The sequence below is a fragment of the Limnobacter alexandrii genome, assembly GCF_005871185.1.
Taxonomy (GTDB): domain Bacteria; phylum Pseudomonadota; class Gammaproteobacteria; order Burkholderiales; family Burkholderiaceae_B; genus Limnobacter; species Limnobacter alexandrii.
Genome location: NZ_SWKN01000006.1, coordinates 694039 through 750842 on the forward strand (window position 1 = coordinate 694039; position 56804 = coordinate 750842).

Annotated in this window: 57 protein-coding genes (2 of these 57 only partly in view); 34 read left to right on the forward strand and 23 right to left on the reverse strand. The window is 53.1% G+C overall.

Annotation, left to right across the window (positions count from 1 at the left end; genetic code table 11):
- The 5 genes from sctC to FCS97_RS03545 all read right to left on the reverse strand — a co-directional run.
- Positions 1-504: the 5' end (the start) of a type III secretion system outer membrane ring subunit SctC gene (gene sctC / locus FCS97_RS03525; protein ID WP_138516636.1), read on the reverse strand. The gene continues 1239 nt to the left of window position 1, outside the view; 504 of the gene's 1743 nt are visible here — the first part of the coding sequence; the start codon lies at positions 502-504; the stop codon falls past the left edge of the window.
- A gap of 14 nt (positions 505-518) precedes the next feature.
- The gene (locus FCS97_RS03530; RefSeq protein WP_138516638.1) at positions 519-749 is read right to left on the reverse strand and encodes an EscF/YscF/HrpA family type III secretion system needle major subunit; all 231 of its coding nucleotides are present in this window, start codon (positions 747-749) and stop codon (positions 519-521) included.
- Between the two features lie 12 nt (positions 750-761).
- On the reverse strand, positions 762-1427 hold the full coding sequence (locus FCS97_RS03535; RefSeq protein ID WP_138516640.1) for a hypothetical protein: 666 nt from the start codon (positions 1425-1427) through the stop codon (positions 762-764).
- Between the two features lie 546 nt (positions 1428-1973).
- A complete protein-coding gene (gene sctJ / locus FCS97_RS03540) occupies positions 1974-2828 on the reverse strand; it encodes a type III secretion system inner membrane ring lipoprotein SctJ (protein WP_171035152.1) in 855 nt (284 codons plus the stop codon).
- 26 nt (positions 2829-2854) lie between these two features.
- The gene (locus FCS97_RS03545) at positions 2855-3244 is read right to left on the reverse strand and encodes an EscI/YscI/HrpB family type III secretion system inner rod protein (RefSeq protein ID WP_138516644.1); all 390 of its coding nucleotides are present in this window, start codon (positions 3242-3244) and stop codon (positions 2855-2857) included.
- 199 nt (positions 3245-3443) lie between these two features.
- Between FCS97_RS03545 and FCS97_RS03550 the strand changes: the two genes are divergently transcribed.
- The 4 genes from FCS97_RS03550 (at position 3444) to FCS97_RS03565 (ending at position 6717) form a co-directional block, all read left to right on the forward strand.
- Entirely contained in the window at positions 3444-4121 is a 678-nt protein-coding gene (locus FCS97_RS03550; protein ID WP_138516646.1) for a hypothetical protein, read from the forward strand.
- A 74-nt stretch (positions 4122-4195) separates the two neighbouring features.
- A complete protein-coding gene (locus FCS97_RS03555; protein ID WP_138516648.1) occupies positions 4196-4792 on the forward strand; it encodes a hypothetical protein in 597 nt (198 codons plus the stop codon).
- 52 nt (positions 4793-4844) lie between these two features.
- Positions 4845-6041, forward strand: a complete 1197-nt coding sequence (gene sctE, locus FCS97_RS03560; protein ID WP_138516650.1) for a type III secretion system translocon subunit SseC family protein — start codon at positions 4845-4847, stop codon at positions 6039-6041.
- Positions 5992-6717, forward strand: coding sequence for a hypothetical protein (locus FCS97_RS03565; protein ID WP_138516652.1), 726 nt, complete (start codon positions 5992-5994; stop codon positions 6715-6717). Before sctE ends, FCS97_RS03565 begins: the two co-directional genes overlap by 50 nt.
- Before the next feature lie 88 nt (positions 6718-6805).
- Here FCS97_RS03565 and FCS97_RS03570 read toward each other — a convergent pair whose 3' ends face one another.
- The 7 genes from FCS97_RS03570 to FCS97_RS03600 all read right to left on the reverse strand — a co-directional run bounded on the left by FCS97_RS03570 (position 6806) and on the right by FCS97_RS03600 (position 16393).
- Positions 6806-8485, reverse strand: coding sequence for a hypothetical protein (locus FCS97_RS03570; protein WP_138516654.1), 1680 nt, complete (start codon positions 8483-8485; stop codon positions 6806-6808).
- 252 nt (positions 8486-8737) lie between these two features.
- Positions 8738-9868 carry an acyl-CoA dehydrogenase family protein gene (locus tag FCS97_RS03575; protein WP_138516656.1) on the reverse strand — a complete coding sequence of 377 codons (1131 nt, stop codon included), beginning with the start codon at positions 9866-9868 and terminating at the stop codon, positions 8738-8740.
- An 11-nt stretch (positions 9869-9879) separates the two neighbouring features.
- A complete protein-coding gene (locus FCS97_RS03580) occupies positions 9880-11814 on the reverse strand; it encodes an acetyl/propionyl/methylcrotonyl-CoA carboxylase subunit alpha (RefSeq protein WP_138516657.1) in 1935 nt (644 codons plus the stop codon).
- Positions 11807-12970 carry an acyl-CoA dehydrogenase family protein gene (locus tag FCS97_RS03585; RefSeq protein WP_138516659.1) on the reverse strand — a complete coding sequence of 388 codons (1164 nt, stop codon included), beginning with the start codon at positions 12968-12970 and terminating at the stop codon, positions 11807-11809. Before FCS97_RS03585 ends, FCS97_RS03580 begins: the two co-directional genes overlap by 8 nt.
- 38 nt (positions 12971-13008) lie before the next feature.
- The gene (locus FCS97_RS03590; RefSeq protein WP_138516661.1) at positions 13009-14637 is read right to left on the reverse strand and encodes an acyl-CoA carboxylase subunit beta; all 1629 of its coding nucleotides are present in this window, start codon (positions 14635-14637) and stop codon (positions 13009-13011) included.
- 96 nt (positions 14638-14733) lie between these two features.
- On the reverse strand, positions 14734-15642 hold the full coding sequence (locus tag FCS97_RS03595; RefSeq protein ID WP_246065798.1) for an SDR family oxidoreductase: 909 nt from the start codon (positions 15640-15642) through the stop codon (positions 14734-14736).
- A gap of 121 nt (positions 15643-15763) precedes the next feature.
- Positions 15764-16393, reverse strand: a complete 630-nt coding sequence (locus tag FCS97_RS03600; protein WP_138516665.1) for a hypothetical protein — start codon at positions 16391-16393, stop codon at positions 15764-15766.
- A gap of 173 nt (positions 16394-16566) precedes the next feature.
- Between FCS97_RS03600 and FCS97_RS03605 the strand changes: the two genes are divergently transcribed.
- Positions 16567-17256, forward strand: coding sequence for an SDR family NAD(P)-dependent oxidoreductase (locus FCS97_RS03605; RefSeq protein ID WP_138516667.1), 690 nt, complete (start codon positions 16567-16569; stop codon positions 17254-17256).
- Here FCS97_RS03605 and FCS97_RS03610 read toward each other — a convergent pair whose 3' ends face one another.
- Complete coding sequence (locus FCS97_RS03610) at positions 17257-17874, reverse strand: TetR family transcriptional regulator (protein WP_138516669.1); 618 nt, start codon at positions 17872-17874, stop codon at positions 17257-17259. It lies immediately after the preceding gene.
- 125 nt (positions 17875-17999) lie between these two features.
- Here FCS97_RS03610 and FCS97_RS03615 point away from each other — a divergent pair, with 125 nt between their 5' ends.
- The 4 genes from FCS97_RS03615 (at position 18000) to FCS97_RS03630 (ending at position 24333) form a co-directional block, all read left to right on the forward strand.
- The gene (locus FCS97_RS03615; RefSeq protein ID WP_138516671.1) at positions 18000-19238 is read left to right on the forward strand and encodes an efflux RND transporter periplasmic adaptor subunit; all 1239 of its coding nucleotides are present in this window, start codon (positions 18000-18002) and stop codon (positions 19236-19238) included.
- A 12-nt stretch (positions 19239-19250) separates the two neighbouring features.
- Positions 19251-22415, forward strand: a complete 3165-nt coding sequence (locus tag FCS97_RS03620) for an efflux RND transporter permease subunit (protein WP_138516673.1) — start codon at positions 19251-19253, stop codon at positions 22413-22415.
- The gene (locus tag FCS97_RS03625) at positions 22408-23853 is read left to right on the forward strand and encodes an efflux transporter outer membrane subunit (protein ID WP_171035154.1); all 1446 of its coding nucleotides are present in this window, start codon (positions 22408-22410) and stop codon (positions 23851-23853) included. The genes FCS97_RS03620 and FCS97_RS03625 overlap by 8 nt, the downstream gene beginning before the upstream one ends.
- Before the next feature lie 144 nt (positions 23854-23997).
- Positions 23998-24333 (forward strand): YegP family protein, encoded by a 336-nt coding sequence (locus FCS97_RS03630; RefSeq protein ID WP_138516677.1) that lies wholly within the window; start codon positions 23998-24000, stop codon positions 24331-24333.
- 50 nt (positions 24334-24383) lie between these two features.
- Here the strand turns inward: FCS97_RS03630 and FCS97_RS03635 are convergent, their stop codons facing one another.
- The gene (locus tag FCS97_RS03635; protein WP_138516679.1) at positions 24384-24998 is read right to left on the reverse strand and encodes a DUF1508 domain-containing protein; all 615 of its coding nucleotides are present in this window, start codon (positions 24996-24998) and stop codon (positions 24384-24386) included.
- Positions 24999-25439 carry a putative toxin-antitoxin system toxin component, PIN family gene (locus FCS97_RS03640; RefSeq protein ID WP_246066012.1) on the reverse strand — a complete coding sequence of 147 codons (441 nt, stop codon included), beginning with the start codon at positions 25437-25439 and terminating at the stop codon, positions 24999-25001.
- A 118-nt stretch (positions 25440-25557) separates the two neighbouring features.
- Between FCS97_RS03640 and FCS97_RS03645 the strand changes: the two genes are divergently transcribed.
- The 8 genes from FCS97_RS03645 to FCS97_RS03680 all read left to right on the forward strand — a co-directional run bounded on the left by FCS97_RS03645 (position 25558) and on the right by FCS97_RS03680 (position 33298).
- Positions 25558-26520, forward strand: a complete 963-nt coding sequence (locus tag FCS97_RS03645) for a metal-dependent hydrolase (RefSeq protein WP_212746433.1) — start codon at positions 25558-25560, stop codon at positions 26518-26520.
- A gap of 15 nt (positions 26521-26535) precedes the next feature.
- A complete protein-coding gene (locus FCS97_RS03650) occupies positions 26536-28716 on the forward strand; it encodes an acetyl-CoA hydrolase/transferase C-terminal domain-containing protein (protein WP_138516683.1) in 2181 nt (726 codons plus the stop codon).
- Between the two features lie 92 nt (positions 28717-28808).
- Positions 28809-29195: a hypothetical protein gene (locus tag FCS97_RS03655; protein WP_138516685.1), complete on the forward strand. Its 387-nt coding sequence runs from the start codon at positions 28809-28811 to the stop codon at positions 29193-29195.
- A gap of 62 nt (positions 29196-29257) precedes the next feature.
- A complete protein-coding gene (locus FCS97_RS03660; RefSeq protein ID WP_138516687.1) occupies positions 29258-29542 on the forward strand; it encodes a hypothetical protein in 285 nt (94 codons plus the stop codon).
- Complete coding sequence (locus FCS97_RS03665; protein WP_138516689.1) at positions 29539-30963, forward strand: TolC family protein; 1425 nt, start codon at positions 29539-29541, stop codon at positions 30961-30963. Before FCS97_RS03660 ends, FCS97_RS03665 begins: the two co-directional genes overlap by 4 nt.
- A gap of 17 nt (positions 30964-30980) precedes the next feature.
- Positions 30981-32393 (forward strand): multicopper oxidase family protein, encoded by a 1413-nt coding sequence (locus FCS97_RS03670; RefSeq protein WP_138516691.1) that lies wholly within the window; start codon positions 30981-30983, stop codon positions 32391-32393.
- A 25-nt stretch (positions 32394-32418) separates the two neighbouring features.
- A complete protein-coding gene (locus FCS97_RS03675; protein ID WP_138516693.1) occupies positions 32419-32913 on the forward strand; it encodes a cupredoxin domain-containing protein in 495 nt (164 codons plus the stop codon).
- Positions 32914-32932: 19 nt separating this feature from the next.
- Entirely contained in the window at positions 32933-33298 is a 366-nt protein-coding gene (locus FCS97_RS03680) for a copper-binding protein (RefSeq protein WP_138516695.1), read from the forward strand.
- Positions 33299-33300: 2 nt separating this feature from the next.
- Here the strand turns inward: FCS97_RS03680 and FCS97_RS03685 are convergent, their stop codons facing one another.
- The 3 genes from FCS97_RS03685 to FCS97_RS03695 are packed head-to-tail and all read right to left on the reverse strand — an operon-like array spanning position 33301 to position 36377.
- The gene (locus FCS97_RS03685) at positions 33301-34065 is read right to left on the reverse strand and encodes a histidine phosphatase family protein (RefSeq protein ID WP_138516697.1); all 765 of its coding nucleotides are present in this window, start codon (positions 34063-34065) and stop codon (positions 33301-33303) included.
- A gap of 6 nt (positions 34066-34071) precedes the next feature.
- Positions 34072-35148: a phosphotransferase family protein gene (locus FCS97_RS03690; RefSeq protein ID WP_138516699.1), complete on the reverse strand. Its 1077-nt coding sequence runs from the start codon at positions 35146-35148 to the stop codon at positions 34072-34074.
- Entirely contained in the window at positions 35148-36377 is a 1230-nt protein-coding gene (locus tag FCS97_RS03695; protein ID WP_138516701.1) for an acyl-CoA dehydrogenase family protein, read from the reverse strand. The genes FCS97_RS03690 and FCS97_RS03695 overlap by 1 nt, the downstream gene beginning before the upstream one ends.
- A gap of 84 nt (positions 36378-36461) precedes the next feature.
- Here FCS97_RS03695 and FCS97_RS03700 point away from each other — a divergent pair, with 84 nt between their 5' ends.
- From FCS97_RS03700 to FCS97_RS03715, 4 genes are all read left to right on the forward strand, one after another.
- Complete coding sequence (locus tag FCS97_RS03700) at positions 36462-37583, forward strand: SMP-30/gluconolactonase/LRE family protein (RefSeq protein ID WP_138516703.1); 1122 nt, start codon at positions 36462-36464, stop codon at positions 37581-37583.
- 31 nt (positions 37584-37614) lie between these two features.
- Positions 37615-38121 (forward strand): Dps family protein, encoded by a 507-nt coding sequence (locus FCS97_RS03705; protein ID WP_138516705.1) that lies wholly within the window; start codon positions 37615-37617, stop codon positions 38119-38121.
- Positions 38122-38211: 90 nt separating this feature from the next.
- Positions 38212-38760: a sigma-70 family RNA polymerase sigma factor gene (locus FCS97_RS03710; protein WP_138516707.1), complete on the forward strand. Its 549-nt coding sequence runs from the start codon at positions 38212-38214 to the stop codon at positions 38758-38760.
- Positions 38757-39476: an anti-sigma factor gene (locus FCS97_RS03715; protein ID WP_138516709.1), complete on the forward strand. Its 720-nt coding sequence runs from the start codon at positions 38757-38759 to the stop codon at positions 39474-39476. The genes FCS97_RS03710 and FCS97_RS03715 overlap by 4 nt, the downstream gene beginning before the upstream one ends.
- Positions 39477-39544: 68 nt before the next feature.
- On the opposite strand, the gene FCS97_RS03720 is transcribed toward FCS97_RS03715, so the two are convergent.
- Both FCS97_RS03720 and FCS97_RS03725 read right to left on the reverse strand, forming a co-directional pair.
- The gene (locus FCS97_RS03720) at positions 39545-41329 is read right to left on the reverse strand and encodes a DUF4394 domain-containing protein (RefSeq protein ID WP_138516711.1); all 1785 of its coding nucleotides are present in this window, start codon (positions 41327-41329) and stop codon (positions 39545-39547) included.
- 88 nt (positions 41330-41417) lie between these two features.
- Complete coding sequence (locus FCS97_RS03725; RefSeq protein ID WP_138516713.1) at positions 41418-42128, reverse strand: Crp/Fnr family transcriptional regulator; 711 nt, start codon at positions 42126-42128, stop codon at positions 41418-41420.
- A gap of 142 nt (positions 42129-42270) precedes the next feature.
- On the opposite strand from FCS97_RS03725, the gene FCS97_RS03730 reads away from it, so the two are divergent.
- Positions 42271-42792 (forward strand): Mpo1 family 2-hydroxy fatty acid dioxygenase, encoded by a 522-nt coding sequence (locus tag FCS97_RS03730; protein WP_138516715.1) that lies wholly within the window; start codon positions 42271-42273, stop codon positions 42790-42792.
- Between the two features lie 19 nt (positions 42793-42811).
- Here the strand turns inward: FCS97_RS03730 and FCS97_RS03735 are convergent, their stop codons facing one another.
- On the reverse strand, positions 42812-43183 hold the full coding sequence (locus FCS97_RS03735; RefSeq protein ID WP_138516717.1) for a DUF1840 domain-containing protein: 372 nt from the start codon (positions 43181-43183) through the stop codon (positions 42812-42814).
- Between the two features lie 51 nt (positions 43184-43234).
- On the opposite strand from FCS97_RS03735, the gene FCS97_RS03740 reads away from it, so the two are divergent.
- Genes FCS97_RS03740 through FCS97_RS03750 form a run of 3 tightly spaced genes read left to right on the forward strand, consistent with a single transcriptional unit; the run spans position 43235 to position 46466 of the window.
- Positions 43235-43777: a hypothetical protein gene (locus FCS97_RS03740; RefSeq protein WP_138516719.1), complete on the forward strand. Its 543-nt coding sequence runs from the start codon at positions 43235-43237 to the stop codon at positions 43775-43777.
- Positions 43777-45087: an MFS transporter gene (locus FCS97_RS03745; protein WP_138516721.1), complete on the forward strand. Its 1311-nt coding sequence runs from the start codon at positions 43777-43779 to the stop codon at positions 45085-45087. The genes FCS97_RS03740 and FCS97_RS03745 overlap by 1 nt, the downstream gene beginning before the upstream one ends.
- A gap of 2 nt (positions 45088-45089) precedes the next feature.
- Positions 45090-46466 (forward strand): heterodisulfide reductase-related iron-sulfur binding cluster, encoded by a 1377-nt coding sequence (locus FCS97_RS03750; RefSeq protein WP_138516723.1) that lies wholly within the window; start codon positions 45090-45092, stop codon positions 46464-46466.
- Here FCS97_RS03750 and FCS97_RS03755 read toward each other — a convergent pair.
- Positions 46454-48019 carry a YifB family Mg chelatase-like AAA ATPase gene (locus FCS97_RS03755; protein WP_138516725.1) on the reverse strand — a complete coding sequence of 522 codons (1566 nt, stop codon included), beginning with the start codon at positions 48017-48019 and terminating at the stop codon, positions 46454-46456. The two genes, FCS97_RS03750 and FCS97_RS03755, sit on opposite strands and share 13 nt — an antisense overlap.
- An 86-nt stretch (positions 48020-48105) precedes the next feature.
- Positions 48106-48336, reverse strand: coding sequence for an accessory factor UbiK family protein (locus FCS97_RS03760; protein WP_171035155.1), 231 nt, complete (start codon positions 48334-48336; stop codon positions 48106-48108).
- Positions 48337-48547: 211 nt separating this feature from the next.
- Between FCS97_RS03760 and FCS97_RS03765 the strand changes: the two genes are divergently transcribed.
- The 9 genes from FCS97_RS03765 to metX form a co-directional block, all read left to right on the forward strand.
- Positions 48548-49267 carry a TorF family putative porin gene (locus FCS97_RS03765; protein ID WP_138516729.1) on the forward strand — a complete coding sequence of 240 codons (720 nt, stop codon included), beginning with the start codon at positions 48548-48550 and terminating at the stop codon, positions 49265-49267.
- 71 nt (positions 49268-49338) lie between these two features.
- Complete coding sequence (locus FCS97_RS03770; protein WP_008248258.1) at positions 49339-49677, forward strand: P-II family nitrogen regulator; 339 nt, start codon at positions 49339-49341, stop codon at positions 49675-49677.
- 21 nt (positions 49678-49698) lie between these two features.
- A complete protein-coding gene (locus tag FCS97_RS03775; RefSeq protein ID WP_138516731.1) occupies positions 49699-51144 on the forward strand; it encodes an ammonium transporter in 1446 nt (481 codons plus the stop codon).
- Positions 51145-51306: 162 nt separating this feature from the next.
- On the forward strand, positions 51307-52596 hold the full coding sequence (gene gshA / locus FCS97_RS03780) for a glutamate--cysteine ligase (protein WP_138516733.1): 1290 nt from the start codon (positions 51307-51309) through the stop codon (positions 52594-52596).
- Positions 52593-53555, forward strand: a complete 963-nt coding sequence (gshB, locus tag FCS97_RS03785; RefSeq protein WP_138516735.1) for a glutathione synthase — start codon at positions 52593-52595, stop codon at positions 53553-53555. Before gshA ends, gshB begins: the two co-directional genes overlap by 4 nt.
- Positions 53552-54019, forward strand: coding sequence for a PTS sugar transporter subunit IIA (locus FCS97_RS03790; RefSeq protein WP_138516737.1), 468 nt, complete (start codon positions 53552-53554; stop codon positions 54017-54019). The genes gshB and FCS97_RS03790 overlap by 4 nt, the downstream gene beginning before the upstream one ends.
- Positions 53988-54257 (forward strand): HPr family phosphocarrier protein, encoded by a 270-nt coding sequence (locus tag FCS97_RS03795; RefSeq protein WP_138516739.1) that lies wholly within the window; start codon positions 53988-53990, stop codon positions 54255-54257. Before FCS97_RS03790 ends, FCS97_RS03795 begins: the two co-directional genes overlap by 32 nt.
- 3 nt (positions 54258-54260) lie before the next feature.
- A complete protein-coding gene (gene ptsP / locus FCS97_RS03800; RefSeq protein ID WP_138516741.1) occupies positions 54261-56012 on the forward strand; it encodes a phosphoenolpyruvate--protein phosphotransferase in 1752 nt (583 codons plus the stop codon).
- Between the two features lie 95 nt (positions 56013-56107).
- Positions 56108-56804: the 5' portion of a homoserine O-succinyltransferase MetX gene (gene metX / locus FCS97_RS03805; RefSeq protein WP_138516743.1), read on the forward strand. 440 nt of this gene lie beyond the right edge of the window; 697 of the gene's 1137 nt are visible here — the first part of the coding sequence; the start codon lies at positions 56108-56110; its stop codon lies off the right edge, out of view.

Genomic DNA, 56804 nt, shown 5'->3' on the forward strand with positions numbered 1-56804 from the left:
CAATTGCTGGAGCTGTTTGCCGATCGATTCTACATAGGCACTTGGGCCAGAGACGATGACTGTATTGTTGTTGTCGATGCTGCCCCAACCAAATTTTGGATCCAGCAGTTTTACTTCCGTGAGTGCTTTTTTCAGCGATTCAGCTGCGCCGTCGGGTACTGAGAATGCGCGCACCACAAAATCGGCTGAGTCCGCAATATGCAGAGCACTGCCTTGTACAAACCATGAAAACCCGTGACTGGATGCCAGTTCATCTAGAAAACGTACCGCGGTGTCGCCTTCAATACGTCCATGAACAGGCTTTCGAAGTGGTGTATGCATATTCACTTGAAGTCCAAACCGCTTCGCGAAAGTCTGGATGATCTGCTGGACGCTTTCCCCTTCGCCCATATATTTATAAGGTCTTTGCAACGGCGCATTACTTTTTTCAATACCTTCTGCGAATGACGTTATCGCAATCAAGGAGAGAATTAGTGTTGCCAGGGCTTTACGGTTGGTTTTCACGCGACTGCCCTAATTCAGGCTGACTTCTGAAGAATGCCCTTCAAGGCATCGCTAAGCTCTTTCACGATACTGCTTTGCACCTGAACACTGAGTGACCATTTGTTCAAATTCATCTGCATCTCCAGTAGGTTCTCTGTGTTTGTTGATCCCTTGCTCAAAGTGTTTTGAAGCCGGCTTTCATTGGTTCGAATAACCTGGCCTACCTTGGCTTCAATACCATCCAGACCGAATGCGGAATTAATCATGTCTCACTCCTATTAAAATTGCGGTTGATCAAATAAAGTTTCTGGGTTGTCTGATTTTTGCTGAAGTATGTGGGCAATACTTTCCACTGCAAAGGAATAGTCAATCATCGTGCCCCCACCCCTCTTGGCCTTTAGGCGAACACGCCCCGATTCCAAGGAGTTACTGGTTTCAATTGCAATATGATCTAAGTGCAGATGAGAAGTCTTCAGGTTCCGAATATAGTCCTCGACATATTGAAGATCTGCTGTGTTGCATTCTATTGCGTAATAAACACCTTCAATAAGGCTGCTTTTAACTTGATTTAAAAGGCTCTCGATTTGAGATTTCAGGGGCAATGAAACAGTTAATTTTTTCCATGCAATCTCTATAATTGCCGCACAGTGTTCAATAATTCTTTGCTCATACATCTGTTGTTGGACTGTCAATTTTTCAAGGTTGAAACTAAGTTCTTCAAGGCAATCAGCCTGTGTTTTTACCACCGTCTGCCTGCAGATCATTTCAATTTCCTGCTGGGCGTCCTCTAGCATTTGGACACAAGTTCCACGAGTGGACTCAAGCTGATTTACCGCTGTTTGAAGTAACTCGAGTTCGACTGCGGAGTAAGCTGACTTCTTTATCAGTTGTGGTGGCAGTTCAATGATCCGTAATCCGATAGGATTCAATTTAGAAGTGCTCATTTTCTATTTCTCTGATGGTCCCGAGTAGCCGAATTGGGTCCACTTCTTTGATGTCTGGCGGTAAATCGAGAATGAGGTTGGCAAGTCTGGAAGAATAGGTTTTAAGCGCCCTGGCTAACAGTTCTCTTCCTAGCAGAGTTGGATTGTTACCAAAACATGCAGGCGAACAAAGCCAGTCGGCCTGTAGGGGTTTTGTCCGGATTAAAGCAAGGGCACTGTATAAATAATCCTGCTCTTTTAGATACCGTGACTGCCACATTGTGTGGACGCTGATAGCAGGGAGTGCATTCCCCAATCGCATAAGTCCTAAGATGAAAATAGTACGAGTGTTGTTGGGTTGCGCCTCGTTGTAAGAGTCTAGTGCGTAGTTCTCCCAAATTTGTCTGCACGCTCTGATTGAGAGGTCGCTGCAATTTGGAGACCATTCATTCTGTTGCGCACTACGCACGTGAAAATGGAAATAAGGCCATTTCCGGTTACCTGGGTGGACAGGAAGCTCCAGTTTCCGCGGTACAAGTGCGTGCAAAACTGATGATGCAGTTCCGTTCAACGCGTCCATCCTTTGACCTTCCTCGTCAAAAATGCGAGACGGTTAATCCATGATCTTGGAAATGGCACTGAGGCGCCTTTGATTGATTCGGGTGTTTCCACATCGGGGTTGCCTTTTAGCAGTGCCCAGTATTGAAATATCAGATAGGAAAACGAAACTATCAGGATGATTACTAATGAAATCAGCGTAAAAAGTAGCCAACCTAGTTTTGTTGCTGAGTTTTTTTCGACTATAAAACCACCGAGACGCTCAAATTCAACAGACCTTGCGTCGCTTTCCTGAGACGGGATCATGACCACACTGATGTTCTCCAAAGAGCTTGAGTCAAGTCCAGGAATGCTATTTTTGACCATCTGTTTAATGCGGGTAATGATCGATGTGAGATCGACCCTAGGCGAATGCTTGATGAATACAGCCGCACTGGAAGGCTTGATGGGTTCTCCCGGCGCGGTACGTTCTGGTAGAACCACATGTACTCTCGCATTGATTACGCCATCAATAAAAGAGAGCGTGTTTTCAAGTTCCTGAGAAAGCGCGAATATATAGCGTGCCCTTTCTTCCATGGGTGAGGAGATAAGTCCGTCTTTCTTGAAGACATCACCTAGCCGGTCATGCTGCCGTCGCGGCAACCCCTCATTGTTCAGATGATTCAGAGATATGGATATTTGATCTTGAGGAACAAGAATCTGCAGACCTGTTTTTGTCGTGATTTTGGTGGCGTCAATGCCCTTGTCCAGAAGTGTTGACAGTACCTTATTGGCTTCGCGTTCTTCCAGGCCGTTTAAGAGTTCTACCCTGCTGGTGCAGCCAAGCAACATTGCTGTCAAAAGTCCCACCCAAATAAGCTGCATAAAGGATCTCAACATTACTCTGCCTGTTATTGAAGATGGGTTAACTGATCCAGGTTCTTGGTAGATTTACTGACCATCTCCCCCATCATCTGTGTTTCTATGCTGAGTTGAGTCAATTGCAGTTGCATCTGCAAAAGGTCGGCCGTGTTGTTTGTGTTCGCGTGATTCTTAGCCAATTCCCCCATCGCATCTACCCTGTTTTTCAAGTGATCAGATGCATTGTCGAGCGATGCGGACAGATTGGTAAATACGCCAAACTGGTTGCCTGTAATCGCATCAGTACTCAATTTTTCCGGTTCAGCAAATAGTGTGGCCTGAAAGTCATGAATATCTACCTGAGAAGGTGGGACCACGGTGGCCTGAAGACCCCAGTCGGCAGGGCCCAATACAGGGGGTGGAGTCGCTATAAGAGTCACTTTTGCCTCGCTTTTCTAGTATTTGTTTACTCTTTATCTAAGTGTCCCCACCTGCTTGACAGTTCCTCGCTCATATTGCGAATTTTTTTTTCGAACAAGTGAACTTCCGGGTGCTTGTTGTTTACCTAAAAAATACGAGGAGCAATAAAGGTTGAACTGAAGTTCGCTTCTTGTCTTTCACCTAATCAAAGGGGGATTTATGGCAGTTCAAGAGTTAAGTACCAGTTCACACCTGGTTGAATCGCAGGCATATGCCTTTGAGTTCAATCAGGCAAGTCAATCGCTGCGTATCACGGAAAAGGGGAATTCGAATCTTTCTTTTTTGGTATGGGGCGACCCTCATCAGACTGTGCAGGTTAAAAATCAGCAGGGTGCATGGGAAAACCATGGAAGCCTACGTCATGACGATTTTTATACAAATCGCTCTTATGTTCTTGAGGACGGCACAAAGGTTGAAATGAAAACTGTGCCTGGACAGGGGGCATTTGCAGACGGTAAGGCGACTTTCACCAACGAGGTAATCATCACAAGTCCAGATGGAAAATTTGCCGTTCATGTGACTGGACTTTATCGAGATCATGAATTGGCGCAGGGACGCTCTGGCGAAATGAGAGTGAGGATTCTTCTGGACGAAACCCAGCAGGCGAGAAAACTTGATGCTGATCACTCAGACGGATGGACTTTTTTACTGAATGACGGCGCTCTCGATTTGTTCATTCCTGAAAAATACGCGAGTGTTTCGGAACACCTCAAAGCAATTGGGGGGGGCTCCCTTATGCCTGGAATAGACCTGGTTGATTTGCAAGTTGGTATGCAGGATCAATACGCAAATACAGAGCAAAACAACCAAAAGAACAAGGAGGCAAACAACCGTTGAAGCAGGGCAGTTGCAAGTGAGTTTAATAACGTTTCACTTAATTGATGAACCAATTTTAAAGGATGGAATTGAACATGGCCAATATTGATACAAACTTCAAAACTGGAAGTTACCAGCATGAACTGGCAAGCCTGACCCTATCAACTACCTCGGGATTTCGATCTGGAGACATTTTTGATCAATTCGCAATTTTCTTTGCGCAGCGATATGGCGAGGTGAAGAATGAAGCGGGCGCTTTGATGGAAAAAGCAGAAGCTCACCGTCGATTGAATCAGGCCAAGAAGGATGCGTTGAATTCACTGACAGCCACCGGTGAGAAAGGAAGGTTTGAGACAAGTAAGGAGGCAGCTGCACCGGCATTGACTGTACTGGATACTATTATCAGCGACAAAAGCGGTCGTTTCTCTAAAGAACAAATCGACATGGCGACGAGTCTAAAAAGTTCCATCACTGATGACAGCATTTTGGGGGCCTCGGAAAAAGCGAATTTCGATACCCTGGTGAATAGATACTACAGCGTTGATGGTAACGGCGAAGCCGTGATGGATGATGCAATTCTCAACATGATGATCCAATCCATCATGGGCGATATCTCCAACCTTTCCAATGCGATGAGTGGCACCGTGAAGAAGAAGGACGACACTGAAGGCGCTGTGATCAGAAATTTCTAAAAACGCATGATGATGAGCCCGGCTTCGTGCCGGGTTTCTTTTTGGAGTTGCTATGGTTGATTCAATACCAAGTCAAATTGTTCCTGCTGGAACGTCAGTTGTACAGCCTCCCACTTTGGTTTCTGCTGGTGAAAGTCCACTGGATTTCTTGGCGGAATATCTGTTTGGCGCACCCCGCGGTGAAGCTGCTCCTTCGCATTTGGCGGCTCTACCTGCAGATGAAAAGTCGCAGCAAGCGATGGCGGCTGCACGTGAATTTCTTGACACGATTTTGGAAGATGATGAGTTCGCACATCTCGTGTTATCCGCGATTCTGGGTCGCTCTGCCGCTGACAAGGCACTTGAGGCAGCCAATACAACAAGCGGCGTAAAAAAATCAGTTGAATTGAATCAACTTCGGGAAATCGTAAAACGAGCAAAAGCCGAGGCAAAGGCACAGGCTGGTGGAATTCTAGCGAAAATTTTCAAGTGGATTGCGATTATTATTGCTGCAATTGGCGCTGCATTTGCCGTGATTGCAAGTGGGGGCGCTGCCACACCGGTAGTAGCCTGCCTTGTTGCAGGACTCGTATTGGCTCTTTGGGATATGGGGGCTGAAATTGCAAGTGAAATTACTGGAGACCCAGCCAAGGGCTTCGCTTGGGCAATGGGCGAAATGATGGCCGGTGTGGTTAAGGCATTTGGCGGCTCTGAAGAGGAAGTTGAAAAGGCTCGGGATTTGGGTGGAATGATCCTGGCGATTGTCATCCAAACCACTATTGGCCTGGTAGGTGTGACTGCCTTAATGAAAGGCTTAAGTAAGGGTGCAGAAAATGCCGCCCGTGCAGGGGTTGCTGCAAATGCGGTAGATGATGCAACAAAAGCTGGCGCCAATGCGGGTGCTAATGGTGCAAGTGCAGGGGCCAATACAACTGATGAGTCTATCCAGAAAATAACCGAACTCGTTAGGCGGATTATGGTTACTACGGAGGTGGCAGAATCGGTATCCATGATGGGCAACGGAGCAAGCACTATTCATTTGGCTGTGTTGCAAGAGAAAGTTGCGCAAGCGCAGGCAGATGAGTTGGAGGCCAATGCACTCTTGAAAATGATCCTAGATTTCTTTGAAACAAAGAAGGAGGAGTTGGAGGAGGAGATCAAGAAACTTCAAGAAGGTATTACAGGTGCTGGGAAGGTGAAGGAATCCAAGGATTCTGCTGTTGCAGAAATCATTGAAAACTGGTCACGGCCTGCATTCATCGCTGCATGATAAGGGGGACGAAATGAGTAACAGTGTTGTAACTGGAAACAGTGAGTTCTTTGCATGGCAGAAGGCCGATGTTGAGCGTCAATTGAATGGCTTGTTGCATGGTGACTTCTGGAGTGAATTGCGTTTGTTGTTTGCTAAATCTGCAGCCACTGAAAGTATACACGGGACGCAGTCCAGGCTAAAGGGCGGAGAAATGGCAGCCGACAGGTTCAATCTCGGAATGAAGCAGGCCGACGAGATTCGAAGCGCTGCCGCAAAGAGGTTAGCAGGCGCGATTGTAAGCGCGGTGATTGAAGCTGGAGCTGGTGTCGGGGGTATCATGCATGCGCGATCAATCGTGAAAGATGCCAAGGATTTTTCAGCTTCACTGGTAGGCAAGAAACCAGACGAAATTGCAAGGCTTACACAAGAGCGTGGTGTGAAAGACCAGGCCAAATTGATGATGCTTAACTTCGCATGGCAGAACCTTGCTCCCGCTCTTGGTAAGCTGGCTCAGGCCCCCGCTGAATATTCTGCATCGATCGATGATGCACAAGGAAAAGAGTTACAGGCGGCAGAGCAGTTCCTCGATTCTGTGTTGGACGAATTGAGCAAAATGGAAAGCCATGCACAAGACACAGCTCGTTCAAGTAGTTCGGCACTGGGAGAGGTTCGCTTGCCTCAAATTCAAATTTAAAAGAAAAAACCGGTGAGTGAAAAAGGCACCCCGAAGGGTGCCTTTTCACTTTGCCGGGGGGTCGGAGCCCCAGGCAATACTACAAAGCTTAGATGGGCAGACTGTCCGTGGGCAGCGCGCTGGTCAGTGCATCCAGTGGGCTTGCACCAGAGGAGATCGGCAGGCTGGAAGGATCCAGCAGGCTGGTCAGGGAGTCCAGAGGCGTTCCTGTGGAGGGGAAGCTTGGCAAGCCACCACCAGCGCCGCCACCTGCTGCCAGATCGGTCAGGATGCTGGGGTCGAGCAGCTCGGTCACCATGTCCAGGGGGGTACCTGTGGAAGGAATACCGGGCAGTCCACCTGCACCGCCACCAGCCAAGGCATCAGTCAGGATGCTGGGGTCGAGCAGTTCGGTAACCATGTCCAGGGGGGTGCCTGTGGAAGGAATGCCGGGCAGTCCGCCTGCACCGCCACCCGCCAAGGCATCAGTCAGGATGCTGGGGTCGAGCAGGGCTGTAACCTGATCCAAGGGTGTGCCGGTTTCAGGGAAGCTTGGCAAACCGCCGCCGCCACCGCCGGCCAACGCGTCAGTGACTGGGCCGAGTACTGCGTCCAAAGGTGTACCTGTGGGGCCACCTGCGCCACCACCGTCACCGCCTGGCAGGGGCAGGCCACCTGACAAAGCTGCGATCAGAGGATCGGTTACCGGGGTCAGTGCGTCGAAAGCCTGATTCAGGCCATCAGCCACAGGCTGTGACACCATGGGCAATGCGTCGGTGGCTGTGGCCAAGCCGTCAAATAAGGGAGCTGCTGCATCAAATCCTTGAGTCAAGCCGTCGTTCAAGGGGGCAAGCGCGGGGTCAAGCTGACCAACCACTTGTGCCAGGCCGTCGGCCAGTTGTGGTGTCACCATGCTCAGCCCACCACCCAGTTGCTCTGCAACTACGCGCAGGTTTACTGGCAAGGTGTCGGCAGCGGCTGTTACCAAGCCATCTTCGTTGCCAGCCAATACGTCAACCACCGGGGAAAGCGCTTCTTCAACCGCTTCGGTAATTGGTGTTACGTTTTCATCCAGAGAGTCTGTCACTGGTGCAAGGCCGGTCAGTGCATCGCTCAAGGTGTCGTTCACGGGCGTAAGTGCGGGCTCGAGTGCATCGGTAATTGGTGCTGTTTCTTCCAGCACTGGGTCGAGAGCCTCAGTCACAGGTGCCAAGGCACCGACGGGGGCATCCACAACTGTTGTTACAGGTGAAAGTGCGTCCAGGGTTTCTTCAAGTGCTGGTGAAGCTGGGCCTGCTGCATCGGTCACTGGCTCGAGTGCGCCTGCGGCTGCTTCGCCAGATCCGCCACCTGAAGCACCACCACCTGCGCCGCCGTCGTTGTCATCGCTGCCTAGCACGAATGCTGCACCAGCAGCAGCGGCCAGTGGGCCAGCCAAACCGCCTGCAGCCAAACCTGCGCCGAACAGGCCGAACATGCCGCCTGCGCCGGTTACTGCAACAGTTTCGCCTTCGGTCAATAATTCGAATTCGCCTTCGGCTACTTCAAATTCCGCACCGTTTTCGCCTTCTTTCAATGTGGCCACGGCGTTGGATTGCAAAATTCCTTCGGTGGCTGTTTGACCGTCTGCTCCGGGGAACTCGATGTAGGCAGAGCCTTCGGCACTGGTGGTGACAGTGTCACCAGCAGAAATGATGTCGCCTTCTTTAAGAAGGACCTGTTCTCCGTCGGGACGGGTTACAGAAACCTCGCCCAACACGCTTTTGATGATTCCAGTGATATTAGCCACAGTGCATTCTCCGACAATGGTGTGTTCATTTAAAAGTTCGGCAAAAGTTTCGCCTTGTGAGAGTTTTACTGGCCGTAATCAGGAAATGGATGTGAATATTTCCTAATAATTAACAATGTTTAACAAAATTTGTAGGTTTTATACTGACAAATCCTGATTGGCCGCATGTAAAGCACTCTTGGGGAAAGCCGATTGAACTTTATTCGTTGTAGTTCAGCCAGTTAGTGTAACTCTTTCGGGGGGTAATTTGCATCACCATGCCAACTGCCGTATGGCCAGTTCTTTCATGATTTCCTCAGCACCACCGCCAATGCACATCACTTTCACCTCCCGGTAAATCCGTTCAGTTGAGCTTCCCCGCATAAAACCCATGCCACCCAGTATTTGTACAGCGTCATTTGCGCAATGTTGCAGGGTTTGAGTGGACTGGTTTTTCAGCAGGCAAATGTCGGCGACCAGTGCTTCGTTGATGTCACCTTGATCAATGCGTGCAATGGTTTCATCGAACCAGGCCTCAGTGGCGCGAATTTTCATGCGCATGTCGGCCAGTTTGTGGGCGATCACTTGGTGTTCGATCAGGCGCTTGCCAAAGGTTTGACGGTTTTGTGCCCAGTCCAGTGCTTCGTTCAGGCACACCTTGGAGAAACCGATACAAGCACCAGCCAACATGAGGCGTTCGGTGTTGAAGTTTTCCATGATGATGCGGAAACCTTTGCCTTCTTTGCCCACCAAATAGCTTGCAGGAACTTCCACATTGTCGAAGTAGATGCTGGCGGTGTCGCTCATCCACCAGCCGGTTTTCTTCAGGGGGCTGCGCGTAAGGCCGTTGGCCTGGCCGGGCACCATGAGAACAGAAATACCGCGTGCACCGGGCTCGCCAGTGCGAACTGCCACGGTAAGCCAATCTGCACGTACGCCGCTGGTGATAAATACCTTTTCACCGTTGATTCGATAGTGGGGTACGCCGTCTTTTTGAAACAGCTCGGCTTTGGTTTTCAGGTTGGCCACATCCGATCCACCCGAGGGTTCGGTAATGGCCAAGGCACTGATGGCCTCACCTTTTAATACATCGGGCGCGATCATTTGCACCAGTTCTTCACGGCCGTGGTTCAACAGTGGAGGCAAACCGATATTGTGACTGAACAGGCCAGCCAGCAAGCCGCCACTGCCGGCAGAGCACACCAGATTGGACAGCTTCAAGCGATCCGCCAGGGTGCATTCAAATCCGCCGACTTCTTCTGGATAGCCCAAACCGAGCAGGCCCAGTTCGCCAGCTTGTTGGTAAAGTTCTCGAGGGAACTCTCCGGCTTCATCCCACTCGTTGATGTGGGGTTTGATTTGTTCATTTACGAATCGCTCAACGGAGCGGAAGAAATCGTCCATGGCGTGTGTCCTTATTGGGCAGGCTTCAACTGAACCATGAGTTGTTTCAATTTCATTTGATCGCCTACATTCACATGTACTGCCTCGACCACGGCAGCTGATTTCACTGTAATGCGATGCTCCATTTTCATGGCCTCCAGGCACACCAACACCGCGCCGGCTTCAAGCTGTTGACCAGGCTGAACCAGTACTTGTGTGATTTTGCCGTTCATGGGGCTGGTGATGTTGGGCTGGAATACACCTTCACCCAGTGCGGAGGCGCTGAGCAGGGTTTCATCCTCGACCAATACGGCTTGCGGGTTCAGCCAGCTTTTGACCCAAACGCCTTGATTGCTGGCAAGTAAGGTGCAGCGTTGAATTTGCGATTGCGCAATGTGGATTGTTTCGTCGCCGAGTCCATTGATGGTGTAGGCGTTGCTGCCCTGGGTCACTTGAAGCAACAGCGTTTTACCCTTGACCTTGAGCTTCAAGGGACGCACCAGCGCGCGTGTGCTGGAGAAGTTGTTCAACGGCCCGGGCCAGGTACGCGAGTTGCTGTTTTGCTCGAACGCAATATATGCAGCAGCCACTGCAATTTCATGCTGAAACACTTGGGGTGCAAGCAAGGCATCGGCGTGCGTGGCCAGAAAACCTGTGCCAAACTCGCCACCCTGAAACACTGGGTGGCTGGCAATGCGTTGCAGGTAAAGTGCATTGTGTTCAAAGCCGACAAGTACGGTTCTGTTGAGTGAGTCGGCCAGCTTTTCGCAGGCAGCCAAGCGATTGTCGGCATGCACAATGACTTTGGCCAACAGGCTGTCGTACCAGGGGCTGACTTCACCGCCCACTTGCAGAGCGTGGTCGCAGCGGCTGTTGGGGTCGGGCTGCCAGGCCAGGACTGGTCCGGTTTGCGGCATGAAGTCGCGTGCTGGGTCTTCTGCGCACAAGCGACCTTGAATGGCATGGCCTGTGAACGTGATTTGCTCTTGTTGCAGGCTAAGTTGTTCGCCCGATGCAATGCGCAATTGCCACTGCACCAAATCAATTCCCGTGATTGCTTCGGTGACGCCGTGCTCAACCTGCAAACGGGTGTTCATTTCAATGAAGTAAAAGTTGCCTTGGGTGTCGAGCAAAAATTCAACCGTGCCTGCGCCCACATAGCCGGTGGCATGCACCAGTTTCAGTGCCGCTTCACCCATGCGTGCGCGAAGTTCAGGGCTCACTGCGGGGCTGGGTGCTTCTTCGACAATTTTTTGGTGGCGGCGCTGCACTGAGCAATCGCGCTCGCCCAAATGCACGGCGTGACCATGAGTATCAGCCAACACCTGAATTTCAATGTGGCGCGGGTTGATGATGGCTTTTTCAAGCATGACCCGGTCGTCGTTGAACGCGTTCTTTGCTTCGAGTTGGGCAGAGTGCAGTTGCGATGCAAACTCGGATTCATTCAGTACCAGGCGCATGCCACGCCCACCACCACCTGCCAGGGCTTTGATCATGACCGGGTAGCCGATGCGCAGCGCCGCGGCCATCAGGTCGCTTACGTTTGCGTTGGGTTCGCTAAAACCCGGTATGCAGGGCAAGCCTGCCTGCTGTGCAATTTCTTTGGCTCGGGCTTTGTCGGCCATGTAGGCAATGGCCTGGGGGGTGGGGCCAACCAGGGTAATTCCCGCGTCCGCGCAGGCTTGTGCAAAGGCGGGGCTTTCCGATACAAAACCGTAACCAGGGTGTATGGCATCTGCACCGGCTTGCAGGGCCGCTTCAATCAGCTTGTCGATTCGCAAATAAGATTCAAGCGAGGGTGCGGGGCCAATGCAGTAAGCTTCGTCGGCTTCTTGCACATGCATGGCTTTTTCATCGGCCTCGGAATACACGGCGACCGTTGCAATACCCATGGGCTTGGCCGCGCGCAATATTCTGCGCGCAATTTCATTGCGGTTGGCAACCAGCAGTTTCTTGATTCTAGGCATTCTTTTTCTTGCCCGGCAAAATACCCATGAACTTGCAGATGATGCCCAGCATCACCTCGTCTGCACCACCACCAATGGAAATGAGGCGACCATCGCGGTACAACTGCGAGGCCGGGTTTTCCCAAGTGAAGCCCATACCACCCCAGAATTGCAGGCATTTGTCGGCCACTTCACGCACCAGTCGGCCGCTTTTGAGTTTGCACATGCTGGCCAGTTCAGTGACTTCGCCACCGGCCACATATTCTTCAGTGGCCTGCCACACCAAGGCACGCAAAGCTTCAATTTCGGTTTTCAATTCAGCCAGGGTGAAGTGCACTACTTGTTGGTCCAGCACGGTGCTGCCGAATAACTGGCGCTGGCGTGTGTAATTGATGGTTTCATTCACCACATGCATCATGCCTTCGATGCTGTTGGCCGCGCCCCAAAGGCGCTCTTCCTGAAACTGGATCATTTGGTACATGAAGCCCGCACCTTCCATGCCGATCAGGTTGCGTTGGGGTACGCGCACATTGTCGAAGTGGATCAGGCCGGTGTCGGAAGCCCACATGCCGATTTTGTGAATCTTCTTCTCGATCGTAATGCCCGGGGTTTTCATCGGCACAATAATCAGCGATTTGTTCTGGTGCGGTTTGCCTTCGCTGGTGTTGGCCAGCAGGCAGATCCAGTCGGCTTGCAAGCTGTTGGTGATCCACATTTTGCTGCCATTGATGATGTAGTCGCTGCCGTCTTTTTTGGCGGTGGTTTTTACACCGGCTACATCAGAACCCGCACCGGGTTCGGACACGCCAATACACGCCACCATGTCACCCGCAACTGCAGGAGCCAGAAATTCACGGCGCAGTTCGTCGCTGCCGAACCGCGCCAAAGCGGGCGTGGCCATGTCGGTTTGAACGCCGATGGCCATGGGTATGCCGCCACAATGAATTTTTCCCAAAGCTTGCGCCGCCACCACGGAATAGCTGTAGTCCAAACCCATGCCGCCAAACTCTTCCGGTTTGGTTAGGCCAAGCAAGCCAAGATTACCCATCTTTTTGAACAGTTCGTGGGCGGGAAACATTTGTTCTTGTTCCCAGGTGGCCACGTGTGGATTGATCTCGTTTTCCACAAATCGTTCGATGGTGCGTTGTAGTTCTTTGTGTTCCTGGCTTAGTCTCACTGCACTTCCTCCTCGTTATTGGGTACTACTGATACGCATTAGGGGCGGGCCACGCCAAATTGCATGGGCTGCACACTGCGCTCTTGTTGCAGGCAGGTGATTAGCGCAAGCGCCAATACCTGCCGGGTGTCTCTGGGATCGATCACGCCGTCATCCAGCAGCAGACCGCTGGTGTGAAATGCGCTGGTTTGCGACTCAAACGTGTCGATGATTTGTTTTTTCATGTTTTCAAGCATGAATTCGGGTACTTCAATGCCTTTGCGGGCTGCGCTGGCCTGCATGACGGTGGCCATGGTGCCCGCTGCCTGCTCGGCACCCATCACCGCTGTTTTGCTGTTGGGCCAGGCAAACACAAAGCGTGGTCCAAATGCGCGACCACACATGCCATAGTTGCCAGCACCAAAACTGGCACCACACAACACCGTGATTTGCGGCACGGTGGCGTTGCTCACGGCTTGAATCATTTTTGAGCCGTGCTTGATGATGCCGCCCTGCTCGGCTTCCTTGCCCACCATGTAACCCGTGGTGTTTTGCAGATAGATGATTGGCGTTTTGGTTTGGCAGCAACTTTGAATGAAGTGTGTGGCTTTGGTGGCACCTGCGGTGTCGATTGGGCCCAGGTTGCTGATGATGCCGATTGAAACACCCATCAGTTTGGCGTATCCGCACAGGGTGGCTGAACCGTAGTTGGCTTTGAATTCCAGAAAATCGGAGTCGTCCACGATGCGTGCAATGACCTCACGCATGTCGACCGGGGTTTTGATGTCGGCAGGCATGACACCCAATAATTCTTCGGCCGGATAGCGGGGTGCGGGCGCGTTGGCATCCAAAGCAGGAAGAACATTGCGGTTGCTGTTGTTCCAGTCGATTTTTGCCATCACTTCGCGGGCCAGCGCAATGGCATGGCGGTCGTCGTCGGCGATGTAGTCGCCAAGGCCTGAGATGGAACAGTGCATATCTGCACCGCCCAATTCTTCATCAGTGGCGATTTCACCGGTGGCGGCCTTCAACAAAGGGGGGCCAGCGAGAAAGGCGCGCGCACGTTCACGCACCATGATGACCACGTCGCTTAAACCGGGAATGTACGCGCCACCCGCCGTGGATGAACCGTGCAGCACATTGACCACAGGCAAGCCCGCAGCGCTCAATTTGGCCAAACGGTAGAAGTTGCCGCCGCCCAGAATGAAATGCTCGACCTTGTACTTCAGCAGGTTGGCCCCGGCGGATTCGCCCAAATTAATAAAAGGCAGTTTGTTTTCCAGCGCAATGTCTTGGGCCCTTTGCATTTTCTCAATGCCCATGGCTTGCAAAGCGCCTGCCTCAATGCCGGAATCGCTGGCCACGACCATGCACAAGGTATTGGCCACATAGCCCAAGCCAGCAATGATGCCGCCGCCTGGAATGCTTTTCTCGGCTTTTTGGCCGTCTTGCATGTACCCGGCCAATGTGCTGAGTTCCAGAAAAGGGGAGCCTGAATCGAGCAGCAATGCCACTCGGTCACGCGGCAGCAGTTGCCCCCGTTTTGCAAACGAGGGAGCCGCTTTGGCCGATGCGTCGCGGGTGCGTTGTTCCAATGCCCGAAGTTCATTCAGGGCCGTTTCCATGTTGGCTTTGTTGAGTTCAAACTCGGCCGAGTTTGTGGCAACGGCGGTTTCTAAAATTGGCATTGAATTCTGTGCTCTTGGTGTAATAAAAAAATCAAACGTTTGTTTGATTTTGAGGGTGAGGCTTGGGTGTGTCAAGCCTTATGCATGAACTGCGGCTTATTTCTTTTGTTGGGCTGCGCGTGCCGCATCGCGACGTTGGATCACCTCGGGCACGCCACCCAGATGAAAGCTGTTGAATGCCGGGTTGGGTTTGCCAGTGCCCACTTGCCAGATACGGCGGGCGTTGGGCGCTGCGCCGTCAATTCGAATGCAAGAACCGGAAATGAAAGAGGCTGCCGGGCTGCACAAGAAAACCAGTGCGCCAGACACCTCGGCTTCCAGACCCAAGCGCTGCAGCGGAATTGTTTTGTCCAGTTGCATGATGGTTTGCTTCATGGGTTCGGGGTAAGTGTCCATGCCGCTGGAGGCAATGAAGCCCGGCGCAACCGCATTCACTCGCACGGGTGCCCACTCATTGGATGCTGTTTCCGAGAAGTTCAACATGCCCGCACGTGCCGCACCAGAGTGCCCCATGCCGGGCATGCCGTTCCACATGTCGGCAATGATGTTGGTGATGGACATGTCTGCTTCGCCGAGGTGCAACATCATGTACTGGTTGAACACTTCGCGGGCCATGAGAAAACCGCCTGTGAGGTTGTTGCGCACCACGGTTTCGAACCCTTTGCCGCTGATCATGTTCAAGGGCGATGGAAATTGCCCGCCAGCGTTGTTGATCAGGTGGTTGATTTTGCCGTGGGTTGCCAACACATCCGCCACGGTTTCCTTCACGCGTTCTTCTTCACGAATGTCGCAACTGTGCAGGGAAATTTTCACGGAACAGGTTTGCTCGATTTCCGCTTTCACGGTTTCCAGCTTTTCCATTTTTCGGCCAACCAAGGCGAGGTTGGCACCCAGGCTGGCAAGTTCATGCGCGGTACAGCGCCCAATGCCTGAACCACCGCCGGTGACCAGCACGGTTTGTCCAGCGAAAAGGTTGGGGCGAAACACGGATTGGAAGCTGTTCAAGAGGGTCACCTGTGAATTGTGCGTGTTAATTATTCAAACGATCGTTTGAATTTAACCACGCTTTTCGAGATTGTGCTTTCACACAATCCAATTCACAGGTCTTTTTTTTGAACCCATTTACTTATTGGTTGCCGGCATCTGCCAAACGGATGGTGTCTGTTTTGCTGAACATTTGATCTGCGAATGCAATGGTGTGGGTGTTCAGTGCGCGCGAGCTGTCATGTTCGGGGTCGCGGCTTGAGAAATCGGTTCGAATTGACTTTACGCGCCTGTACACCACGTCGAAGTGCTCAGGCATTACTTTCTGTACATAGGCCAAGCCGACCAGGTCGGCCAAGGTTTCTTCGAAGTGCACATTGTTTTTGAATTGAACGCCCAAGTGTTCTTGCAGTGCTTGCTTTGCGGCCACACGTTTTCCCTTTTCCGACATCAGGCAATGCGTCAATTCATGGGCTGAGGTGAACGCCAGGAATGCAGGTTCGGCACCTTCATGACCAGAATCAAGAAAGTGTGACCACACCCGCTTGGCATCGGCGTGTTGGTTCACATGCAGCACACACGCTTTGATACCGCTGTTGGTGAGAAACGGCGATGGGTTGTTCATGGTGCTCTCGCGGACATGAATGCGATTGGTGTCAATGGCGTAAACCTGCGCAAACTGCTCGATTTCCACCTTCATGGCGGCTGTGTCGGGCAGGGTTGCCTGTGGCGTGAACAAGCTCACCAAGCCAAAGAATAATCCGTTCCACATGACATGCTCCAAGAATTTGCGGCGATGTCTTGTGAACGGCAGGTTTTCAGGGATTCAGCATTGCACCAATGCGTTGCCCTTAAAGGGGGTATTCAAAGGGGGTGGGGGCGTGAAAGTGCTTTGCTCGTGTCAAAATGAAGGCAGTTAATTATTCAAATTTGGAGTCGATTTTCATGAGCAACAGCAATCCAGTGGCGATTATTACGGGTGCAGCAGGCAATTTGGGACAGGCTGTTGCCACGCATTTGGGCAGCTTGGGCTACCGTCTTTTGCTGATTGATTTGAACCAGCCCGAGTGGGAAGGTGAAAGCGACGCGGTGTCGATTGGCAATGTGGACCTGACCTTGCCCGAGCATGCTCAAGAGGTGGTGAATCAGGCCTGGGAGTATTTTGGCCAGATTGACGCGGTGGTGAATATTGCAGGTGGATTTGTGTGGGAAAAGCAGGCGGACAGCAGCCTGGACACCTGGAATACGCAGTACGCCATGAATGTGCAAACTGCGGTCAATATGTGCCAAGCTATTTTGCCGCAGTTTCAAGACCAGCAAAGCGGTGTGATTGTGAACATTGGCGCGGCGGCTGCTGGCAAAGCTGCCGAAGGCATGGGCGCTTATGCAGCAGCCAAATCGGCCGTGCTGCGTTTGACCGAGGCCCTTGCCGTAGAGAACAAACATTTGGGTATTCGCGCCAATGCGGTGTTACCCAGTGTTCTGGACACGCCGGCCAATCGCCAGGCCATGCCCGATTCAGACCCGGCAGACTGGGTAGCGCCCGATTCTCTGGCCGGGGTCATTGCATTTTTGTTGTCAGATGCCGCCCGAGACATCAATGGGGCAGGTATTCCGGTGACAGGTCGCGTTTAATTACTGTCTGTTGGCCAGGCCGTTCAGGTAATTGTCGATGGTAAATTCGGCCTGTTCCATCAAATCAAACAAATTCGGGCTGAGTACAAAATTGGCAAATAGGCCATCAATCAGGGCGTGTAAACCAATCGCTGCCTGGCGGGCATTGGTGGTTGCGGGCAATTCGCCTTTGTCGATGGCCGCCTGAAAGTCTGTTTCAATGGTTTGAATACAACCTTGGATGGCTTCCAGATGCCTGTCTCGAATGGGCAACATGTCGTCAACCATTTCTGCTTTGTGCATCACGATGTCAAAGACCCGTTGGGTGCGGGTGTCTTCGGCCAAAGTGCGCACCACATGCATGGAACGCGTACGCAGGTAGGCCAACGGCTGCTGTTCAGGGTGCAGGTCGGGCGTGGCGATGAATTCATCCATTGGTAATATGACGCGTTGTAACATGGCGTCAAACAGATCGGCCTTGTTTTTGAAGTGCCAATAAATGGCTCCCCGCGTCAGCTCGGCGGCTTTGGCAATGTCGTTCAGCGTGGTCCTCGACACCCCTTTTTCTGAGAACACCGCTTCTGCTGTGTCCAGAATCAGGTTCCGGGTTTCCTGCGCTTCTTCCTTTGTTTTTCTCACCACAATTGTCTACACCCAATTGAAAAAATCATTTACATACACTCATGTATGTATGTATTATCTGACTTCTCGGTCATTAAATCAACCCCGAAAAATTCCCACAAGGATAGTACAGGGCACACATCATGCACAGCAACTCATTGAATTCAAAGCAAACTCAAGCTTCCCCCTACAGCCGCGCTTTTGCAGGAGCCACCCTTCTGCCTGCGTTGCTGGTGACCGTTTTGTCCAGCGCTTTGTTGCTGGGCTGTGGCCAGGGCGCTGACGCCCAGGCCCCCGGTGGCCCCGGTGCGGGCCAGGCGGCACCTGTACCGGTGGTTGAGGTAAAAACCGAACCGCTGGAATTAACGTATGAATACCCGGCTCAAATTGCTGGCCTGCGCGAGGTTGAAATTCGGGCCCGTGTGGCGGGTATTATCGAACGTCGCCTGTTCGAAGAGGGCGGCCGAGTGAAGAAAGGCCAATCTTTGTACAGTCTGGACAACGCACCCTATCAAACCGCATTGGCCCGCGCTTTGGCTGATGAAAATGCCGCCAAGGTTCGTGCAGCTCAGGCCGAGCGCGATTACAAACGTGTTTTGCCTTTGGCAGACAGCAAGGCTGTTTCCCAATCGGAACTGGACAATGCGCAATCCGCATTTGAAGTGGCCAAGGCCGATTTGCTGGTGGCCAGTGCTGCCGTGCGCACTGCGCGTTTGAATCTGGAATATGCGCGTGTTGAATCACCGGTGAACGGTTTTGCAAGCCGCTCGCTGTATTCCGAAGGCAGTTTTGTATCAGGCCCTTCCGAGCTGTTGACCACGGTTACCCAGATCGACCAGGTGTATGTGAACTTCGGCATCCCCGAAAAAGACCATGAGCAGTTGCGCAAGGGCATTGCTAGTGGCGCGGTGGCCTTGAGCAATGGCGACCTGGTGGTGGAGGTGTTGGGTGCCGATGGCAAACCCATGGGCATGAAGGCCAAACTTGGGTTTCAGGACGTGCGTGTAAACCCCGCCACAGGCACCGTGGATGCGCGTGCCGTGCTGATCAACGAGAAAGAAGTGTTGAACCCTGGGCAGTTTGTCCGTGTGCGTGTCAGCGGCGCAGTGCAGAAAGATGCGGTGTTGTTGCCTCAGCGCGCGGTACTTGAGAATCCGGAGGGTGGGAAAGTCGTGATGACTGTCAACCCTGAAAACACCGTGGAGCCACGCCCTGTGCAGGTTGCACAGTGGAAGGGTGATCAATGGGTGGTCACCGATGGCCTGGTTGCAGGCGACAAAGTAATGACCGACGGCTTTATGAAAGCGCCCCCTGGAACACCCGTACAACCCGTGATTGCAGGTGCTGATGCGCAGCCAGCAGCCACTGAGCAGAAGCAATAAGGGGTAAAAAACATGTTTTCGAAATTCTTTATCGACCGGCCTGTGTTTGCGGCCGTGTTGTCGATTTTCATCATGCTGGCAGGTTTGGCTGCCATGCGTGGTTTGCCGATTGCGCAGTACCCTGAAATTGCTCCGCCCGTGGTGCAGGTTCGTGCGGTGTACCCAGGTGCGTCTGCTGAAGTGATCGCCAGCACAGTGGCTGCACCCATTGAAAACGCCATCAATGGCGTTGAAGATATGATGTACATGAGCTCGACCTCGGCCAGCAGTGGCGTGGTTGAAATCATGGTGACGTTTGAAATTGGCACCGATCCTGATCAAGCCGCATTGAACGTGAACAACCGCGTGAAGCAGGTGGAAAACATTTTGCCGCAGGAAGTGCGCAGGCAGGGTGTGACCGTGAACAAGGGTTCATCCTCGTTCTTGCAGGTGTTGGCGTTTTATTCTGAAGATGGCCGGTTCGACGACTTCTACACCTCGAATTATGTGACTTTGAACGTGCTGGACCGCATCAAGCGAATTCCAGGTACCACCAACGTGCAAATTTTTGGTGCGAAAGACTATGCAATGCGCATTTGGATCAAACCCGATCGCATGGCGCAATTGAAGTTGACCTCTGGCGATATTGCCGCAGCATTGAACGAGCAAAACGCACAGTTTGCAGCCGGTAAAGTGGGCCAGGCGCCCAACAACAATGGTCAGGAACTGGTTTACACCATTACTGCACAGGGCCGTTTGCAAGATGTTGAAGAATTCGAGAACGTATTGATTCGCGTGAATCCCGATGGTTCTTCATTGCGCTTGAAAGATGTGGCGCGAGTTGAATTGGGCTCGAAAGACTACGACTTTACTGGTCGCATCAATGGCAAGCCAGCAACACTGGTGGGTGTGTTTTTGCAGCCCGGCGCCAATGCGCTTGAAGTGGCACAAACCGTGAAAGGCACGGTGGATGAAATTGCGGCCGATTTCCCGGAAGGGTTGGATTACGCCGTGCCCTATGACACCACACGTTTCGTGGAAGTGTCGATTCGCGAAGTGGTAAAAACACTGATTGAAGCGATGATTCTGGTGTTCATCGTGGTGTATGTGTTTTTGCAAAACTGGCGCGCAACGCTCATTCCAATTCTGGCAGTACCCGTGTCATTGCTGGGTGCGTTTGCTGGTTTGTACCTGCTGGGTTACTCAATCAATACCTTGACCCTGTTCGGCATGGTGTTGGCCATTGGTATTGTGGTGGATGATGCCATTGTGGTGCTGGAAAACGTCGAGCGAATTATGCACGAGGAAGGTTTGGGTGCCCGCAAAGCGGCCATCAAAGCCATGCAGGAAGTGACTGGCCCTGTGATTGCGATTGTGCTGGTGTTGTCGGCCGTGTTCATTCCGATTGGCTTCCTGGGCGGTTTGACTGGCGAGTTGTATCGCCAGTTTGCGATCACCATTGCAATTGCGGTGATTGTGTCCGGTATTGTGGCGCTGACTTTGACACCTGCATTGTGCGTGTTGTTGCTCAAGCATGAGCACAAAAAACCCGGCAAGTTTTTCACTTGGTTCAACGACTGGTTTGGCCGTGTTACCACCAAATACGTGGGTGGCGTGAAGTTCATCAGCATGCGCCCAGCCATTGGCATTGGCCTGTTCCTGGTGATGCTGGTGGTGACCGCAGGTTTGTTCAAGGCAACCCCTGGTTCACTGGTGCCGGATGAAGACCAAGGCTATTTCATTGCTGCGGTGTTCCTGCCCGATGGCGCTACCTTGCAGCGTACCGACAAGGTTGTGGCCGAAGTGGTGGATGCGGTGGCCGCCAACCCGGCCAATGAGTATTCCGTGGCATTCACTGGTTTCGACTTCTTGGGTGGCAGCTTTAAAAACAACGCGGCCACCATGTTCGTTACCCAGCGCCATTGGGATGAACGTGAGGCGGTGACCGGCGACCTAGTGGGCGAATTGTTTGGCCGAACCGCTGGTATTCAGGAAGGTTTGGTGCTGGCCTTTGCACCACCACCCATTTTCGGTTTGGGCAATGCAGGTGGCTTTGAGTTTTACATTCAGAACCGTGGTGAGGGCGGCCCGGCCGAATTGGCCAAGGTGATGAATGCCTTTATTGCCAAGGCCAACGCTGACCCACGCCTTGCAGGTGTGCAAACTTTGTGGCGTCCTGGTACTCCGCAGTTGTATGTGGACGTGGACCGCGAGCGTGCGCGCGCCATGGGCGTGAACATTAATGAGGTGTTCGACACCTTGTCTGCAAGCTTGGGTACGTACTATGTGAATGACTTCAACAAGTTTGGTCGCACCTGGCAGGTGCTGATGTCCGCTGATGCGCAATACCGCAAAAGCCCGACCGACATCGGCAATATGTATGTGCGTTCCAACAAGGGCGAGATGATTCCAATTTCGGCCTTTGCAAAAGTGGAGTTTTCACAAGGCCCTGAAACTTTGGAGCGTTTCAACAATCTACCTGCTGTAAAACTACTTGGTAGTGGCGCACCGGGGGTAAGTTCTGGCGAGGCCATCAAGGCCATTGAAGACATTGCAGCCGAAGTGTTGCCCGATGACTTCAGCTACGATTTTTCGGGTGCCTCGTTCCAGGAAAAACGTTCTGCAGGCTCCTCCAGCTTTGCCCTTATTTTGGGTGCATTGATGGTGTTCCTGATTCTGGCTGCGCAGTATGAAAAATGGACCTTGCCGTTCTCGGTGCTGCTGGCCATGCCGTTTGGTTTGTTTGGCGCATTGTTGGCAGTGTGGATGCGCGACATGACCAACGATGTGTATTTCCAGATCGGCTTGGTGACCTTGCTGGGCCTGGCTGCGAAGAATGCGATTTTGATCGTTGAATTTGCGGTACTGAAACGTGAAGAGGGCATGAGCGCCCTTGAGGCTTCGTTGGAAGCGGCCCGTTTGCGGTTCCGCCCCATCTTGATGACCTCGTTTGCGTTTATTCTAGGGGTCGTTCCGCTGGCGTTTTCCAGTGGTGCTGGTGCTGGCGCGAGAACGGCGGTGGGCACCGGTGTAATGGGTGGCATGACTGCCGCCACATTACTGGCCATTTTCTTTGTGCCCCTGTTTTACCGTCTGATTGACAGAAGTGAGAAAGGTGGGCGACACCATGGTGATGAAGAGGAAGCAAATGATTCATCCAATCAACAATCAACAAACAAAGGGGGCGAGCATGTTTAAGTCCCTTCCCAAAACCGCAATCGGATTGGGTTTGACCCTGGCGTTAACAGGTTGTGCATCCAGCATTCCGCTGTTGGACAAATTCACTGCCAAACCCGAGCAGCCCGTTGAGGTCGCCTTGCCTGAGAACGTCAAAGGCGTTGGCATGAAGGACGTTCAAAACGAGGCCTGGTGGTCGCTGCTGGGTGATGCCAGCTTGGTGGCTGTGGTTGAGCAGGCCCTGAAAAACAACACGGATGTGCGCCTGGCCAATGAGCGCTTGAATGAAGCAGGCGCTGTACTGGGCATTGCGAAATCGCAGCAATGGCCTTCCATTTTTGGTCAGTTCACCAGTGGCCGCAACCGCCCCTCACAAGCGGGCAATGTGCCAGTGTTTGGTGGTCAGAATGTCTATGAAAGCAATCAGATTGGCGTCGGTGCCAGTTGGGAGCTGGACCTGTGGGGTCGAATTGGCGCACTTGAAGATGCCGCACGTGCAAGTTTTATGCAGCAAGGCTATAACGTGCGTGGTGCCCGTTTGAGTGTGGCTGCAACAGCTGCTTCTCTGCACACGCAGGTGCGTGTACTGCGCCTTCAGGTGCAAGTGCTGGAACAAACATTGGAAAGCCGTGATGCAGCTTACAAATTGGCCAAACAGCGTTACGACGTGGGTTTGAGCAATGAGTTGCAGTTGCGCCAAACAGAGGCTGAACTATTGGCTGTGCGTGCGCAACTGCCTGACACGCGTGAGCAATTGTCCAGGGCTGAAAACGCGCTGGCAGTGATTGTGGGTGGCAACACCCCGGCATTGCCGCCTTTGGGCGTGGACAACCTGAACCTGACCAGCATATTCATTTTGCCGGAAAACACGCCTTCCGAATTGCTGCTGCGTCGCCCCGATTTGGCGGCTGCTGAGCAGCAATTGCTGGCTGGTGAAGCTGATCTTGAAGCGGCGCGCAAGGCCTTTTTTCCAACCATTGGCCTGAGCGCTTTTGGGGGGCGGGAAAGTGCTGATTTAAGTGATTTGTTCACTGGTCCAGCCAAAATCTGGAGCTTTCAGTCTCAAATTACTCAGCCTATTTTTCAGGCAGGCCGTTTGACAAATGAGCGGGATGCCGCCATTGCCCGCCGCAATCAAGCGGTGTTGCAATACGAGGCAAGCGTTCGAACTGCATTCCAGGAAATTTACGATGCCATTGTGGCTCAGCGTGAAGCCCGCGAGCGTTTGCAGGCCCGACAGGAGCAGGTTCAAACCCTGACCCAAGTGGTGCGTTTGGCGCAATTGCGTGTGGACAACGGCGTGGCCAACCAGCTTGAATTGCTGGATGCCCAGCGCAATTTGCTGAACGCCCAGCTAAGCTGGGCCTCAGCCTGGCAAAGCCAGCAGGGAGCAACCCTGGCCATGATTCGTGCTTTGGGCGGCGGTTTCAATGCCGAACAGGTGGCTTTCAAGGAATAAATGGGCAATTGAAGTGCCAAGGAACGGCGACTGGGCAACCAGCCGCCGTTTTTGTTTCTGGTGGTGAAGTTTCACAACCCTGTGATATAACCGAAATGGGTTAGCCCAAAGCATTCACCAATAATTCATGCAAAGGAGTTGGAGATGGCAGGTTATTTCGAGTTAAGCAAGAGCAGCGATGGTCAGTTTAAATTTGCCTTGAAAGCAGGCAACCATGAAATTATTCTGACCAGCGAGCTTTACAAAACCAAAGCAGCAGCTGAAAACGGCATTGAGTCGGTTCAGAAAAACTGCGGTGATGCTGCCCGGTATGAGAAAAAAGTGGCTGCCAATGGCAAGCACCATTTCAACCTGAAAGCTGCCAATCATCAAATTATTGGTTCCAGCCAGATGTATGCCACTGAATCCGGTTGCGACAACGGTATTGAGTCTGTGAAAACCAATGGCAAGTCGACCACCGTGAAAGACTCCACTGTTTGAATCATTTTAAGCCCACACAATTGGTTTGGCGTGTTGTGTGGGCGCCCGTTTTAATGGATACGACTGGTTTTTGAGAGTTCAACCAGACGGCTGACAAATGCTTTGGCCGCGCCTTTGGCGATTACGAGATCGTCACGCAACTCAAAGGCAAGCGCTCCAAGTTTCAGATCGGCGATTGATCCAGAATCAAAATTAATCTGAAATGCGTCCGTTGAGGCTTTCTGCAATGTCTTAATCGCATTTTCCGCCTCTTTTCTCGAGTCGAAAACTTGACTGATTAAAATTATTTCATGTGCACCGCTGTGTAATCTGAATTGATATTGCTTGTCGGCTGTTTTGGTCAGCGTAAAGTACCCGGCATATTCAGATTTACCTGCAGAAGGTGGAACGTATAGTTTGGATCTCTCGTGCAAAACCTCTTGGGAAGACCCTCCCGTGGAAGTAAGTTCGCCACGTGCCTTGTTCAGCAAAACCAGTCCCTCTTCAATCGGTAATTGTCTACCGCGCATGGCTCTGACTTGAAATCGGGTTTCTGCGTCAAATTCAGCCAGCATTTGAGTGGTCATTTCATCAATTAGCGCATTGAGCGGAATGCCACGTGCCTTGGCCAGTGCTTTCAGGCGTGCATGTTTTTCGTCCGATAGGCGCACAGTTAAAGCTGCCATTCAAACCTCCTTCAAAATCTGGTTTGGGGTCAGAATCCTCAAACCATCGAAGAACAATTCTGTTCCTCTGAAGTCCTTTACATTCTGGGTCACGATCGCCTGTGCATTGCCCGCAATCGCCAGTTCGATTAAATGATTGTCTGCTTCATCTCGAAGATTAGGTCGCCAGTTGAAGTACACCTTTTGGAGGTTGCATTTCGAAAAAAACAAATCCAGAAGCTTGTTTCTTTCATCGTCGTTCAAGCGGCTTGTTTTGAACAAGCTTGGTCTTGACAAAACGGCTTCATATTCATTGACCAAAGCTGTTCCAATCAAGGGGTGAATCTTTTCGAGAAGCACCGCCTCGATGACTCGAGTGCTGTCGCCGTTGCCGAGGCAGGCTGAGACAAATACGTTGGTGTCAATTACAACAACCATGATAAATGGTAGCATTTTTGCCACCAAGATATGTCTTTTATTCTCCTAGAGCAAATCCACTATCGGTTCTGCCACTTCCCGGTTATGATCAAACCATGACATCAAAGAATGTCATCCTAAACATAGCTGTTGGAGACCCACCATGACCGCCACCACTGCTGCGCGAAAAAAAGCCGTGCGCCCTGCGTCGAACACCGACGTGCCCTTGAAGCAACGCAATGTGAAGTTTGATTGGTCGGAAACGCCCATCGACTGGATCCCCAACGAGCCCTACGCAAGTTACTTCATCAACGAGATCAATCTGATTTTGCCTGCTGGCGAATTCTGGTTTTGCCGCCTGTACAACAAGGCCCTGCCCTTGGTCACTGATGAGAAGTTGAAAGAGGACGTGCGCGGTTTCATCAAGCAAGAGGCCATGCATGCGCGCGGGCACAGTTCCGCCACTGAAGAATATCTGGCTGCGCGTGGCATCAAGACCGAGCGCAACCAGCGATTGATGAAATGGTTGTTCGATGTGGTGCTGGACGACACCCCCTTTGGGAAAAAAGTACCCGCATGGCTGGAGCGCCGCTGGCTGTTGGCCCGCTTGGGCTTGGTGGCGACTATTGAGCACATGACCTGCGTGCTGGGCATGTATGTGCTGGAGAATAAAAAATGGGATGAACTGAATTCGGACCAGGTGCTGCTGGACCTGATTCGCTGGCACGGCGCCGAAGAAGTTGAACACCGCAGCGTGGCTTTTGATTTGTACAAACACCTCGGTGGCGATTACTTGTCCCGCTATTACCTGGCCGCAATTGTGGTGCCCATGATCATCGGTTTGTGGGTAGACGGCGCAGCCAATATTGCAGGGCAAGATCCCCGTTTCGCCAAGAAAAAGCCGGCGGTGTACAAACCCTGGATGTGGATTGAATGGTTCAAGGCCTCGCGCAAGCAGTTGTTGCCTAACCCGCTTTGGCTGGTGATGCAGCAATTGCCTTATTTCAGCCCGTGGTACGATCCTTCCAAAGAAGGTTCAACAGAATTGGCGCAAGCCTATTTGAATCAGTCTCCGGCCGCCATGGCCGCTGGCGCAATTGCCGCGAACATGAAGGTGCCTGCTTAACTTTTGCGAGAATTCATGCCGACACACTGCACAACACAACCCCTGATTCTGGACAATGTTGAGCAGTGTGTGGATGAAATTCTTCAACGCCTGGGCAAGGACATTCGGGTTGGCTTGCCTTTGGGTTTGGGCAAACCTCCCGAGCTGATCAACGCCTTGTACCAGCGCGCCAAGGCGGATTCATCCATTCATTTGACAATACTCACTGCTCTGTCTCTGGAAAAGCCAGTGGCAAGCTCGGAAATCGAGGCCGCGTTTTTGCAGCCTTTTGTAGACCGAGTGTGGGGTGATTGCCCTGATTTGCTTTATGCAGTCGACGCCACCCAAGGCAAGTTGCCTGCCAATGTAAAGCTGCATGAGTTCTTCTTCAAGCCAGGCAGCCGCATGGGCAATGCCAATGCACAGCAAAATTATGTCAGCACCAACTACACCACGGCGGCCCGCGATATTTACGAGCAAGGTTGTAACCTGGCGATGCAGGCAGTGTGCAAACCTGGCGACGGTGAGGCTTCCGAGTATTCCCTGAGTTGTAACCCCGACACCTCGATTGAACTGGTGCGTTTGTTGCGAGACAGCGAGAGGTCGCACCTGTTGGTGGGTGTGGTGAACCAGAACTTGCCCTATATGGCGCACAGCGCCGTGGTACCAAGCGATGAATTTGATTTGGTGGTGGACCACCCGCGCTACACCACAACGCTGTTTTCAACGCCCAAGCTGCCGGTGGGTCTTGCCGATTACGCTTTGGGCTTTTATGCCAGCGCATTGATTAAAGATGGCGGCACTTTGCAGGTGGGCATCGGCGCATTGGGTGATGCAGTGGTGCATGCGCTTGGCCTGCGGCACACCAACAACGCGAATTATCGTCGGGTAATCGAGGCGATGAATTGGTCAGCGGCAAACACTTCGCTTGCTGAACAAATTGGTGGCCAACAACCCTTTCAAACCGGTTTGTATGGCGCCACTGAAATGTTTGTGGATGGCTTTTTGCATTTGATGCAGGCCGGGGTGCTCAAGCGCAAGGTTTACGATCACTGGGCTTTGCAGCGACTGATTCACCAAGGCAAGTGCAACCCCGAGCAATTGACTGCCTCAGTTCTGGACGATTTGGCCAGTTTGGGTGTGCGGGAAATAAGGCCAGAAGATTTTGCAGTGTTGAAACGGCACGGCCTGTTGGCTGCAGGTGTTGTGCTGGATGGGGTGCACTTGGTGTTGCCAAATGGCCAGCGTGTGTTGGCCAATTTGGCCGAGACATACACGCGAAGTGCATTGGCTGAGCATGGTTTGGGCACTGAATTGGTGAATGGCACCGTGCTGCATGCAGGCTTTTTTCTAGGGCCGAACACCATGTACGCGGCCTTGAAAAACATGCCTGTTGCCAAGCGTAATTTGATTCACATGCTGGGTGTGGAGCATGTCAATCAGCTTGATTTGAACCACGCCCTGTACAGTGCCCAACGTGAACATGCCCGGTTTGTAAACACCGGGATCATGGCCACGCTGAGTGGCGCCGTGGTGTCGGATGGTTTGGCCGATGGGCGAGTCATTTCCGGTGTGGGTGGGCAATACAATTTTGTGTCCATGGCGCACAAATTGCCGACTGGACGCAGCATTTTAATGGTGCGGGCCGTGCGGGAGAATGAAGCTGGTGGCCAAGCCAGCAGCAATATTGTATTTAGCTATGGCCATTGCACGATACCCCGGCACCTTCGAGACATTGTGGTGACCGAGTACGGCATTGCCGATTTGCGGGCGAAGTCCGATTCTGAGGTGGCCAAGGCCTTGATTCATGTAGCCGACTCACGGTTTCAGGGTGAATTGCTCACGCAGGCCAAGGCAGCTGGAAAAATCGAACCAGGCTATGAAATTCCAGAGCAATTCCGTCACAACACGCCAGAGAACCTGATTCGCAGATTGAATACATTCTTGGAGAAACAGGTTTTGCCTCCTTTCCCCCTGGGTTGCGACTTTACCGAACAGGAATGGGTATTGGCCCAGGCTTTAAAAGGTGTGAAGGCGCAAGCAGCCACGACACCCAAATGGAAGCTGCTGTTGAAGACCGTGTTTACTGGCAAATTGCCTGAACCTGCATTGCCTTATCTTGAAAGAATGAAGCTGACCAAGCCCCGAACTCTGCAAGACAAGGTTGTGCGCATGTTGTTGCTTGAACAATTGAAATTGCTCAAAGCCCTGGGATAAATGCACCCCTGTTTGCAACTTTCCCCAGCTTGCCCTGTCTGAATTGCAATGGTATGTTGCCGGTTATGACAAAAATGGTTCGGACCTTCCTCATGTGGCTGATGTTGCTTGCGTTGCCTGTTCAGGGCATGGCGCAGGCCAGCATGTACGCATGCCATTTGAATGGAAATCCGACCAAATCCAGTCAGATGACCGACCACGGTGACATGAATCACAGTGCCATGACCCAGGATGGCATGGACCACAGCATGCACGCCATGGACGTGCAGGCCGACCCGGACTCTTCCAAAAAATTGATGAAGTCACTTCACGGATGCTGCAACTGTGCACCCACCTGCGCCGTAGTGTTGCTGCCGGTGACCCAGGCCAGCTTCAATGCCATTCAACCGGATGCCATGCACCCAGTTGAGTCGCCGCAACTGCCTCACTCTGCCGACACACGGCGGATAGACCGACCGCCCAAAATACTCGCCATTTGATTCGTGGGCTTGCCCGGGGAAAAACCCTGCAAGCCTTGTGTATTGAATGATTGCGAGGATCTATGAAGTTCCATTCCCCATTCGCACTGCTGTTGCTTGCATCGGCTTTGCCTGCCCATGCTGAACAAGCTGTGCAAGAACTTGAATACCGATCGGTGTTTGAAGGCTACCAAGCCTATTCCGATCCGGAAATACAAAACTGGCCCAAGGCAAACCAACTGGTTGATGAAATAGGCGGTTGGCGCGTGTATGCCCGCGAGCCTTATGAAGACAAGGCCAAGGAGCAGTCGGCAAGCGGCAAGGAAGCTGCCAAGCCCGAGGCTCACAATCACGGAGGTGCCCAATGAACACCCCCCGTATTCTGAAAAAGACAACTATTGCTTTGGCGGTTCTGGTTCTGGCGGGTTGTGCCACGGTGAACATTGATGAATCGGTGGATCAAACCAATCAGGAATTGAGCAGCTTCACCAACGGCAAACTGAGCCTTGTTCAAACCGATGAACAACGCCAAGCCATGGCGAGCAAGGCCAGTGAGATTCTAAAGGAACCACTTAGCCAGCCAGCTGCTGTCGAGTTGATGTTGACCCACAGCCCGCAGTTTCAAACCGTGTTGGCCGAGAACTGGGCACAAGCCGCACAGGCCGCTCAAGGTGGCCGCATTCACAACCCGGTGTTTGCGTTCGAACGTGTGCGCATTAAAGACGAATTGGAATTGGGTCGCTTGCTGAGTTTTGGTTTGCTTGATTTGTTGAGCCTCCCTGCCCGCCAGGGCATTGCCCGCACGCAAATCGACCGTGCTCAATTGCAGCTGACCAGCAGTGTGGTGGACCAGGTAACCCAGGTGCGGCAAGCCTGGGTGGATGCAGTGGCTGCTCGACAGGCACACAGCTACGCCCAACAGGTGTTTGAAAGCGCGCAAACAAGCGCTGAACTGGCCCGCCGCATGCAGGAGGTGGGCAACTTCACCCGCTTGCAGCGCGCGCGCCAACAAAGCTTTTATGCCGATGCAGCCCTGAACCTGGCTGCCACACGGCACAAAGCCACGGCCACTCGCGAAGCGCTGATACGCATGCTCGGCTTGAACGCTGAACAGGCTACGCAATTGAAGTTACCCGATCGGCTACCCGACTTGCCTGACGCGCCAAAGGCCCCAACTGAGGTGGCCAAGCGTGCCGAAGACCGTTTGGATGTGCGAATGGCCCAACAAGGCTTTGAGGCCAATGCCAAAGCGCAGGGCTTGGGCAATGTGGCCAGTTTTCTGGACATAGAGGCTGGCATTCGTTATGACACAATTTTTGAAAACGACACTGGTGAGCGCAACAACAAAAAGGGGTATGAGCTTGAATTGGCTCTGCCGATTTTTGATTGGGGCGGCATGAAGCGTGATGCCTTCAATGCCAATACTCTGGCTGCAGCCAACCGGCTTGAGGCCACCTTGCGGGGGGCGCAATCGACCCTGCGTGAAAGCTATTCTGCCTACCGCACCACCTACGACATCGCCCGCCATTACCGCGATGAAATTTTGCCTTTGAAGCAAACCATCGCCGATGAAAACGTGTTGCGTTACAACGGCATGTTCATCGGGGTATTCGAACTGTTGGCTGACAGCCGTGACCAGGTAAACACAGTGGTTCAAGCCATCAATGCCCAGGCCGATTTCTGGCGGGCCGATGCCGCTTTGCAAGCCACGGTAGTGGGCAAGCCAATGATGGTGTCAGTTAGCGGCGCGGCAGCAAGTGCTGGCGGCGACGCTGGCGGTGGCCACTAAATGAAAGGATCTTCAAAATGACTTCGAGACGAGAATTTTTCAAGGCCGCTGCACTCACCGGCGGCGCAGTGGCTGCGGCCAGTGTCAGCAAAGTGGCGATGAGCGCTTTGCCTGAACCCATTTTACAAACATCGCCTGACACCATGCCCCCCTTGGTGCCCAATACTGGCCGCCCTTACAACCCTGTGGTCACCTTAAACGGGTGGACCTTGCCTTGGCGCATGAACCAGGGTGTGAAGGAATTCCACTTGGTGGCCGAGCCCGTGTTGCGTGAAATGGCCCCCGGCATGACAGCACACTTGTGGGGCTACAACGGCCAAAGCCCCGGCCCAACCATTGAGGTGGTGGAGGGTGACCGGGTGCGAATTTTTGTGACCAACAAGCTGCCCGAGCACACCAGCATTCACTGGCACGGCCAGCGTTTGCCCAACGGCATGGACGGTGTTACCGGGCTTAATCAGCCAGGTATTCCATCAGGCAAAACCTTTGTGTATGAATTCGAAGCACGCAGGCCCGGCACCTTCATGTATCACCCGCATGCCGATGAAATGGTGCAAATGGCCATGGGCATGATGGGCTTTTGGGTAACCCACCCCAAAAACAAAAACCCGCTGATCAGCGATGTGGACCGTGATTACTGCTTCTTGCTCAATGCCTATGACATTGATCCAGGCGCGTACACACCGAAAATCATGACCATGCTCGACTTCAATTTGTGGACATGGAACAGCCGTTTGTTTCCCGGCATTTCACCTTTGGTGGCGCGCAAGAATGACCGCGTGCGAATTCGCGTGGGTAACCTGACGATGACTAATCATCCCATTCACATTCATGGCCATGAGTTTGAGGTGACTGGCACTGATGGCGGTCCAACACCGAAAAATTCTCGCTGGCCTGAAGTGACCGTGGACATTGCAGTAGGGCAAATGCGGCAAATGGAATTCATCGCCAATGAGGAAGGCGACTGGGCATTTCACTGCCACAAAAGCCACCACACCATGAATGCCATGGGCCACGATGTGCCCACCATGATTGGTGTAGACCACCGGGGCATGACCAAGAAGATCACCAACCTGATTCCGGACTACATGGTCATGGGTGAGCGTGGCATGGCCGACATGGCCGAAATGCAAATGCCCCTGCCAGACAACACCATCCCCATGATGACGGGCGAAGGGCCTTTTGGATCGGTGGAAATGGGTGGCATGTTCAGCATGCTGAAAGTGCGCAAGGATCAAAAGCCTGGTGATTATTCCGACCCCGGTTGGTACAAGCACCCCGAGGGCACTGTGGCGTATGAGTTCACAGGTGAGTTGGCCAAGCCCAAACGAAGTAGCAGCGCCGGGCAGCCCAGCATGAAGCTTGCGCAAAAAAACCAGCCGCACATTGAGTTACAGGTGCGTAAACCGACAGGCCATTCAGGTCACTGATTGGCATTTGAGTAAAGGAAAGTAAATGTTGAACTTCTCAAGTGTTTTATTGGTCTTCGTTGCGTTAATGGGAGGCGTGAGTAATGTTGCGCTGGCGCATGGCGAGAAAAAAAGCAGCACTGCGCCGGTGCTGAAAGAGCAAACCGACTGGGGCATTGCAGGCGACGTGAAATCGGCAAACAGAACCGTGGAAGTCAGCATGGGCGACGACATGCGTTTCAGCCCGGGCAGATTGAGCGTGAAGCAGGGTGAAACCATTCGCTTTGTGGTGCGCAACAGTGGGGCGTTGCTGCATGAGTTTGTGATCGGAACCCCCGCTGAAAACGCAAAGCATGCGGAGTTGATGTTGAAGTTTCCCGGTATGGAACACGACGAGCCCTACATGGCACACGTGAACCCTGGACAAACCGGGGAGATTGTTTGGACTTTTAACCGGGCTGGCATGTTTGAATTTGCCTGCCTGATTGCAGGCCATTTTCAGGCGGGTATGGTGGGCACAATCACTGTGGCTGCCAATTAATTTTTAAAGGAGTAAAACCATGAAAAATACCTTGAAACTGAGTGCAATCGCTTTGGCTTTGTTGGGCACAAGTGCAGCTTATGCCAACGACCACACGGTGCATGTTGGCGGGCACGAGCACAATCACGGTGCGAAGGAAGCGAAAGCGAGTGCAGCTTCGGCTGAAATGGCAGACGGCGAAATTCGCAAAATCAACAAGAACACCGGCAAGATCACCGTGAAGCACGGTGAAATTAAAAGTGTTGAAATGCCACCCATGACCATGGTGTTTGGTGTTTCTGACAAAGCCATGCTGGAAGGCCTGAAAGAGGGCGACAAAGTGAAGTTCAATGTGAAGCAGGAAGGCTCGAACTACACAGTCACCGAGATCAAGAAGGCCAACTAAGATCAGCGATACGAGATCAAGCCATTGGGTTTGGTGGCGAACGCTTCCAGCCCATTGGCCTGGTCTGCCAACACACCGGCAATTTCACCTTCAAAGTGGGCTTGCTCGTTGAAGCTGGCCAGGCTGATTCCGCGTTGTCCAAACAACAGCTTGCTGACACTGCAATTGGTGATCATCCAGTTCAAGTTGAATGCATTTGTATCGGGCAATTGCAACAGGTTTTGAGCCACAGCCGTAATTGGCCCGCCGGAAGTGAACACCACCACATTGGCTGAACCTGTGCCCTGTTTCAATTGCATGGCTTGCGCGGTCACCGAGCCCAAACCCGTCATGACACGGGTTTTGAATGTGCGCCAACTTTCGGGGTAGTCGGAGTCGTGTTCTCCACTCACCCAACGCGCAATCGCTTTCTCGAAAATCTGCTGGAAGGCCTTGCGGGGGTCTGCGTTTTGCATCACCTGTTTTTCGAATGCATCGGGGTCGTCGTATTGTCCAATCAACGCTTGCAAAATCGCCTCATGGTCATACTCATTCAAACCGGCATGTTGCACAGGGTCTTGAAATACGCCATAGGTACTTGCAAAAGCCTGCGCTGTTTGCAAATGCCGGTTCATGCTGCCGCTAAAAAAGCCATGCAGACGAATTTTTCGGGCCTTGAACCAGGCGCCCAACTGTGCAGCTTGCAGTTGCCCAAGATCCGACAGATTGTCGTAATCAGCGCTGTCGAAACTGGCTTGCCCGTGACGAACCAAATAGATTGTTCCCATGCGTGTTTAACCTGATTTTTTGATCAGCGACTTACAACGCCAATCAAAATAATTCACCATAATCCAGAAGTTTTTGAATGCCGGGTTGCGGGTTTGCTTGTGGTAATAGCGGTAATAAATTTGCTGTGCAATCACGGCGATTCTGAACAAGCCAAACACTTCGTAGAAAGTCCAGTTGTTGGTGTGTATCCCGGTTTTTTGCATGTAGTAATCCACCATTTCCTGGCGGGTCATCATGCCAGGCAGGTTCGATGGCTGGCGTTGAAGCATCTTCATCAAGAAGTTGTCATCGCCCTGCACCCAGTATGTGATCACACTGCCCAGGTCCATCAGCGGGTCTCCCACCGTGGCCAGTTCCCAATCCAGGGCGCCAATAATTTCGGTGGGGTTGGCAGGGTTCAGCACCACATTGTCCAGACGCCAGTCATTGTGAATCATGCACAGCTTCACATCCTCCGGGCAATTCAAATCAAGCCAGCGCCGCACCTTGTTGAATGAGCTCACATTCCAGGTGCGTGCCTTGTCGTAGCGTTGGTTCCAGCCGTCCAGCTGGCGCCGCGTGTAACCTGCACCTTTGCTGAGGGTATTCAGTCCGTTGGTGTGAATGTCGATTTGGTGTAGCTCGATTAGCCGATCAAGAAAGTTGATGCTGAGTTGCCGGGCCTGCTCGCGATCCAGCTGCACACCGCGCGGCATGTGCTTGCGCGGAATAATGCCCTCAATGCGATGCATCACGTAAAACTCACTGCCAATCAGCGATTCATCCGCACAGTGCCCCACCATATTCGGCACATAGGGGTACACCGGTTTTAACAGGCTTTGAATGCGAAACTCGCGCCCCATGTCGTGCGCACCTTTGGCTTTGGTGCCTTTCGGGGGGCGACGCAGTATCAAGTCGGCTTCCGGATACTTCAGCCGGTAGGTCCAGTTGGAAGCGCCACCGGAGTATTGTGTCAACTCCGGTTTGTCACTCAGGGCAAGGCCTTGTGTGCGAAGCCAGCCAGTGACCACATCGGTATTTAATTCTTCGCCTTGTCGAACTGCAGTGCCTACGTCCAAAACCGATTTTGCTGAATCAGTCATTATTTGAAACCCCGCTTCATCAACTCGATGCGGGCAATCACACCCTTGTGCACTTCGTCCGGACCATCGGCCAAACGCAGGCTACGCGCTTGAATGTAGAAACCGGAAAGCGGAGTGTCCCGGCTTACGCCTGCCCCACCATGCATTTGAATGGCCATGTCCACCACTTGCTCCAGCACGTTGGGCGCTACCACTTTGATTGCAGCGATCTCGGTCATGGCGCCCAGTGCACCAAGCTGGTCGAGTTTCCAGGCTGCATACAAGGTCAGCAGGCGTGCCTGATCAATTGCCAGGCGTGCTTCAGCCACGCGTTCACGGTTGCCTCCCAGGTTGATTAGAGGCTTACCAAATGCCACGCGTGAAATACCGCGTTTGATCATCAGGTCCAGCGACTCTTCAGCTGCACCAATGCAGCGCATGCAGTGGTGAATGCGCCCTGGGCCCAAGCGACCCTGCGCAATCTCGAAGCCTTTGCCCAAGCCCGCAATCACATTGCCCAGGGGCACGCTCACATTGTTGAACTCCACCTCACCATGGCCATGTGGTTCGTCGTAAGTGCCGAACACGGGCAGCATGCGCTTGATGGTTACGCCCGGGGTATTCAAAGGCACCAGCACCATGGTGTGCTGGTGGTGTCGGTCTAAATCGGGGTTTTCGGTGCGCGCCATGACAATGGCAATTTTTGCACGCGGGTCGCCAATACCACTGCTCCACCACTTGGTGCCGTTGATCACCACTTCATCGCCCTCCAGCGTGGCGGTGGCTTGCATATTGGTGGCGTCGCTGCTGGCCACGTCGGGCTCGGTCATGCAAAATACAGACCGAATTTCACCTGCAAGAAGAGGCTCTAGCCATTCTTTTTTCTGCTCGGCATTGCCATATTTCCACAGCACTTCCATATTGCCGGTGTCGGGCGCATTGCAGTTGAACACTTCGGGCGCCATCAGGCTGCGGCCGGTTTCCTCGGCAATCAGTGCGTATTCCATGGTGCTCAGGCCCGCACCCAGTTTGTCGTCGGGCAAAAACATATTCCACAAGCCTGCTTCGCGTGCCTTGCTTTTCAGGGCTTCCATTTCAGGCGGAATGCGCCAGTTGACCCATTCTCGCCCATTGCACTGGGCCTCAATTTTGTCCCAGTAAGCCGCCTCTAGCGGGGCAATTTCGGTTTGCATGAAGGCGCGTACGCGCTGTACAAAGTCTTGCGCCTTGGCGCTGGGTTCGAAATTCACAACGTGTCTCCTGATTATTTTGGCGGTTCGGCTTGTTTCCTCCGATATCATCCATGCTAACGGAAATTACAAGGTGTCAACAATATGCGTGCTTTGGGCAAAGTTTTGATTGCAGTGGTTTTGCTGCCAGTGGCTGTAATTGGTGGAGTGGTGGTGTTTGGTTCTACGCCTGTGGAACCCGTGGCCTGGAAGCCAGCACCCATGCCCAGCCTTACTTCCGGACCCTACGCAAGCAACAGTCTGCTTGAGAAAGCTGAAGTATTTGGTACTTACAATTTGTTACAGCCCGAGTCGATCGCCCCGGGGCCCGATGGTTTGCTGTACACCGGCATGAACACCGGCGAGATTGTTCGCTTTGATCCCGCAAAATTACAGGTTGAGCAAAGCCCCCAAACAACACCCTTCGATTTGATTGCCAACACGAAGGGCCGCCCTTTGGGCTTGGTGTTTCACCCGGATGGATTTTTGGTGGTGGCCGATGCAATCAAGGGTTTGTTGAAAGTGACACTGCAGGGAGAAATCACTGTGTTGTCCACTGAATCGCAGGGCTTGCCCTTCAAGTTTGTGGATGATGTGGCAGTGAGTGCCGATGGGCGATACGCCTATTTTTCAGATGCATCGAGCAAGTTTGACTTGAACAATTATGTACTCGATGTGCTTGAACACGGATTGAACGGACGTTTGCTTCAATACGATTTTCAAACCGGTGAAACGAAAACATTACTCAGCGACTTGCAATTTGCCAACGGTGTCACAACGTCGAAAAATGGCGATTATGTGTTGGTGAATGAGACCGGAGAATACCGGATTGTGCGGTATTGGTTACAAGGTGAGAAGGCAGGAACCAGCGATATATTCGTCGAAGGGTTGCCTGGATTTCCCGACAACATTCGCACCGACACAGACGGCAATTACTGGGTGGCCATACCCAGTTTACGTGACCCCTTGCTGGATTCACTGGCCGACAAACCCGCTGTACGAAAAGCAATGGCAAAATTGCTCAACTATGTGGAGTTTCCGATCAAGCCCAAGGCCATGGCGTTGGCCATCAATCCCGAGGGTACCGTGATCGCCAACCTTCAAGCCGTGAAGGCCAGTGATTATTACTACTACATCACGCAGGTCACCCCCTTTGATGGCAAACTGTACTTCGGGTCGGTGCACATCAACGGGGTGGCAACTATTTCCAATCCCTTGGGTCTATGAAATATTCATTGTTAAGCAAAGGAGCTTCCTGATGGCAAAAGCAGCCGCAAAAAAACCTGACATGCCTTCGATCAACATCGGTATTCCCGATGCCAAGCGTGCCGCGATTGCTCAGGTCCTTAGCCGCTTGTTGGCCGAAACGTACACCCTGTACCTGACCACGCACAACTTTCACTGGAATGTGACTGGCAAAATGTTCAACACCTTGCACACCATGTTTATGGGGCAGTACACCGAGATGTGGAATGCGGTGGACCCCATTGCCGAGCGTATTCGTGCATTGGGTTTTCACGCGCCGGGTTCTTATGCCGAATTTGCGAAGCTGAGTACTTTGAAAGACGCCCCTGCCAAGCCGCCCAAGGCCATGGAAATGGTGGAAATTCTTGCCAAGGGCCACGAGGCGATTGCACGCACTGCCCGTGAAATTTTCCCGATCATCGAAGACGGCGATGATCAACCCTCTGCGGACATTCTGACGCAGCGCATGGATATTCACGAGAAAACCGCCTGGATGCTGCGTGCCATGCTTGAGGACTGATTCAGTTTTTACTGATAACCCAAGCGGGTGGGCAAACCTGTTTTGCCCTTTTCTTTGCATCTGTTTGACCTTGCAGCGAGTAGTGTTAACGTGACCGAAAAATATTCTCCTGACCCCAGCGACTTTGACTACGAGGCGGCGCTTCTGGCCTGCGCGCGCGGTGAGAAGTTTGCATTGCAGGCCATTTACGCACGTGACAGCCGTTGGCTGTTTGCAGTGGCCTATCGAATTGTGAAGCGGCGTGAATTGGCTGAAGAAGTTTTACATGACGCCATGGTCAAGGTTTGGAACCGTTCTCGGTTATACTCACCCGCCCTGGGATCGGCTCGCGGTTGGGTGTACACGGTGGTGCGTAACCAAGCGTTGAATGCTGTACGCAAGCGGCTGATGGAAGTGTCTACTGAAGAGCATGACGTGCCGGAATTGTCGACCAATGACAATCAGGAATTGGCCCAGGAAGCAGAAAAGCTCAGTGTGTGTTTGGGGAAGCTGGATGAAACCAAGCGCAACGCCATCGTGCTGGCCTTTGTGGATGGTTATACCCATGAGCAAATTGCAGAACGATTGAATTCGCCCCTCGGCAGCGTGAAAAGCTGGATACGCCGGGGATTGTTGAAACTGAAGGAGTGTTTGTCATGACAGAGACGACGCAGACAGAAGCCAAGATTGTAGAGGCTGGCGAGTACGTGCTCGGCGTAATGACAGACGCTGAGCGACAGGATTTCGAGCGGCGCTTGAACCAGGACCCCGAGCTGGCCAAAGAAGTGAGCAGCTGGACTGAACATTTCGCCGCCATGTCCAGAAAGTTTGAGCAAGAGCCCGTCAGCGCGAAAGTGTGGGCAAAAGTAGACCGTTCAATTGCTTTGAACGGTGAAAAAACTGCCGTAGCGGGCTCTTCGCCTTTCTCCTGGTTGTGGAAAGGTTGGGCTGTTGCAGCAAGCACTGCTGCGGTGGTGTTGGGTGTGCAGTTGCTGGGAGCAGGCCAAGCGCCCAATGATGGCCCACGTTATGTTGCAGTGATGAAAAGCCCTGACAAAACCACTGAATGGTTGGTTGAAGCCATGCCGGATGACACCATTCGCGTGTATCAAATCGGTAATCTTCCAATTGAAGGCAACCCCGCGAACATGGGCAAAACCCTGCAATTGTGGACCAAAGCACCCTCGGATCCCGGGCCTACCTCATTGGGGCTGATGGAATGGGGCAAACCCATGGTGGTGCGCGCGGACAAGCTGCCTGAACTGGTCGAAAAACAGTTGTTTGAAGTGACGCTGGAACCGGCAGGTGGGTCGCCCTTGGGCAATCGCCCATCCGGTGAAATCATGTTCATCGGGACAGCGGTGGCGTTGAAGTAAATTCGATAGCGTGAATAAAAAAACCCCGGTCTTTTGAACCGGGGTTTTTTTATGTCTCAACAAGCACATTATTGCTGGTTGTAAATGATTGCAAGATCACGAAGGTCCGATGGTCCAGTGCTACCACCAATCTGGTTCGTGGCACCTGCGCCAATCAGCGCGCTGGCTGCACTTGCAGCACCACTGCTCAAGTTGATGTCAAACAGGCTGTATGGTCCGGTTGTACCGACACGTCCTGCAATCACACGGGCACCATCGTCACCACCCACCACATCAAAGCCGGCAAAGTTGTCCAAGGTGCTACCGATCGCACCAATTTGCCTGAGCAAACCGGTGTTTGGCGGTAGCTGTTGCAGCAATGTTGAATTGGTCGCATCAATGTCAAACATTTTTGTAGGTGGGGTCGGGCGGATGGTCGAGGAGAAGTTTCGGGTGTACGCAATTTGCGTCACGCTGAAATCCGCTGCTGCTGGTGTTGGCGCACCAGCGTCTGGTCGAAGGTCTCCGCCAGCGGGGTCTCCACCCGGTGCAGCCGTCTGGTCTCGTTCTATGATGGTTGCACCCGTGTCTACATTGATACGATAGTTTTCACCATCACCAATACCAGAGCTGACCAGACGCAAGCGATCCGCTGCAGGATTGAAATCGATGCTGTAATTTTTACTGGCATCAAATACCAGTGCGGGGCCCATTGCGATTGCATTGGTCAATTCGGATGCCAGTGTGGCCTCGCCCGATTCGGGATCGATGGTGTACAACTTGCCATCCGTGCCGTTGCGCACAAAACCATACAGCTCGCCAGTGGCTGGGCGTACATCGATGCCCAGCAACTGGTCGCCGGTGGCCAAACCAGTCACCGCAACCGGAGTGGTAATTGTGTTTGGTGTGCGCAAGGTGAAGCTGAACAGGGTTGGTGCAGTCAAAGTTCCGTTCAATCCAACCACAGTCGGGTTTTCGTTCAGTTCAACAGCCAGCCCGATCACATTGCCAGTAATGTTCACATTGCCAACAAGCGCGGCCGCGTTGGTCGCGATGGGCAATGTCTCTGCGGGGTCAGGAATACGCACGGTGTACAAACCCTTGCTGCCGCCCACGGTCAGCAGTGCGTAGCCCACATTCGTTTCCGGATCAATATCGAATCCATTGACAGCAGTTGCAGTCACACCCAGCGGTGCAATGTCGGTCAATGTTCCGGGGTTGGCATTTTGTTGAACCAGTCGGCCATTGACTGTGTCGATGTCAAACAGGCGAGTGCTGCTGGTGCCGTCGAATGAGTTGGTGTACGCCGCACCTGTGGTTTCGGCATTGGCTGGGCCACCGTTAATTTCCAGGTCGGTGATGGTTTGCCCGGCTGTTTTTGTGGGCCTGCGATCCTCGTCCAGGAAAATGCGCAAGTTCTGTCCAGCGTCACTCACGACGCGCAATGCATCAGCGGCTGGGTTGAAGTCCACACCAAAATTGTCGCCCAACAAAGTGGTGTACGCGGCATTTCCAGGGGAGTCATCAGCAGGGTCAGCTACCAAGGTGGCAATGAAAGTCAATGCGCCGCTTGTTGTGTTGGCGGTGTAAACACGCCCTACATCGCTCGCATCTTTGGTCACGACATACAGGTTGCCGTTGAAAGGGCGGAAGTCCATGCCAATGGCTACTTCGCCGCTGGTCATGAAACCACTAAGCTGGGTGCTGGTTCTAAGTTGCGTCGGGTTGTCCCTGTTTAATGATGCCAACTGGTTTGCGTCTGTCAGCAAGAACACATCCCCGGCACTCAAGGAAAGGTTGTCATCATCCGAAAAACAACCACCTAACACCAAACTGGACAAAGCCAGCGCCACAAATTTTTTCTTGAATTTCATTTGAATCCCTCTGTCGTTAATGCCTGAAACAGGTGTCAAACTACAAGTCGACACAGAGGGAACACCGGGTGGAGGGTTTTGGATGCAGCTAGTTGATCTGGCCCTTTTGTTTCAAACCCTCAAGATTCAGAATTTCAATATTTCCCCGTCCCAATTGCAGCAAACCTTCATGCTCAAGTTCTTTCAGCATTTGGTTCACTGTTTGTCGTGAAATGGACAGCATGGCCGAGAGTTTTTCTTGCGACACGTGAAGGGTTCTCGCACTCACCGTGCTGCTGTCCGATCGTATGCCATAGCCTTCTGCCATTTGCAGCAAACGGCGCGCCAGGCGCATCGGAGTGGGCAGCAGTGCCGCGTCTTCAATGGCCCCAAAAATAAGGCGTACTTTCTGGGTCAAGAGCAGGCCAAATTCGCGCCAGTAATTGGGGTTCTCTGAAATCAGTTGGTCCAGCAGGGCCTGCCGCACATGAAATACGGTGGCAGGTCCATCGGCCAGGGCATCGTGGGTTCTGGGTTGACGGTCAAACAGGCAAATTTCGCCAAACCAGTCGGGCGGGTCAATCAGTGTCAGGATCACGTGCTTGTCTTCCGCACCATGTTTACTCGCGCCCACAATTTGAACCGACCCGCTGAGCACGGCATACAAACCATCAGCACAATCGCCCCTCGAGAACAGGCGTTGGCCGTTCTGGAATTGGCGAAGTGCCCCGTGTTTTAGCAAAGCCTGTTGAAGATTGCCGGGCAAACTGGCAAACCACTTTCCGCGGTTCAATATTTGTTGAATGTTGTGTGTTTGCATTGTTGTTTTGTCATGTCTCCACCTTTGTTACTAAATTAGCATCAAATGTCAGGCAATTGACAGACCTTTCAGGCTTGATTTGTAACCATAAGCGCTCAAAATCAAATATTTAGAACAATTGCCGCTTCAAGGAGAGTACGCCATGAGAACGTTGGTCGACCAATTGGCAACCTATGCCACATACCACCGTGACCCACGCAACATTGCCACGCACTTTGTCGGCGTGCCCATTATTGTGCTGTCGGTGCTTATTTTGCTGTCGCGCGTATCAGTCGATGTGGCCGGTATAGCGGTAACGCCAGCCTTGGTGGTTTTTCTGCTGTCAAGCCTGTTTTATCTCAAGCTCAGCCTCACCTACGGTTTGGCCATGTTTGTCATTCATGGGGCTTTGTTGTTGATTGCGGGGCACTTTGCAACGCTGAGTACCATGGCTTGGTTGGGCGCGGGCGTGGGAATTTTTGTGGTGGGCTGGATTATCCAGTTCGTCGGCCATTACTACGAGGGCCGCAAACCCGCTTTTGTCGATGACGTGATCGGCCTGGCCATTGGCCCATTGTTTGTGGTGGCCGAACTGGGGTTTTTGGTCGGTTTGGGCAAGAAAACCCAAGCGCAGGTTGAAGCCATTGCAGGGCCTGTGCGCCGCCGCGAAGCAGCGAGCGCTTAAAACACTTTGAGGGGGTTCATCAGAACCCCCAATGCACATCCACTTCTTTTTTTGCTGCTTCTTCCAGCATTTTCAGCAAAGGGTAAGCCCTTTGTTCAAGGCCCACATGGTTTTTCAGGGCAATTTTTTCCTCAGCGCTTAGTTCATCTTCGTCAATCGGGTTCTCTGCACGGGCCATGCGTTCGGCATTCACGGCGGCAACCAATTGCGCATGCGCATGGGCCAGGTCGCGCGGCTCAATCACGCCCCGCTCGCTGGGTTCAATGCCCATGATTCGAAACAGTTGATCGGCATTGGACTTGAACATCACAATGTCGCCGGCTGCTTTTGATTTGAATTTCACAATACCCATTCTGTTCACACTCTGGTTATCACTGCTATTGATCTGCATCAAGTACCCCTACAATGGAGCACCTGCCTAATTTTCGCCTCAAAGCGCCTCATGAAAACAGCCTTTGCTCAAAGCCGTGCACTTTTTGTCTCCCTGCTTGCATTATGCGCCCTGGTGGCCTGTTCTCCCCAGTTCAACTGGCGCGTGGTGCCCAATACCGACATCGGCTACATGGCCACTTTCCCCGACAAACCCGCGCAGGCCACCCGGACCATGGACTTGATTGGTTTGCAGGTGCCTTTGACCTTGCATGCGGCACAAATTGAAGGCCTGTATTTTGCGGTGGGCACCGTGCCTTTGCAGGGCGAATTGGCCGGGCAAGGTACAGCCTTGCGCGATGCTTTGGCCCAGGCAGTGGCCAACAACATTGCAGCGGGCAAAGCAGAAGTAAAACCCATTCAATGGCTGGGTAAAACCGTTCATGAAATGTCGATGACAGGGAAGTTGCCAACAGGCGAAGCCGCTTTTGCACAAGCCCGTTTTTTTGAGCATCAGGGAACTTTGTACGAGGTCATGATGATGGGGCCGGGTGAAGCCGCCAACCCTGATTTTTCCACCTCCTGGTTTGGTGGCTTTTCCCTCTTGGGGCAGTAATGCAGTACAACCCCGACAATGTATCGCGTGAAATTGGGCCCGATGGCGTTGAGCACATGTATGTCAGCGGCAGCCTGGCCATGCGCATGTTCATCATTTTTGCAGCTGCGTATGTGATGTCCTATGCGTTTCGGGCCATCAATGCGGTGATCGCTCAGCCACTGGTGCAAGAGTTGGGTTTGAGCGCAGGGCAGTTGGGGTTTCTGGCTTCAGCCTATTTCCTCTCGTTTGCCATCATGCAGTTGCCGGTCGGCGTGATGCTGGATCGCTATGGCCCGCGCCGCGTTGAAGCCGTGTTGATTGGTTTTGCCGCCTTGGGTGCGCTGCTGTTTGCAGTAGCTGACTCCTACCTGGTGTTGTGGCTGGGTCGTGCCTTGATTGGTGTCGGTGTATCGGCCTGCTTGATGGCAGCCGTCAAAGCCTACTCCCTGTATTTCAGGCCACACATGCAGGCCAGCTTGTCGTCATGGATGCTGGTGGCCGGGTCGCTGGGCGCACTCACGGTCACCACGCCTGTAGAGGCCGCTTTGCCCGCTTTGGGTTGGCGCGGTGTGTTCGGTGTGGCCGCAGTGTTGTGCGTGTTGGCTGGGTTGGCGTTGTGGTTTGCATTGCCAGCCTTGTTCAAGCCCCAAAAAACCCAATCGGTTGCCGACATGGCCCAGGGTTACAAGGCCATTTACGCACACCCTCACTTTTGGCGTGTCGCGCCTTTGGCCATGATTACGCAGGGTGGTTTCATGGCGTTTCATGGTTTGTGGGTGGGCCCGTGGTTTACCAATGCAATCGGCTTGAGCAACGCGCAGGCTGCGCAAAACATGTTCTGGATTTCTGCCGTGCTCATGCTGGGGTATTTGGCGCTTGGTTTTTTAACGCGCAGGGTGTCCAAGGCTGGTGGTGATGAAGACCAAATCATGTTGATTGGCATGGGCCTTTCCCTGGTGGTGTTTGCCGTTCAAATTGTGCAGGGCGCGCAGTCCAGCCTCTGGGGGTGGTTGATTCACGCTTTCCTGATTTCCTCGGGCATCATGACCTATGCCACCTGCAACAAGCCTTTTCCCAAAAAGCTCACGGGGCGCTCCAGCACAGCGCTGAACTTGCTTATTTTTATTGGCGCTTTCAGTATTCAATGGGGCATCGGCATCGGCATTGATGTTTTCGTTGCCATGGGGCTCAACAACACCGATGCCATGCGTCTTTCTCTGGCCATTTTGTGGGTGGCGCAATTGTGCAGCTGGATTTGGTATGCTCGACCAGGGCGTAAGGTCAGTCATCTGATCCCGTTTGGAGCGGAACAACAACATCGGGGGTGAGCATGGCTCAAACTCTAGTGCATGGCGGTGTGCAAGAGGTTTCGGGAAACGGTGCCAATTGGACAAGCCCGGACTATCTCGATGAACAGCAATGCCTGTCCAGCATGGAGCGTGTGTTCAATGTGTGCGCCACCTGCCGACGCTGCCTGACATTTTGCGCAACTTTTCCAAACCTGTTCGACCTGATTGATGAGTCGGAAGGGGCTGATGTCAGCAGCGTACCCAAATCAAAATACCTCGACCTCTCTGACCAATGCCATTTGTGTGACCAATGCCATGTAGGCCATTGTCCCTACAGCGCGCCGCACACCGAGCAAATCAACTTTCCCGGCATCATGCAGCGTGCCAAGGCCGTGAAGTTTGCCCAAGGGTTGGTGAATACAAGCAGTGTGATTAAGCCGCACAGCCCTATTACACACTTGGCTGGTATTCCGGTGATCACTGCATGGGTGAACACAGTGGTGGCCAGCCCTGTGGGGCGCAAAGTAATAGAGCGCTACACAGGAATTGATTCGCAAGCCCGTTTGCCCCACTTGGCCAAGCGCACATTTCGTCAAGAACAAAGCAGTTTGATCGCGCGTGGCTCTGCTTCTGCCAGCCTTGTTCAAGATCATGGGCAAGTGCCCCGGCAGGTGGCAATTTTTACAAGTTGTTACGTGAACTTTCACGAACCCGAAGTGGGTCGAGACCTGGTCGACATTCTTCAGCACCATGGGATTGAGTGTGTGTTGCCCGAAGTGGATGTGTGCTGTGGCCGAACCAGACTGAACGCGGGTGATTTGGCTGGCTTTGCCGAAGCCGCAAAAATGAGTGTTGCCAACCTTGCGGCACATGCTAGGCAGGGTTATGCCATTGTCTCCCCCAGCCCCTTGTGCGCAAGAATATTTACACACCAATTGCCCAGCCTGTTTCCAGCCGATGAGAATATTCAAATGGTCAAGCAGGCCTTCTGGTCCCCCTCTGAATACCTGATGGCCTTGCATGGCGAGGGTGCTCTGGACACCGAGTTCAATCGATCACTTGGGGTTGTGAACTATCACGAACCTTTTTTCGGCGGTTCGCATTTGGACATCGCACGGCACACCGAGGCCTTGTTGGGTTTGGTGCCAGACACGCAAGTGAATGTCATCAAGGGAAGCCCGGGTTTTGGTGGCGACTGGGGAATTCGCCGCGAGAACTTTCCCATGGCCATGAAAATAGGTCAAACCGTGTTCAAGCGAATGGCCGACAATTCGCCCGATTATCTTTCGGCCGATTGCCAACTGAGCGGGCGGCAAATTGCGTCAGCCATTGATACTTTGAGGCTGTTCCAAACCCCCGACAAGAAACCAGAACTGGCGCACCCGCTCACCTTGCTACGCATGGCTTACGGTTTGTGAGCAACGGGCGACTGGCTGCCCGCCTCGCCTGCCAACGCCCTACGATACTGAATGGCGGTGGCAATGTGTTTTTTGTCAATTTGGCTTAATTGATCGAGATCGGCCAGTGTGCGCGCCACGCGGCAAATTCGGTGCAAAGCCCTTGCGGACAGGTGGTTTTTCTGTGCGTAAGCCAGCAACAGTTTTTCCGCACTGTTTGCCGGTTTGCAATGCTTGCTGATTTGTCCTGCACTCATTTCACCATTCAGGCAGCCTTGGCGCTGAAGTTGAATTGAGCGGGCATGTTCCACCTGGGCGCGTAGCTTGGCACTGCCGGCCTCGGTATTTTGTTCGGCTGCCCCATGCAGCAGCGTGCCGTGGTCAATGGCCTGCACTTCCACCGAAATGTCCAGCCGGTCAGCCAGGGGGCCAGAAAGCTTGTTTTGATATTTCCGCACCTGATCGGGCGTGCAGCGGCATTCTTTGGCGGGGTGCCCCAGCCAACCGCAGGGGCAAGGGTTGTGGGCACACACCCACAAGAACCTCGCCGGAAAACTGGCCTGATGGCCCGATCTTGAAATATTCACGCGTCCGGTTTCAAGCGGCTCGCGCAGGGACTCCAGGCAACGTCGATCAAATTCAAGCACCTCGTCCGTGAATAAAACGCCTTGATGGGCCAGCGTAATTTCTCCGGGTGAGGGCGGGTTTCCCCCGCCAATCAGTGCCGCCATGGAACTGCTTGGGTGGGGGTTGCGGAACGGGCGCTGTGGGCTGAGCAAATCGCTTTCACCTTTCAAACTGCGAATCGCCGAAATTTCAAGCGAGTCCTCAAATGGCAAAGGCGGCATCAAGCTGCCCACGCGCTGCGCCAGCATGGATTTCCCGCTTCCGGGTGGACCCACCAATCGAATGTGGTGTTGACCGGCGGTGGCAGCGAGCAACGCGTGTTTTGCGGTTTGATGCCCGATGACCTCTGCCATGTCGAGCGGATCGGGCTGACCTTGCTTGCTGGGTACATTGCTGCTTTGTTGTTCAATCGGATCGCCGTGCCCCACCAGGTGGGCAGCTGCTTCAAACAAGGTTTTTGCACCAAACACAGCAATGTCAGGCACCGTGGCTGCAAGGCTGGCCTGTGCCTTGGGCATCATTAGTTTCAGGGCGCGTTTGCGGGATTGTGCTTCTTTGCGGGCAGCAACTGCCAAGGCGAAAGGGCTGCGAACGCCGGTCAGAGCACCTGAAAGCGACAATTCTCCAGCGAACAGCCAGTCGGCAAGATCCGCCTTGGCCAATTGGCCAGAGGCGCTGGCAATGCCCAAAGCCACGGCCAGGTCGAAGGCCGCGCTGCCTTTGGGTAGGTCGGCGGGTGCAAGGTTAACGGTGATTCGTTGGGAGGGAAACTCGAAGCCGCTGTTCAGCAGTGCGGACCGAACCCGTTCTTTGGATTCTCGAATTTCTGTGTCGGGCAGACCCACCAGTGCAAATGAAGGCAAGCCCGCTGACAGGTGCACCTCAATTTGAACGGCAACCGGGCGTACGCCCACAAAGGTAAGACTGTGAAGGGTGGCTAAAGGCATGAAAGGGGGCGCAGTCAAACCCCGATGATCATCTCCACCTCATTTGTTTGGCAAACGGGTGCTCAGATTGATGTCACCCTTTGGAGTCAGGCCTGTTTTTCAAGTTCGGCCACGCGCATTTCGAGTGCACGTACCTTTTCACGCAAGCGGTTCAATACTTCTTTCTGGATTTCGAAGTCTTCGAGACTGACAAATTCCATGTCCTGCAAACCTTGCCGAATCAGCTGAGTGACAGGATTCTCAAGGTTTTGAAGTCCTTTTGCATTGAGCAGTTCGCCGACCTTGCCTGCAATTGAATCAAACGGATTGTTGGCCAAAGTTTCCCCCGAAAGAGTGAAATTGCATTGCACCAAAAGAGTGCACTAATTTGGTGCGAATGCCGAAAATTCAAAAAACCGAATCGATATTGTGCCCGAAAAAGGGGGATTTATCGCGAAATTACCGACGGGTTAAGCGCTGGCACACTTCTCGCTAATAGACCCTTGCCAAAAAAACTTTACGGCATTCATCTATTTTTAGGAGAGTGAGATGAAAAAATTAGTACTGGTCGCTGCAATTGCTGCATCAACCTTCGGGGCTGTTTCAACTGTATCAGCTCAAGAGTCCGAGCACACACTTACAGGCAATGTCAGCATGGTCACCGACTACCGCTTCCGCGGTGTATCCCAGACAGATGGTGAGTTGGCCTTGCAAGGTGGTTTTGACTATGGTCACTCGAGCGGTTTTTACGCCGGTGTCTGGAACTCCAGCATTGACTTTCAACCATTTTTCGGCCTTGATGCCGGTGGTCTTGAGACCGACGTTTACTTGGGCTACGGCGGCGAAGTGTCTGGAATTACTTACGATGTAGGTTTGCTTCAGTACCTGTACACAGGCGCTGACAAAACAGACAATCTGGACACACTTGAACTGTACGGCAGCGTCGGCGCCTATGGCTTCACCCTGGGTGCAGCTTATTCTCTGTCAAAAGACTATTTCGGCTTCACGGACGCTGATGGTTCAACATACGCGTACCTGAACTACGATTACTCGATCACTGACGATCTTGGCTTGGCTTTGCACTACGGCACAACAAGCGTGGAAGGCCCTGGTAACGGCGGCGCTGATTATGACGATTACAGCATCGGTTTGACCTATGCCTACGCGGGTTTCGACTTGGGTTTGACCTACGTTGACACAGACATCAAGCCAAAAGCAAAGAACAACACCGACGGCGTGGTTGTTCTATCGGTTGGTAAGACGTTCTAAATCGAATCCAGACAGCGCTCTGAAGAGGGGCGCTGTTTTTACCCTCTTCAAACTTAATTCAGGAGTGCGTAATGAAGCTAATTTCAGCAGTCATTAAGCCTTTCAAACTCGATGAAGTCCGTGAAGCGCTGTCTGCCATCGGCGTGCAAGGCATTACGGTTACCGAAGTGAAAGGTTTTGGTCGCCAGAAAGGTCACACCGAGCTGTATCGTGGTGCCGAGTATGTGGTCGACTTTTTGCCCAAAGTGAAAATTGAAGCTGCAGTGGACGACAGCCTGGTAGACCAGGCCTGCGAAGCCATTGAAGCAGCTGCCAAAACCGGCAAGATCGGTGACGGCAAGATTTTCGTGTTTGATTTGTTGAGTGTTACCCGTATTCGCACAGGCGAAACCGGTAAAGACGCCCTTTAACCAGAGAGAAGTGAGGAAATCATGAAAAAACTTCTGACTGTCTGGCTGGCGGCCGCTGCACTGAGCTTCAGTGTTGCTAGTCCCGGTGTGTTTGCGCAAGAAACTCCTGCGGCACCTGCCACCGAAGCCACTGAAACAATGCCTGTCGCATCTGATGCAACAGCCCCTGCTGCCGAAGCCCCCATGGCCGCCGAAGCCGCTCCTGCAGAGGAAGCTGCTGCGGAAGTGGTTGAAACTGTCAACAAGGGCGACATTACTTGGATGATGGTTGCTACTGCACTCGTTATTTTCATGACAGTGCCGGGCCTGGCATTGTTCTACGGCGGCTTGGTTCGCTCCAAGAACATGCTGTCAGTCCTGATGCAGGTATTTACCGTGTTCTGTCTGATCGTCGTGTTGTGGTCCATCTACGGCTACAGCCTGGCCTTCGGTGGTGGTGACAACCCGTTCGTCGGTAATTTCAGCAAACTCTTCCTGAGTGGTGTAACGCCTGACTCTTTGTCGGCCACCTTCACGGAAGGCGTGATGATTCCTGAATTTATCTTCATCGCGTTCCAGTCCACATTCGCCGCAATCACTTGCTGCCTGATCGTTGGTGCCTTCGCTGAGCGCATCAAGTTCTCTGCAGTGTTGTTGTTCTGTGCAATCTGGTTCACATTCAGCTACATTCCAATCGCTCACATGGTGTGGGATGCTGCTGGTTTCATCTTCGCTGACGGCGCAATCGACTTTGCTGGCGGTACCGTGGTTCACATCAACGCTGCTGTAGCAGGCTTGGTGGGTGCATACATGGTTGGCAAGCGTGTTGGTTACGGCAAGGAAGCAATGCCCCCGCACAACCTGGCGCTGACCATGGTGGGTGCATCCATGCTGTGGGTGGGCTGGTTTGGTTTCAACGCAGGTTCGAACCTGGAAGCCAACGGCGGCACAACACTGGCCTTCATCAACACAATTTTGGCGACTGCTGCAGCAACATTGAGCTGGGCCGCTGCTGAAGCGCTGTTGAAAGGCAAGGCCTCCATGTTGGGCGGTGCTTCTGGTGCGGTAGCTGGTCTGGTTGCGATTACACCAGCTTGCGGTACTGTTGGCCCAATGGGCGCACTGATCCTCGGTTTGTTGGCTGGTCCAATCTGTCTGTGGGGCGTAAGTGGCCTGAAGAAGATGCTGGGCGCAGACGACTCACTGGACGTGTTTGGTTTGCACGGCGTGGCCGGTATCCTGGGTGCCTTGATGGTAGGTGTGTTGTCTGCACCAAGCCTGGGCGGCACCATGGGTGACGACTTCGTGATTGCTTCCCAGCTGGCTGTTCAAGCCAAGGGCGTGGTAATCACCATCGTCTGGTCTGGTATCGTTGCAGCAATTGCCTTCAAGCTGGTGGATCTGATCGTTGGTCTGCGTGTTTCTGAAGACGCAGAGCGCGAAGGTCTGGACATTACCTCGCACGGTGAGACAGCCTACAGCAAGTAAGTACACTCTCCACTCAGGTGGATTCCTTCAGCCCGGGGTAAAGGGCTGATTCAAAGGCACCTTCGGGTGCCTTTTTTGCTTCACCCCCGATTTCCCTTCCCCAATGTGGCAGTGCAGCGTTTTGGATTACACTTGGCAAAGTGTCTTACCCAGGGAATGTTGATGGTTCCACATCTTGTAACTGCTTTAACCGGTCCGCTGCTGGACCTCGAAAAACGAATGCTCGACAAAACCACCGAAATCGAACGGTGGTTCAGAATGGCCTGGAATGAAAATACCCCGCCTTTCTACAGCTCCGTGGATGTTCGCAATGCCGGTTTCAAGTTGGCGCCTGTCGATACTAATCTGTTTCCCGGCGGGTTTAACAACTTGTCCCCGGACATGATGCCGCTGGCCATTCAAGCGGCCATGAGTGCGATCGAAAAAATTTGCCCTGAAGCGCGCAGCATGGTGCTGGTACCCGAGAACCACACACGCAATACCTTCTATCTCACGAATGTGGCCCGCCTGGCTGCCATTCTGAAACAAACTGGTTTGGACATTCGTTTGGGTTCCGTGTCGCCTGAAATTACCGAACCCACACGCTTTGATTTGCCCGATGGTCAGCACATTGTGATGGAGCCCTTGAAGCGCTTCGGCAACCGTGTTGGCGTGGAAGGTCTTGAGCCTTGCGCTGTGTTGCTCAACAACGATTTGTCGGCTGGCGTGCCGCCTATCCTCCAGGGCATCAAGGATCAAATTCTGCTGCCGCCATTGCATGCAGGTTGGGCCACGCGACGTAAAAGTGCGCACTTCAAAGCCTACGATTCTGTAGTGGAAGCATTCTCTGAAATGCTGGAAATCGATCCCTGGTTGATCAATCCGTATTTCACGCACCGCAACCAGCTCAATTTCCAGGAACGCGTGGGTGAAGAAGCCCTGGCACAGGCCGTGGATGAAGTGTTGGCGAAAACGCGAATCAAATATGCCGAGTACGGTATCGACGAGCAGCCATACGTGGTGGTGAAAGCCGATGCCGGAACCTACGGCATGGGCATCATGACCGTGAAAGACGCCTCGGAAGTGGTGGGCCTGAACCGCAAGCAGCGCAATAAAATGTCGGTAATCAAAGAGGGCATGCATGTGTCTGACGTGATTATTCAGGAAGGTGTGCACACCTTTGAAAGCATTGAAGACGCAGTGGCTGAACCCGTGGTGTACATGATTGACCGTTATGTGGTGGGTGGCTTTTATCGCGTGCACACCGGCCGTGGCCGTGATGAAAACCTGAACGCACCGGGCATGCACTTCGTGCCCTTGGCGTTCGAGACACCTTGTAATACACCGGATTGCAGCGACCGCCCGGATGCGGCCATGAATCGTTTTTACGCCTATGGTGTCATTGGCCGGTTGGCCGCCTTGGCTGCTTCCCAAGAACTGGAGGCCACCGCCAGTGTGGAGTTGGCTGCATGAGTGGCCGCAGTTTCGTCTGTGTGATCGATCCGCTCACCAGCCTGAATCCCAAAAAAGATTCTTCGATTGCCATGATGGAATCGGCGCAATCGCGTGGCTGGAAAGTGGGTGTGATCGAAGACGGTGGCATGCATTGGGCCACAGGCACAGGCGTGCGCGCGCAGGTGGTGTGGATTAATGTCGACCGGGCCAACAAACCCTGGTATTCAGAGCTTGGTCGCGAAGAGGTGGCCCTGAAAGACCTTGATGCCATCATCATGCGCAAAGACCCACCCTTTGATGCAGAATTTGTGACAGCCACCTGGTTGCTGGAACAAGGCGAACGCGAGGGCGCACGTGTGTTCAACAGCCCGCGTGCCATTCGTGATCACAACGAAAAGTTCACCATTGCCCAGTTTGAGCAGTTCGTGGTGCCTACCCTGGTGTCGCGAAATGCTGCGCAGCTTCGCGGTTTTCTGGAGCATCACCCGGATGCCATTGCCAAGCCCCTGGATGGCATGGGCGGCACGTCCATTTTCCGCCTGAAAAAAGGCGATCAAAACGTGGGCGTCATACTTGAAACCTTGACTGATTACGGCAAAAAAACCGCCATGATTCAGCGCTACATTCCCGAAATTGTCGATGGCGACAAGCGCGTATTGCTCATCAACGGCGAGCCAGTGCCGTATTGCCTGGCGCGTTTGCCCAAAGAGGGCGAACACCGCGGTAACCTGGCGGCAGGCGGCACTGGGCGTGCCCAGCCATTGTCTGAGTCTGACTGGCACATTGCCCGCACTCTGGCCCCGGAGCTGAAAAAGCGCGGGCTGTTGCTGGTGGGTCTGGATATTATTGGCCAGAACCTGACTGAGGTGAATGTGACCAGCCCAACATGCTTTCGCGAGATCATGGATCAAACCGGCTTTCCGGTGGCTGATACCTTTGTGCAGGCGGTTGAAACTGCCCTGCAGGAGGGCAAATGATGCTGGGGCTGGTACTGGTTACTCACGCCCCTTTGGGTGACGCCATTGCCCAATGCGTGAAACACGTCATGGGTTCTTTGCCAGATGGCTTGACCGTGGTGGACATACCGGGCGATGAAGACATTGAACACTCGGTGCAGCGCATTCAGGCCGCAGCACGCCAAGTGCACGCTGGCGACGGCGTTGTTTTTTTAACCGACCTGTTTGGCGCAACGCCTTCCAATGCGGCCGTGCGCGCAGGCGTGGAATCACTGAACCTGCCCACTGTGCTGGTTTCAGGGTGTAATTTGCCCATGGTGTTGCGTGCACTCGGTTTTCGGGATTTGCCCATCAACGAGGTGGCTGAGCGTTTGGTCATGGGTGGCCGAAACGGTATCGTAAGCACTGGCGCCACAGCGCCACAACGTCAAACCTTTAACCCGGCGAAAAACGATGATTCAGCAAGAAATCACCATCAGCAATAAATTGGGTTTGCATGCCCGAGCGTCTGTCAAGCTCACCCAAACCGCGAGCCGCTTTCAGTCTGAAGTGTGGATTGGAAAGGCAGGCCGCCGCGTGAATGCGAAAAGCATCATGGGTGTCATGATGCTGGCCGCAGGCAAAGGGCACAACGTGTTGCTGGAAGCTGAAGGCAGTGACGAAACCGAGGCCATTGCCGCACTGGTGGCTTTGATTGATGACAAATTTGGCGAAGGCGAGTAAACCATGACCCTGGCCTTGCATGGCATCGCAGTTTCACGCGGCATCGCAGTCAGCCGAGCCCTGGTGTGGGACACGGCCATGCGGGACATTCCCCGCAATCGTATTGAGAAGAAATCGGTTCGTTTCGAGAAAAAAAGATTCGACAACGCCATCAAGCGTGTGGCTGAAGAACTGGTAGAAATTCGCAGCCAAATTACCGCAGATTCACCCGCAGAGTTCGATGCTTTCCTGAACCTGCACAGTCTGATTCTTGCCGACCCTATTTTGTCGGAAGAGCCTAAAAACCTGATTCAAACCAAACTGATCAATGCGGAATGGGCCTTGATCGAGCAAATGGAAGTGCTGCTGGAGCAGTTCTCTGCCATTGAAGATGACTACTTCCGTGAGCGCAACAGCGATGTTCGCCAAGTGGTTGAGCGGGTGTTGAAATCACTGCGTGGCCATGCCACGGCCTTGCCCTTGCCGCCAGAAGGTGAGAACGAAGATCCTTGGTTGATTGTTGCGCACGACATTTCGCCAGCCGATATGGTGCAGTTGAAAGGCCGCCGGGTGGGTGCCTTTGTGACAGAAATGGGCGGTGCCACCTCCCACACGGCCATTGTGGCGCGCAGCTTGGGCATTCCCGCAGTGGTAGGTGTGCCGCGTGCGTTGGAGTTTGTGCACAACGGCGATTTGGTGGTGGTCGACGGCAAAGTGGGCGCCGTATTTCTGGACCCTGCCGCCATGGTGGTGGAGGAATACCAGCGCAAGCAAGCCATTCTTGCCCTGTCGCGTCAGCGTTTAAAGCGCCTGATCACCACCGAATCACGCACCCAGTGCGGTCGACGAATAGAGCTGCTGGCCAATATTGAATTGCCGGAAGACGTGAAAGGCGTGGTCGATGCCGGGGCGGATGGTGTGGGTTTGTTCCGCTCTGAATTCCTGTTCATGAACCGCAAGGAATGGCCCTCCGAGGATGAGCAGTACGAAGCGTACCGCAAAGTAATCAAAGCCATGAAAGGCAAACCAGTCACGGTTCGCACCCTTGATTTGGGTGCGGATAAAACCCTGCAGTTTGATGGGGCCAACAGCAGTGCACCACCCGTGTCCACCACCTCAGCTTTGGGTTTGCGCTCCATTCGTTTCAGTTTGTCCGAGCCCGCAATATTTTTGACTCAAATACGCGCCTTGTTGCGTGCAGCCAAGCATGGGCCTGTAAAAATCTTGCTACCCATGCTGACCAATATTCGGGAAACAAAGCAAGCTCTGGCTTACATTGACATGGCGCGCGAGCAACTGCTGGAGCGCCGCTTTCAGGCCAATCAGGCTGTACCCATCGGTGGCATGATTGAAGTGCCCGCAGCCGCGCTCAGCTTGCCGCATTTCCTGAATTACCTGGATTATGTGTCCATTGGCACGAACGATTTGATTCAATACACCTTGGCTGTGGATCGGGTTGATCACCAGGTTGCCCACTTGTACGACCCACTACACCCCGCCGTGTTGCGCTTGGTCTATGAGGTGATATCCAGTGCAGAAAAAGCAGGCGTGCCGGTGAGTGTGTGCGGAGAAATGGCGGGCGATATTCGCCTCACCCGCTTGTTGTTGGGCATGGGGCTCACCCAATATTCCATGCACCCTTCGCAGTTGCTCGATGTCAAAGAGTTGCTGCTGAAAACCGATTTTGAGGCCACGCAGAAAGTGGTGAAAAAAGTGACCCGCACATTTGATATCGATAAAATTGATGCCCTGATGCGCCAGTTGCACGACGATTAAGCGCAAGCGGGTGCCTGCTGCGCGCCCAAGCCAGTTTGCGATTTATACTCAAAGGCTTGCGAGAACCAACAATCCAACCTAAGAAACGCCGTATTGTGTCTGCCAACCAGTCCGTGGGCTTCGTAAAGCCCGAGCTTATTGAATTCACTGCACCGCTTTTATTGGAGTGCGGAAAGTCCCTGCCCAGCTACTCGCTGATGGTTGAAACCTATGGCACGCTCAATTCCGAGAAAAGCAATGCCGTGCTGGTGTGCCATGCCCTGAATGCCTCCCATCATGTGGCGGGCCTTTATGAAGGCCAGGAAAAAAGCGAAGGCTGGTGGGACAATATGGTCGGCCCAGGCAAGCCCCTGGACACCAACCGCTTTTTCGTAATCGGTGTGAACAATTTGGGCTCGTGTTTTGGTTCCACTGGCCCTAGCAGCATCAACCCCCAAACAGGCAAGCCCTACGGCGCCGATTTCCCGTTTGTCACCGTGCAAGACTGGGTGAATGCGCAAGTGCGGCTGGCTGATCATTTCGGGATTCAGAAGTTTGCAGCGGTCATGGGCGGCAGCTTGGGTGGCATGCAGGCCCTGCAATGGAGCCTCAGTTACCCAGACCGTGTGGGCCACTGCATGGTGGTTGCCTCCACCCCCAAGCTGAGTGCACAGAACATTGCTTTCAATGAGGTGGCGCGTCAGGCCATTGTGACCGACCCCGATTTTCATGGTGGCAACTATTACGAGCACGGCGTGGTGCCCAAACGCGGTTTGCGTTTGGCCCGCATGATCGGCCACATCACCTACTTGA

Coding starts and splice junctions, on each gene's coding strand:
- FCS97_RS03530 (WP_138516638.1), bottom strand. CDS start 749: ATGATTAATTCCGCATTCGGTCTGGATGGTATTGAAGCCAAGGTAGGC.
- FCS97_RS03535 (WP_138516640.1), bottom strand. CDS start 1,427: ATGAGCACTTCTAAATTGAATCCTATCGGATTACGGATCATTGAACTG.
- sctJ (WP_171035152.1), bottom strand. CDS start 2,828: ATGCAGCTTATTTGGGTGGGACTTTTGACAGCAATGTTGCTTGGCTGC.
- FCS97_RS03550 (WP_138516646.1), top strand. CDS start 3,444: ATGGCAGTTCAAGAGTTAAGTACCAGTTCACACCTGGTTGAATCGCAG.
- FCS97_RS03555 (WP_138516648.1), top strand. CDS start 4,196: ATGGCCAATATTGATACAAACTTCAAAACTGGAAGTTACCAGCATGAA.
- sctE (WP_138516650.1), top strand. CDS start 4,845: ATGGTTGATTCAATACCAAGTCAAATTGTTCCTGCTGGAACGTCAGTT.
- FCS97_RS03575 (WP_138516656.1), bottom strand. CDS start 9,868: ATGGACGATTTCTTCCGCTCCGTTGAGCGATTCGTAAATGAACAAATC.
- FCS97_RS03580 (WP_138516657.1), bottom strand. CDS start 11,814: ATGCCTAGAATCAAGAAACTGCTGGTTGCCAACCGCAATGAAATTGCG.
- FCS97_RS03590 (WP_138516661.1), bottom strand. CDS start 14,637: ATGCCAATTTTAGAAACCGCCGTTGCCACAAACTCGGCCGAGTTTGAA.
- FCS97_RS03600 (WP_138516665.1), bottom strand. CDS start 16,393: ATGTGGAACGGATTATTCTTTGGCTTGGTGAGCTTGTTCACGCCACAG.
- FCS97_RS03605 (WP_138516667.1), top strand. CDS start 16,567: ATGAGCAACAGCAATCCAGTGGCGATTATTACGGGTGCAGCAGGCAAT.
- FCS97_RS03615 (WP_138516671.1), top strand. CDS start 18,000: ATGCACAGCAACTCATTGAATTCAAAGCAAACTCAAGCTTCCCCCTAC.
- FCS97_RS03620 (WP_138516673.1), top strand. CDS start 19,251: ATGTTTTCGAAATTCTTTATCGACCGGCCTGTGTTTGCGGCCGTGTTG.
- FCS97_RS03625 (WP_171035154.1), top strand. CDS start 22,408: ATGTTTAAGTCCCTTCCCAAAACCGCAATCGGATTGGGTTTGACCCTG.
- FCS97_RS03630 (WP_138516677.1), top strand. CDS start 23,998: ATGGCAGGTTATTTCGAGTTAAGCAAGAGCAGCGATGGTCAGTTTAAA.
- FCS97_RS03635 (WP_138516679.1), bottom strand. CDS start 24,998: ATGGCAGCTTTAACTGTGCGCCTATCGGACGAAAAACATGCACGCCTG.
- FCS97_RS03645 (WP_212746433.1), top strand. CDS start 25,558: ATGACCGCCACCACTGCTGCGCGAAAAAAAGCCGTGCGCCCTGCGTCG.
- FCS97_RS03650 (WP_138516683.1), top strand. CDS start 26,536: ATGCCGACACACTGCACAACACAACCCCTGATTCTGGACAATGTTGAG.
- FCS97_RS03655 (WP_138516685.1), top strand. CDS start 28,809: ATGTGGCTGATGTTGCTTGCGTTGCCTGTTCAGGGCATGGCGCAGGCC.
- FCS97_RS03660 (WP_138516687.1), top strand. CDS start 29,258: ATGAAGTTCCATTCCCCATTCGCACTGCTGTTGCTTGCATCGGCTTTG.
- FCS97_RS03665 (WP_138516689.1), top strand. CDS start 29,539: ATGAACACCCCCCGTATTCTGAAAAAGACAACTATTGCTTTGGCGGTT.
- FCS97_RS03670 (WP_138516691.1), top strand. CDS start 30,981: ATGACTTCGAGACGAGAATTTTTCAAGGCCGCTGCACTCACCGGCGGC.
- FCS97_RS03675 (WP_138516693.1), top strand. CDS start 32,419: ATGTTGAACTTCTCAAGTGTTTTATTGGTCTTCGTTGCGTTAATGGGA.
- FCS97_RS03680 (WP_138516695.1), top strand. CDS start 32,933: ATGAAAAATACCTTGAAACTGAGTGCAATCGCTTTGGCTTTGTTGGGC.
- FCS97_RS03685 (WP_138516697.1), bottom strand. CDS start 34,065: ATGGGAACAATCTATTTGGTTCGTCACGGGCAAGCCAGTTTCGACAGC.
- FCS97_RS03690 (WP_138516699.1), bottom strand. CDS start 35,148: ATGACTGATTCAGCAAAATCGGTTTTGGACGTAGGCACTGCAGTTCGA.
- FCS97_RS03700 (WP_138516703.1), top strand. CDS start 36,462: ATGCGTGCTTTGGGCAAAGTTTTGATTGCAGTGGTTTTGCTGCCAGTG.
- FCS97_RS03705 (WP_138516705.1), top strand. CDS start 37,615: ATGGCAAAAGCAGCCGCAAAAAAACCTGACATGCCTTCGATCAACATC.
- FCS97_RS03715 (WP_138516709.1), top strand. CDS start 38,757: ATGACAGAGACGACGCAGACAGAAGCCAAGATTGTAGAGGCTGGCGAG.
- FCS97_RS03720 (WP_138516711.1), bottom strand. CDS start 41,329: ATGAAATTCAAGAAAAAATTTGTGGCGCTGGCTTTGTCCAGTTTGGTG.
- FCS97_RS03725 (WP_138516713.1), bottom strand. CDS start 42,128: ATGCAAACACACAACATTCAACAAATATTGAACCGCGGAAAGTGGTTT.
- FCS97_RS03730 (WP_138516715.1), top strand. CDS start 42,271: ATGAGAACGTTGGTCGACCAATTGGCAACCTATGCCACATACCACCGT.
- FCS97_RS03735 (WP_138516717.1), bottom strand. CDS start 43,183: ATGCAGATCAATAGCAGTGATAACCAGAGTGTGAACAGAATGGGTATT.
- FCS97_RS03740 (WP_138516719.1), top strand. CDS start 43,235: ATGAAAACAGCCTTTGCTCAAAGCCGTGCACTTTTTGTCTCCCTGCTT.
- FCS97_RS03745 (WP_138516721.1), top strand. CDS start 43,777: ATGCAGTACAACCCCGACAATGTATCGCGTGAAATTGGGCCCGATGGC.
- FCS97_RS03750 (WP_138516723.1), top strand. CDS start 45,090: ATGGCTCAAACTCTAGTGCATGGCGGTGTGCAAGAGGTTTCGGGAAAC.
- FCS97_RS03755 (WP_138516725.1), bottom strand. CDS start 48,019: ATGCCTTTAGCCACCCTTCACAGTCTTACCTTTGTGGGCGTACGCCCG.
- FCS97_RS03765 (WP_138516729.1), top strand. CDS start 48,548: ATGAAAAAATTAGTACTGGTCGCTGCAATTGCTGCATCAACCTTCGGG.
- FCS97_RS03770 (WP_008248258.1), top strand. CDS start 49,339: ATGAAGCTAATTTCAGCAGTCATTAAGCCTTTCAAACTCGATGAAGTC.
- FCS97_RS03775 (WP_138516731.1), top strand. CDS start 49,699: ATGAAAAAACTTCTGACTGTCTGGCTGGCGGCCGCTGCACTGAGCTTC.
- gshA (WP_138516733.1), top strand. CDS start 51,307: ATGGTTCCACATCTTGTAACTGCTTTAACCGGTCCGCTGCTGGACCTC.
- gshB (WP_138516735.1), top strand. CDS start 52,593: ATGAGTGGCCGCAGTTTCGTCTGTGTGATCGATCCGCTCACCAGCCTG.
- FCS97_RS03790 (WP_138516737.1), top strand. CDS start 53,552: ATGATGCTGGGGCTGGTACTGGTTACTCACGCCCCTTTGGGTGACGCC.
- FCS97_RS03795 (WP_138516739.1), top strand. CDS start 53,988: ATGATTCAGCAAGAAATCACCATCAGCAATAAATTGGGTTTGCATGCC.
- ptsP (WP_138516741.1), top strand. CDS start 54,261: ATGACCCTGGCCTTGCATGGCATCGCAGTTTCACGCGGCATCGCAGTC.